This is a genomic window from uncultured Bacteroides sp. (genome assembly GCF_947632445.1).
In the GTDB taxonomy this organism is placed as follows: Bacteria; Bacteroidota; Bacteroidia; order Bacteroidales; family Bacteroidaceae; genus Bacteroides.
The window spans coordinates 1-50,526 of the sequence record NZ_CANRPM010000016.1 but is presented as its reverse complement, the minus strand read 5'-3'; the positions used below and the strand labels follow the sequence as shown (position 1 = coordinate 50,526).

The following is a 50,526-nucleotide window of genomic DNA, read 5'->3' as shown; positions in this document are numbered from 1 at the left end:
CAAGTTCATTAACTTCTTTTACTGTCAAGTTAACTAATTGTTCTGCAAAAGCTTTCAAATCTGCCATTTTTGTATGAATTTAATTGTTTAATTACTAAAATAAATTGATAAATTTTTGTTTGCGGCTGCTGTCACGCAGCCAATAAATCGAGGCCTAAGCCTCGGCCCTTTCACCCAGAGTCTTGAGAACTCCGTGAAGTGTGTTACCACCCGATTGCAGAGCTGAAACAACGTTCTTGGCCGGAGATTGCAGCAATGCCACGATTTCGGCAATCACTTCGTTCTTGCTCTTGATAGCTACGAGAGCATCCAACTGGTCAGCGCCAATATAGAAACTTTCCTCGGCATACGCAGCCTTCAGTCCCGGAATACCCTCTTTCGCTTTATCCTTAATCAGTTTAGCCGGAGCGTTCGCAACGTTGCAGAACATAATGGCCGTAACACCTTTCAGGCAGCCATAAAGCGGAGAATAATCCCCTTCAAGGCTTTCCAAAGCTTTGTGCAACAGCTTATTCTTCACAACCATCAGTTTGATGCCGGCCTTGAAACAGGCAGCTCTCAAAGCAGTGGTTGCAGCTGCATTCATCGCAGTTGTATCTACTAAGTAGAAGTGTCCGTATTCCTTAACTGTAGCAGCAATCTGCTCAATAATCGTACTTTTATCTTCCTTTCTCATTATTACTCCGTTTTATTAGATTTCTTCCACTGATTTAGGGTCGATTTTCACGCCCTTGCTCATTGTACTAGAAAGATAAATACTCTTGATATATGTACCCTTGGCTGCTGTCGGTTTCAATTTATTCAAAGTAGAGATGAATTCTTTCGCATTGTCGCGAATTTGCTCAGCATTAAATGAAACTTTACCGATGGAAGTATGAACGATACCGCTCTTATCGACCTTAAAGTCGATCTTACCTTGTTTTACTTCTTTCACAGCTTTAGCAACATCCATAGTCACAGTACCGCTCTTGGGGTTCGGCATCAGTCCGCGGGGACCGAGTATTCGACCGAGGGCACCAATCTTACCCATGATGGAAGGCATTGTGATAATGACATCCACATCCGTCCATCCACCTTTGATCTTTTCAATATATTCGTCAAGACCAACATAGTCAGCGCCTGCTTCTTTTGCAGCAGCTTCAGCATCTGGTGTACAAAGCGCCAAAACGCGCGTCACTTTACCCGTACCGTGAGGAAGTGATACGACACCTCTCACCATCTGGTTAGCCTTACGCGGATCAACGCCCAAACGTACATCGATATCTACAGAAGCATCGAACTTGGTAAAAGTGATTTCCTTTACCAGTGCAGAAGCTTCTTTGAGAGAGTATGCTTTCCCTGCTTCAATTTTCTCTGCAGCCAACTTTTGCTTTTTTGTCAGTTTACCCATTCTAATTGAAGTTTATAAGTTATGCATTAACCGGGAACTCCCCTTTTACAGTGATACCCATACTTCTCGCTGTACCGGCAACCATCTTCATGGCTGCTTCTACAGTGAAGCAGTTCAAGTCGACCAACTTGTCCTGAGCAATCGTGCGTACTTGTTCCCAAGTGATCTCGGCAACTTTCTTACGATTGGGTTCGGCAGAACCGCTCTTCACCTTTGTCAGCTCCAGTAATTGGACTGCAACGGGAGGAGTCTTGATTACAAAATCGAAAGACTTGTCTGCATAGTAAGTAATGATTACAGGAAGAACCTTTCCTGCTTTGTCTTGGGTTCTGGCGTTGAATTGCTTGCAAAACTCCATGATGTTGATACCCTTGGAACCCAAAGCAGGTCCTACGGGAGGTGATGGATTTGCAGCGCCTCCTTTAATCTGTAATTTGATTAGTCCAGCAACTTCTTTAGCCATTTTAATTGATTGATTTATATATTACAATAATGACGGAACGACACAGCGTAACATCTGTCTCATTCTTTTTCCACTTGCATAAAGCCCAACTCAAGCGGAGTTTTCCGCCCGAATATCTTCACCATGACCTTCAGCTTCTTTTTCTCGGTATTCACTTCTTCAATGATGCCATTGAATCCGCTGAACGGACCGTAATTCACCTTTACCGTCTCACCGACTACATACGGGATGTTCATTTCATCCGTGACATCCTGCAATTCGTCTACCGTACCGAGTATGCGATTGACTTCCGATTGTCTCAAGGGTACGGGTTTATCCGAACCGCCCAAGAAACCAATCACGTTCGGAGTGTTTCTCAAATGATGGGCAACCTCACCAACCAAAGCCGCTTCTACCAAAACGTAACCGGGAAGATAACTTCTTTCCTTCACAATTTTCTTGCCATTGCGAACCTGATATACCTTTTCGGTAGGAATCAACACCTGAGACACGTAGTCACCAAGGTCGCTGTTCTTAATGTCAGCTTCAAGGTATTCCTTAACCTTAGCTTCTTTTCCGCTGATAGCACGCAAAACGTACCATTTCTTTTCAATCTCAGACATCCTTCAAGTTTTTTTAATGAGGATAAACAAACTCCATTACGTGCTGGAAACAGTAATCCATCACAAAAACCACCAATGCGATAAGCAGGGAAGCATATAATACAACTACCGCACTGTTGACAAGTTCAGAATACGTAGGCCACGACACTTTATGTACAAGTTCGTCGTAAGTTTCTTTGAAATAAGCTACAATTTTTTTCATTGTTACAATATTAGCACGGGAGGAGAGGCTCGAACTCCCGACACCCGGTTTTGGAGACCGGTGCTCTACCAACTGAGCTACTCCCGTCGAACATAATCAGTTCCCGATAGCGAATAACGGGAACTGATTAAGATTTCTATTTTAGTCCAGAATTTCAGTAATCTGACCGGAACCTACTGTACGGCCGCCTTCACGGATAGCGAAGCGCAGACCTACGTTCAAGGCTACCGGATAGATCAGTGTAACCGTGATTTCAACGTTATCACCCGGCATTACCATTTCTACGCCGTCCGGCAGAGCGATTTCACCCGTGCAGTCCATTGTACGCAGATAGAACTGAGGGCGATACTTATTGTGGAACGGAGTGTGACGGCCGCCTTCTTCTTTCTTCAAAACGTAGATAGAAGCTTTGAATGTAGAGTGAGGCTTAATCTGACCCGGCTTGCAAAGTACCATACCACGCTTGATTTCGTTCTTGTCGATGCCGCGCAGCAACAGACCTACGTTATCACCGGCTTCACCTTCGTCCAGCAGTTTGCGGAACATTTCAACACCGGTTACAACCGACTTCTTGTCTTCACCCAAACCGAGGATTTCAACTTCGTCGCCTACCTTGACAACACCAGCCTCAATACGACCGGTAGCCACCGTACCACGACCCGTGATAGAGAACACGTCTTCAACCGGCATCAAGAACGGTTTGTCAACATCACGCGGAGGCAGCGGAATCCAAGTATCGCAAGCGTCCATCAATTCCAATACCTTTTCTTCCCACTTTTCAACACCATTCAACGCACCCAGTGCAGAACCCTGGATAAACGGAGTGTTGTCACCATCGAATTCGTAGGCAGACAGCAGTTCGCGCATTTCCATTTCAACGAGCTCCAACATTTCGGGGTCGTCTACCATATCGCACTTGTTCATGAATACAACCAGTCGGGGAACGTTTACCTGACGGGCCAACAGAATGTGCTCGCGAGTCTGAGGCATCGGACCATCGGTTGCAGCAACTACGATGATAGCGCCATCCATCTGAGCAGCACCGGTTACCATGTTCTTTACGTAGTCGGCGTGACCCGGACAGTCTACGTGGGCATAGTGACGGTTAGCAGTTTCATACTCAACGTGAGCAGTATTAATAGTAATACCTCTTTCTTTCTCTTCAGGAGCATTATCAATCTGATCGAAAGACTTAACTTCTGAAAGACCTTTCTTAGCCAATACTGCAGTGATAGCAGCGGTCAACGTGGTTTTACCGTGGTCAACGTGACCAATTGTACCAATGTTCACGTGGGGTTTGGTACGTTCGAATTTCTCTTTAGCCATAGCTTTACTTGTTATTTATTTGATTAATAATCAGCATTTACATTTTCATTTCCAAGAGCTGTTACCGGGACTTGAACCCGGGACCTCTTCCTTACCAAGGAAGTGCTCTACCGCTGAGCTATAACAGCAAATATAAGAGTGGGCAAAGATGGATTCGAACCACCGAAGGCGTAAGCCAGCAGATTTACAGTCTGCCCCATTTGGCCACTCTGGTATTTGCCCATCACTTCTTCGAGCCTCTTGTCGGATTCGAACCAACGACCCCGAGATTACAAATCACGTGCTCTGGCCAACTGAGCTAAAGAGGCATCTTTGCAGCCGTTCGCAATTATACCGGGTGCAAAACGGCTGCAAATTTAGCCATTTATTTCATTCTCGCAAAATTTTTGCAGTTTTTATTTATTACGTATTTTCTCCTTGTACTTAACCAGTTGTTTCCCCAAAGCCTCCAAGCATGAGTCTACCGCTTCTTCAAACGTATCGCAAACCTTGTTTGCATACAACTCGCCATTGGGAACCAAGACTTTCACGCCGGCTTCCTTGTTATCGGCCGTTTCTGGTTTAACTACCTTTAATGACACCTCTACTTTCTGTATATCATCATAAAATCGTTCCAACTTCGCAGCTTTCTTTTGAATAAAAGCCTGCAACTGCTCTGATGCGTCAAAGTGAATGGATTGAATTCTAATTTCCATACATACCTCCTTTTTTCTTTAGGCCCTGGGATGGGCCTGGTTATACACTTTTTTTAGTTCTTCGAAGGTCGTGTGCGTGTAAATCTCGGTAGTAGCCAGACTTTCGTGTCCCAGCAGCTCTTTAATCGCTCCAAGTTCCGCCTCATGATTCAGCATGCTTGTCGCAAAGGTATGCCGCAGCACGTGCGGGCTCCGTTTCTTCACAGTCACCACCTTCGACAGGTTTTGCATCACTATTTTTCGCACGATATTCGGATAAAGCCGCTCGCCTGTCTTACGGATAAAAAACGCATCCGACCGAACCGGAACCGCTTCATCCCGCTGCCGAATATAGGCCTCCATCTCCGCCCGCAACTCTTCACCGAAGGGAATCAGACGCTGCTTGTTGCGCTTGCCGGTAACTTTGATTACCGACCCCGAAAAGTCAACGTCCCCATTGTCCAGACCGATCAGCTCCGAAAGTCTCATGCCGGTAGCATAAAACATAGCAATCACCAGATGGTCGCGACAACCTTCAAATCCTTCTCCAAAGTCCACGTCGTCCAGCAATCGGTTCATCTCACTTTCCTTCACGAAAACGGGCAGGCTTTTCTTGTTTTTAGGCCCGGTAATCTTGCGCAACGGGTCCACCCTCACCTCTCCCTTTCTCAGAAGATACTTATAATAAGACCGAAGCGAGCTGAGCTTACGGTTCACCGAAGTCGTTGCATAGCCGTCGTCCATCAAATGGATCATCCATTCGCGAGCAACGTCCGCCACCACTTCGGGAGGAGACTGAAGACCGACATCTTCTCCCCCAAACTCCTGAAACTGAAGAATATCCTCGCCGTAAGCCTTTACGGTATCATCAGAATAGTTCCGCTCATAACGGAGATAATCGAGAAAAGAGTCTGTCAGCAACATATCGCTACATAACTAAATGTGCAACGAATGTATGAAAAGAAATCAATAATTCAAAGGATTTTACGAATTATTAATCTTCTACTTGCTGAAGTTTCTGAATATAAACGGCGCGCTCTTTTCTAAGTCTCTTGATAACAGACGGTTTGTCAAACTGCTGTCTGCTTCTCAATTCCTTTACGATGCCGGTTTTTTCAAATTTACGTTTGAATTTCTTCAGCGCTTTCTCAATGTTTTCGCCTTCTTTTACAGGTACTACAATCATTGTTTTTAATCAGTTAAAAGTTAATGTTTAAAAAATCTCACGATTAATTCGAACCGCAAAAGTACACATATTTTCTTGATTCGCAAAAACTTTCTTCAAAATCATAGCAGACAGGCCGATATTTTTCCCTTCGGCAACGACAAAAAAATCCCAAAAACGACGCAAAAGCTTGCACCGTCCGCGTTCTTTATGTACTTTTGATAGTCGTTTTGCCTGCAACCGGCGGGCATTGCGCTCCACACGATGATACATCTATATTATATAGCGAATTATGAACACCACCATTAAAGAACGCATCCGGGCTCTCCGCACATGGATGAAGCAGATGGGGATCGACGCATTCATCATCCCCAGTACCGACCCGCATCTAAGCGAATACGTGGCTCCCCACTGGCAAAGCCGGGAATGGATTTCCGGTTTTACCGGTTCGGCAGGCACCGTAGTGGTCACCGGAAACGAAGCCGGCCTGTGGACCGACTCGCGCTACTTCCTGCAAGCCGCCCGGCAAATAGAAGGCACCGGCATCGACCTCTACAAAGAGATGCTGCCCGAAACGCCCTCCATCCCCGCTTTTCTGTCCGAACGACTGAAAAAGGGACAGACCGCAGGCATCGACGGCCGGGTGTTTGCCACCGACGCAGCCCGCTCGCTCCGGGAAGAGTTGGCAGTCAAAGGGATAGGGCTTAAATGCACTCCCGACCCGATGGAACAGATCTGGAACGGACGACCGGAAATGCCCCAAGCCCCCGCCTTCATCTACGACACGAAGTATGCCGGACGCACCTGTACCGAAAAGTTGGAGGCCATACGCACCGAAATGAAGAAGGCCGAAGCCGACAGCCTGCTGCTCTCTGCTCTCGACGAAATCGCATGGACTCTGAACTTGCGGGGAAGTGATGTGCACTGCAATCCGGTAGTTGTCAGCTACCTGCTGATTGGGAGGGACGAAGCGCATTACTTTATCAACTCCCGAAAGGTGACACCCGAAGTCGCCGCGCACCTGCATGAGGCAGGCGTATCATTGCACACTTATCAGGAAATCGAGTCTTACCTCACCCAACTGCCGGCAGGCAGCCTGATGCTGGAGCCGGGCAAGACCAACTATGCCGTCCGTTCGGCCATACCGCAATCCTGCCGCGTCATCGAAGCCCCCTCGCCCGTCGCCCTGCTGAAGGCGGTACGCAACGAGCAGGAAACAGCCGGCCTGCGGCAGGCCATGCGGCGCGACGGCGTGGCATTGGTGAAGTTCCTGAAGTGGCTGGAAGAGGCCGTACCCCAAGGCACAGAGACGGAAATCAGTGTGGACAGGAAACTGCACGAACTGCGTGCCGCCCAGCCGCTCTACATGGGCGAGAGCTTCGACACCATCGCCGGATACGGCGCCCACGCGGCCATTGTCCACTACGAGGCTACGCCCGAAACGGACATCCCGCTGGAGCCTCGCGGCTTCCTGTTGCTCGATTCGGGCGCACAATACTTGGACGGCACTACGGACATTACCCGCACCATCGCCTTGGGCCCGCTGACCGACGAAGAGAAGACCGACTACACCTTAATATTAAAGGGACACATCGACCTGGCTATGGCCGTCTTCCCCGAAGGCACACGCGGTGCCCAGCTCGACGTACTGGCCCGCATGCCCATCTGGCAGCACCGCATGAACTTCCTGCACGGCACGGGACACGGCGTAGGCCACTTCCTCAACGTCCACGAAGGGCCGCAGAGCATCCGCATGAACGAGAACCCCGTCGCCTTGCGTGCGGGCATGGTCACCAGCAACGAACCGGGCGTCTATAAGGCCGGCAGTCACGGCATCCGCACGGAGAACCTCGTACTCACCGTGCCGGCGGGCGAAGGGCTGTTTGGCCGCTATCTGAAGTTCGAGACCGTCACCCTCTGCCCCATCTGCACCCGAGGCATCGTCCGCAGTCTGCTGACCCCGGCAGAAACGGACTGGCTGAACCAATACCACCGCAAGGTATACGAACAGCTTTCCCCCGGCCTCAACGAAGACGAACGGCTGTGGCTGGAGAAGGCTTGCAAAGCAATTTAAACTTAACCGCAACTCCCCGAACATGGCACTTATCAAATCTGTAAGAGGCTTTACGCCCGAAATAGGAGAAAATTGTTACTTGGCAGACAACGCCACCATCGTAGGCGACGTAAAAATAGGCCGCGATTGCAGTATATGGTTCAACACCGTGCTGCGCGGCGACGTCAACTCCATCCGCATCGGCAACGGTGTGAACATACAGGACGGCAGCGTGCTGCACACGCTCTACGAGAAATCGACCATCGAAATAGGCGACCACGTGTCCGTCGGACACAACGTCACCATTCACGGCGCCACCGTGAAAGACTATGCCCTCATCGGCATGGGCGCCACCCTGCTGGATTATGCCGTCGTGGGCGAAGGCGCCATCGTGGCCGCCGGTTCATTGATACTGAGCAACACGGTTATCGAGCCGGGCAGCATCTGGGCAGGCGTACCTGCCAAATTCATCAAGAAGGTAGACCCCGACCAGGCCAAAGAACTGAACCAGAAGATTGCGCACAACTATCTGATGTATGCCGGTTGGTACAAAGAGTGAGACGCTGCAATAGATGGCCCTCTCACGCAGTGCTTCCTCATCCTCTGACGAAGCACTGCGTCACCCTCTCATAAAGCACTTCCTAACGACCTCATGCAGCACGGCATGACGGGGTAAGGAAGTGCCGGCATATATCAGATGCGTACCCCACACATAGCTTATTCATCTTTTTCTTTCAGCATTTTCTACAATGCCTCATAATCTGAATAGTTGATGATTATATCAGCTTTCAGTCGGCAGCCATCATTATTCTTTGGGGAAAATAATCTCCCACCGACCGCCGAAATCAGCTCCGACACGTTTGATAATTCCTTGCTTTTGCAGTTTCTGAATATGATATTTCACCCCATTTTCAGTGATGCCGCGTATATTTGCGGCAATTTCTTTGCGACTTGCGTTAGGGTGACTACGTATATATTCAAGAATTGCTATTTGCACGTCGGACAGGGTCTGGGTAGTTGTCTGGGTAGTTGTCTGGGTAGTTGTCTGGGTAGTTGTCTGGGCAGTTTTCTGGGTAGTAATTTGCGAAACTCTATCTTCATTTGAGAAAACATTGACACAGAAGACTGTCAGTTTTGACACATCGAACTCCGCCTCTTCGTTGCCGTTTTCGCGCAACATGTCCTGTACGCGCATCACACCCTGATTGAACATATTGACATACTTCATTTCCTTCATCGCCTCTGCCACAATCGGGTTGCGGTAGTCATTCACCATAGGGAAGTTTTCCGGGCGGGCTTCGCCGTACAGACCTCCGGCATTCATAATCTCAACATGGTCATCGAACTGATACAGGCGAATCGGCATATTGGATTGATAGTCGCGGTGCATACAGGCGTTCATCATCAACTCTCTTAATGCGTTCTTGGGATAATTGATAACTGTCTTTTCTCTGAAAAGGCTGGCGCTTACCGGACGTTGTGTGATGATGGCATCGCCGACAAACGACTCCAACGCCGGCAGCATACTGTACAACGGGCCTTGAAAACGCTTCTCATTGAGCACTTCGCCGCCTTTCTCTTTGCCTGCGAAACGCACATACTGCACAAAATCTCCGGGCATATAATAGCGGGGATTCTTGCCGAACAGAATGATGGCTGCATAGGTGGGGCAATCGTGTGTGCGGTCGTACAGACGGACAGATGCCAGTTGCTCTTTTATATCCCGTTTGTCCCGACTCAATATATCCGCATCTACGACCGACGGCAGATAAGTGTCTTTGATATAGTCCAGATTCAAATCATCGAGCGTAGCACCCAGACACGGTGTCGCATCGAAGGTCGCCATATAAGCGGTACGACGCTCGGTCAAAAGACGTTCCTCTGCTTCGCCGGCAATATCCCGTCTCGGCCCGATGCGGACGAATACTCTGCCACGATAACGAACCGGCGGGAGCAGCGACGGCGAAACCTCCGCTACCAGCAAGTCGCCTTCGGGAAACACTGCTTTATCGACCGTCATCACAGGTAACGGCAGAATGTTGCCGTCCGACCGAATGGCGGTAATCTTTTTAAGCAAAGCATCATCTACTTTCAATCCCGACAAACTGCCGTCGTCGTTCGCTCCTATAAACAAATACCCCTTCTTGCGCGAATCGGGCAGGTCATTGGCAAAAGCGCAAATCGCCTCGCAGAACTTGTCCATATTGCCGGTCGATATGGTTCGCTCTATCCGATAGGTCTCCGTGCTATGTAGCAGGGATTGTATTTCGTCTTTTGTTATCATTCCTTAAAGTTATAATTCATATCATGGCAAAACGAACAGATACTCGCGTTACTTCGTTGTTGTCTTGGTAGATGATTATTTTATTGTCTTCTTTCATTATATTCTACAATGCTTACAATAAATATATTGGGACGTTTTGAATATCTGTTTTTTTAATTTGTATTTGTTTTTAACACTACCGGTATATTGTTGTATCCCTTGTTTTTAAGCATTTTCTCCGTTTCCTTTTTTACATCATTGCCTAAAACATATATTCTATCCAGAACGGATATAGGCATAAACAGTTCCCTGTAAAATTTGCCGTTATCCGGTCTGACTTTCTCATTTTGTATATCTTTTAATATAGCTTCAATCTCATGACCTATATCTGTCTTCTGACAATACTCTTTCAGGTCGTTTACTCCTTTGATGTCGGCATATTTTTTCACGGGGACACTCAAAATAATGCGAGTTTCCTCTTCCTTTTCAAATTGCTTCCTTTTCATTCGAGGGGCAAAGAACGCCAGCAACAATACTGCTATTAATTTTGTGAATAATTGTGGATAATTTTTTAATATGAAAAAGGCATTTTGTTGACCTTCTTGCAGCATTGATAATCCCGCATCCGTATATGTTTTATCTATCTCTTGCAGCAGATATTCCTCTGAGACATTTTGCTCATATAGACATTTTTCTATGCGGTATAGCGTGGCAGCATTACACTTTCCGAACTTAGATTTTATATCCAGAGCCAATACAACCCCTTGCATATGGTCGGCATAGTTCTCCCACATGTGATCGTTGTCGTTTCGTGCAGATACAGATATGACATACGGGTGAGGAAGATTTATATTCCCCTCAATCTGATCTTTTTCAAAAAAGCCTGCTATTCGTCTATCTTCCTGAAAATTGAGCCTTCCTTCCAAAACCGACAACAGTCTTTTTAAGGTATCTATACCTAACAGATATTCATCTTTATCTTTGAAACAATCATAACGAGTTGCCCAAAAGCATAGCTCTTGGTTTTTTAAGGGTTTATCTTGAAGAATCCCGTTAAGTGCTTCTAATGAGGTATAATGGTAAAGTATCATTCTATCGTCAAAATTTTCGAAGCTTCTTCGCCGAACTGCGAGATGACGCGGACGGCAATCAGGCGTCCAGGTTTATATTTGATTGGTTCAGATACGAAGCCATACAAGGTTTCCCATATTTCATCCGAGAATTCAATATGTAACGTATTCTGCGCTTTTCTCTTGGTATTGGCACTTGAATTTAACAAGGCGCCTAATCCTTTGCGCCATGCGTCGAATTCCTTCTTGTCGCCGCCGCAGAAATGAATGGAACGCACGATGAACTGTGTGCCGTCGTAGTTGTCGTCCATTTCCCAATAGGCGATGTCTTCCACCGAGCGAGGTTTGACTATATCCTTGATCGGGTCATAAATATCGAGACCGCGAATCTCGACGTGGCACGACTTGTCGGAATCTTTGACAATGGCAATATCCGGCTCGCCGATCGTGATGAACGCACCGGCTCCCTTGTCCTTTTTCAGCAGACCGTCCTGCATCAGGTCATCGTGCATACGAACCTTGCTGACCGTAAAGTTGCCGAAGTTATAATCCTTGTCGTTGATGTTGTCCTCGAACGAGAAGCCGAGCAGTACAAGCCACGACGCCCCTTCGCTCAACCGTTTGCGCATCTCCTTGACGGATTCATTGACCGCCTGCTTCGATACCGTACCGAATTTCGGCCCGATATGGAAATACGCCAGCCGCTCCTCGCCGTCGCTGTCGGTGTAATAGCCGCGAGCGTGGAGGTAGGGTGAGGCAACGGATTCCATTCCGTGAAATACCGCCTTTTGGCTTCTGTCGCCATTGCGTATGCCGCTTGTTTCCAAATGACTGAATACACGCTCTTGGAACAGCCGATTCTCTTCTGCCTCATCGGTGCGGTGATCGAGTTCTTCGGGCGGGATTACGTTGAAACTCTGCAATGTCTCGACCGTAAAGGGGCCGCTTACGCGCAGTTTGCGTTTGTCCACTTCCGGCTGGTCGTACAGCACCTCCATTTCCGGTTCTTCATCGTTGGCAAGGGACTTGAGCGTAATGTGGGGTACGGTTTTGTAATGGAATCCCAACCGGACATCCTTGCCTTCGGGGTCGGCAAGCGTATAAAACGGATAGGTGGCCATCATCAATCGCCTCTTGGCTATGTTGATGGCGATACGCGATGTGTCTATGGTAATCCATCGGCGCCCCCACTGCTCTGCTACAAAGGCAGTGGTACCACTGCCGCAGGTCGGGTCAAGCACCAAATCTCCAGGGTCAGTGGTCATTAAGATGCAACGCTGAATTGGTAACGTTGCAGTCTGGACAACATAGTGTTTTTCTGAGAAAGTTCCAATTATAGTATCAGGCCAAACATGATCAATCTTTTGTAATGAAAAGTCGTCAGAATATAATTTATACGAGAGTACACTTTTCAAAGCAACAATTCTATTTGCTTCAACAAGTCTTTGCATACCCACAGGGTAACTTGCAGCCCAATGTCGTCCAGGTGATGGCTTATACATTTTACCTTCAAACTCAAAAGGAGTAGGTTTATCACTTGCTCCTTGTCTTGAGATATCTGCTGCTCTAAATACTTTTCCCGTAGGTATATTCCCATTTATTAGTTCTTCTTTAGTTAATCTTCTCCAAGAGCCATCGGGAAATTCAATGCAATTATATGTTCCACCATCTGTACGCTCTGTTCGAGGAACATATAACTGACGATATTTTGCATTCATTTTATCCTTTGCATACCATAAAATGAAATCATGAGTAGTTCCTAAAAAATTTGATTTAATTGATGCTGTTTTTGCAAAAACAATCAAACTTATAAAATTTTCACTACCAAAGATTTCATCCATTATTCCTCGCACAAGGTGAACATTATCATCCGATATCTGTACAAACACAGATCCCGACTGTGTAAGAAGTTCACGAGCAAGCACGAGCCGGTCGCGCAGGTAAGACAAATAGCTATGAATACCCAATTCCCATGTATCGCGGAAGGCCTTAATCATCTCCGGCTCACCACTTAAACTTTCATCGTTGTCTTTGACATTGAGGTTATTGAGTTGCATCTGCCAGTTCGAGCCGTATTTGATACCATAAGGCGGGTCGATGTAGATGCACTGCACCTTGCCCGCAAGCCCCTCGCGGTTAAGCAGCGAATTCATTACGAGCAATGAATCACCTTGAATCAGGCGGTTTTTCCAGTCGGAGTGGTGGCGGTAATACTCCGCAACCCTTTGCAGTTCGTCGTCGATTACATTGTCCACTTCATTGCCGAACAAAGAGTTCCCCTCGCTGCGGATGCGATACAGGCGGTCGATAAGTTGCTCGGGCTGGATATCTTCGTGGACATACAGGCTGCGAATATCAACGCGCAAGTCGCTGTCGCAGGTCTCCTCGTCATCGTTGCGGTATTTGCCGAGCCAGTAAAGTTCCGGGTCGCGGCCGCGCGTAAACTCGTGCCGGAAAGTTTTGTATTCTGCCGTTTTCGGATCGCTTGCAATGGCTGCCGCCTCTTCTCCGGCAAGTTCGGTTGTCGGAATCGCTACACGTTTGTCTGCCAGGTGCTTTATTGCATCGGTGGGTTTGGATATCTTGTTCATAACGAATTGATTTTTGCAATTAACTGGGGTTTGATATTGTCGATATCGGTAATCTCGATGAAATCCCAACGGCCATACTTCTTCAGATTGTTGGCTGCGGGCAGCCAGTAATCGTTCGTATAATGTCGTTTTTCCTCCTTGAAGTTTGTGTTATCGTTGGAGAAACCCGATATTTCAATAATGAGATTGACCGTATCGCCCGACGGAGCATCCACTACGGCAATAAAGTCGGGAACAAAGTTCTTTTCCTCGTTCAACGCCATATACGGTATTTTGAAATCGAGGAAATGATTCTTTACATATTTCTTTACCGCCGGAATCTCTTCGAGCGTTTTGGCTGCTATCTGTTCCCACGAATCGGTATCGGCAACCACATAGTTGATGTGGCTTTTTACGGTCGGCCAAACTTTTTTAGTGGTTGCTCCCGACACATGGCTTGTACTTCCTTCCGGGTTATAATGGTTCAGGATGGCTATGATGCGCTCTGTATCGCGGTTATGTTCGCTGATGCCCTCGTAGATGCTGGCGTTCGTCTGGTCTGGATTCCAAAACAAAACAAGCCTGCGGGCATCCGCATCACCTTCTCCGCCGACAATTTCCACTTGGGTGCCATACCACTTCTGAACGACCGCTTTAAGCTGTGCAAACTTCTGGAACATCGGTACAGCTGCCTCGTCACGATATTTCGCCGACAGCAACCGTCGGGTCAGTTCGTAGACAACCTGCGAATCACGCAGTTTCTCCTTATAATTGGTTTTCAAAACCTTTGTTTCGTCGCCAATGGGAGTGCGAAGAATCGTTTCCTGCGGAATCTGAGTGAAGTCGAGTTTGAATTTCGGCAGATGCGAAAAGTCCGCCTCTATAATCGAATTCTCCCGTTCGCTCCGATAGCCGACAATGTTCGGAAAAACAATCTCCAACTCGTTACGTTCTTGAAGCGGACGGATTGCCATTGTCGGTTTGGGCGGTTGAGGAGGTGCTGCCGTACCGCCTTTGAAGGTCTTGAACGGCACTCCGATAATATGGGCATATTCGGGTTGAAACTTATAAACAATATTCTTGTCGCTGTATTGGTAGAGGTTCTTGCTTGGTATCTCCTGTCCGGTACGTTTATCATAAGGTGCAAGGTTATAACTCCTGCGGCGTAAAGCACGCCCCGCAACCTGTTCGCAAAGCAGCTGCGACCCGAAAGCCCGAACGCCGCAAACGTGTGTTACGGTATTGGCATCCCACCCCTCGGTGAGCATCGACACAGAAACTACGCACCGTATATGACCGCCGAGCATACCCGGTTTGCCAACCGTATTTACCACTTCGCGGAGAATGTCGCCGTCGGTCAACTGGTCCGCACTACCCGCACCGTGCATCAAGGCGTAATTGCGTTTGAACTCGCTGATTTCTTGGTGGAATACCCTCTTAAACTCATCATCAATGGTATCGCTCGCCTCGTCGAGCGCCGAGCTGTCGATAAGCAATGACGGTGCAGTATTCTTCGGACGGCCATTCATATAATTTGAGAAGACGGGGAATACGCCTTCCCGATAAATCTTGTTCCCTTCAGCATCTACCGTTTCATAACCCGCAATATATTTAAATACTTCTTTTGAGACGGTCGTATTGTTGCAGACCACGATAAACACCGGTGGCGCGGTAAGCAAATCCTTACCCGCTTCGCCCGCCTGACGCATACCACTGTCGTATTTCTCGTAATCCTTGACAAATTGTTCCAATGCCATTGTCAGAAGAGTAGGCAGTTTCGGAGGCATCTCACCGACGGGCATATCCGTTCCGTTGGCAGCCGCCTCCTCTTTGACCTTTTTCTTAATCGCTTTCTGACCTTTCTTGGGTAGTTCGCCGCGAATGTGCTCGTAAATATTACGTAATTTAGGTTCTTCCAAATCGTGTGAATCATCCATCGACGGCAGGAACGGTATTTTAACCAGTCCGCTCTCAATGGCTTCAACCAAACCGAAGTCGGTAACGACCCACGGGAATAGTGAATATTCTGTATATCCAGATCCTTTGAGATAATATGGTGTCGCTGAAAGATCGTAGACGTGCTGCAACTTATAGCCGAGAATCTTCATCTGGCGAAGTCCCTCATACCATACCATTGCCCTCTTGTTTTCCTCTTCACCCTCGGCGGTTTCTTCGTCTTTACGACCCTTGCCCTCTTTTTCTTTAGGTAAATAACAGTGATGTGCCTCATCGTTGATAACGATGAAACGTTTGCCCTTCATTCCCGGACCAAGTATGCGCGACAGAACGCTCTGGAAATCCTCTTTGTCGGATTGTTTGACCATTCCTTCACCACTGCAATATACCATTTTGCCATCAAGCGGACTTGCTTTCTTACCGGTGTAAACCTTCGGTTCAAATTGGTGGTAGTTGGTAATCGTAATCGCATTATTCAAACCGCCGAGTACCTTTTCATATTGGCGGGGAATAAGACCTCGCTGATGATAATAGTCCTTTTTATCATATCGAGAACCGGCACTCTCATCTAACATTAATACCCCAAGTCGGTCTCGTATAGTAATACCGGGAGCGACCAGCAGGAAATGATCAGCGAAACGGGTATCATTGTGGTATTCTGATTTATTCAGATAATGATACAAGATAAGCATCGCCATCACAACTGTTTTGCCAGTACCTGTGGCCATCTTGAATGCCGTGCGCGGCAGAACATCTTCCCATGTATTCGATACAGATTCCCGCCTCTCATCCAGTAGGCGAAGGAGATTCCGCCCGATATTTGGGTCGCGTTCAGCCACCTCATTCAAATACACAGCTGTTTCTATTGCTTCTCTCTGACAGAAGAAAAGTTTCTGGAAATTCTGACGCTCTGAATTATTGAACCAAAAGTTAAGCAATTCACGAGTAATGCGTGTAACCATTGGATAACCCTTTTCCCGCCAAGACTTAACCTCTTTACGAAGATCGTTGATGAACTTGGCATCAGGATTATTGTTCATCAAATCCTCCGTATTGAATAAGTAAGCTTGCGACTTACCGTTCGGGGTAATCTGTATATTGCCGATATACGGACGACGACCTTCCAGCCTTTGACTGTAATCGAGATTTCCGTTAATATCTACATTATAATGATACTTTGGCTCCTCATAAGGATTATTGAGTATCGGGTTATCGTTGTTCATATATTCTCTAACGTTATTTTATAATACAATCCATCTGCCTTCTTTCTTGCGTCCTTCACGCGCCAAGATACCTTGTCCTTTCAGCCGTTTTTATGTCCTTATCTATCGAAGAACACCCAACATACTATATTTTGCACGTTGAACTTCACAAATATAGTACGTATTCTTCAGACATTCGCCACAATCACATCAAAAGTTTGCTATAAGTTTGTCAAAAGCTTACGCAAGCCGCCGATAGATCTATCATATTGATTATAAGGAGAGATACCGGTTATTTCAGAACCTCCACAGCCCGCCGGATGCGACGGATGGTTTCCTCCTTGCCCAGCAACTCGGTGATGTCGAACATGTGCGGGCCTTTGCATTCGCCTACGACAGCTAAGCGGAAGGCATTCATCACGTTGCCCATGTGGTAACCCTTCTCCGTAATCCAGCCGATGACAATGTCTTCGGACGGCTTCGAGCTGAAGTCGGCAATACTGCGCAATATTTCCACCAACTCGCCCATGATGCGGAGCGTGTCTTCAGACCAGCGTTTCTTCACGTCCTTCTCGGCATAGGTTTCGGGAGCCACAAAGAAGAAGCGGGCCTGTTCCCACAGTTCCTTCACAAAGTTGACGCGCCCTTTGACGAGCGACACTACGTGGGTCAGGAACTCGTCGCTGTACTGTGCCGGGTTCACTCCATTGGCCGCCAGCACAGGCTTGAACAGTCCGGCAATTTCGGCATCGGGCTTTCGGAGGATGTATTCGTGGTTGAACCAGATACCTTTCTTATAGTCGAACTTGGCACCTGCCTTGCTGCAATGGCTCAGGTCGAAGAGCTTCACCAGCTCGTCCATCGACATCAGTTCCTGATCGTTGCCGGGGTTCCATCCCAGCAGAGCAAGGAAGTTGATGACGGCCTCGGGCAGGTAACCGGCCTCCCGGTAGCCCGAAGACACTTCGCCGGTCTTGGGGTCGTGCCATTCCAGAGGGAAAACGGGGAAGCCCAGACGGTCGCCGTCGCGCTTGCTCAGCTTGCCGTTGCCTTCAGGCTTCAGCAGCAGGGGCAGGTGGGCGAACTGCGGCATCGTATCTTCCCAGCCGAAGGCGCGGTAGAGCAGCACATGCAGCGGAGCCGATGGCAGCCACTCTTCGCCGCGAATGACGTGGGACACTTCCATCAGATGATCGTCCACGATATTGGCCAGGTGGTAGGTAGGCAGCCCGTCAGCCGACTTATAAAGCACTTTATCATCGAGAACAGACGAATGGATGACCACTTCGCCACGAATGAGATCGTGTACATGCACGTCTTCATTCGGCTCAATCTTGAAACGCACGACATACTGCTTACCCTCGGCGAGCAGTGCATCCACTTCTTCTTTCGGAAGGGTCAGCGAGTTGCGCATTTGCAGACGGGTCGAAGCGTCATACTGGAAGTTAGCCATTTCCTTGCGCTTGGCCTCCAATTCTTCGGGCGTATCGAAAGCAATGTAGGCTTTCCCCGCATCGAGAAGCACTTTGACATATTTCCTGTAAATGTCGCGGCGTTCGGACTGACGGTAAGGGCCGTAGTCACCCCCAAAGCTGACACCCTCGTCGAAAGGAATGCCGAGCCATCTGAACGACTCTAAGATATATTCTTCAGCACCCGGAACGAAACGGTTGCTGTCGGTGTCTTCGATACGGAAAATGAGATCCCCTCCATGCTGGCGTGCAAAAAGGTAATTATACAACGCGGTGCGCACACCGCCGATGTGCAAAGCACCCGTCGGACTTGGGGCAAAACGGACTCTGACTCTTCTTTCTGCCATAATCTTCCTTACTTTATGAATATTTTAGAGGACAAATTTAAGCCTTTTTTCCCACATGATTGTTTTTTTTTGTACTTTTCGCAAAAATTTCAACCGATATGAATAAAACCAGTGAGAAAAAGCACTCCGCTTATAGAAATCTGCTATACCAAGCCCTCCTTTTCGTCGGCACGGTAGCGGTCATCGTCTACTTCTTGCCCCGCGACGGGAAGTTCAACTATCAGTTTGACATCAACAAACCCTGGAAATACGGCCAGCTGATAGCCACCTTCGACTTCCCGATCTACAAGACGGACGACGTGGTGAGACGCGAGCAAGACAGCATCCTGGCCCACTTCCAACCCTACTACCGGCAGGACAAGGACATCGAAACGGAGGCCCTGAAAAGGTTGAGAAAGGACTACCGGAGCCGGCTGCACGCTCCCTACCTGACAGCCGGCTATCTGCAATATATCGAAAAGAAACTGACAGAAGTATATCAGGCGGGCATCCTGTCGTCTGAAGCAATGGATACTTTGCAAAAAGACAGCACGCGAAGCATTATGACCGTGAGCGACAAGATAGCCCAACAGCAAGGCACCGACAAGCTCTATACCGTCAAATCGGCTTATCACTACATCTTAACGGCCGACTCCCTGCACTACCGCCCCCACGTGCTGCGCCAATGTTCCCTGAATGACTATCTGGATGTCAACCTGACCTTCGACGGAGAACGTACAGACGCCGCCCGCAAGGATATGCTGGAGAACTATTCGTGGGCCAACGGCATCGTGCTGAGCGGACAGAAAATCATCGATCGCGGCGAAATTGTCAGCCCGGAGACTTACAACATTCTGGAAAGCCTGCGCAAAGAATCCATCAAACGCAATACCTCCGCCGGGCAAAACCGTCTGACACTGCTGGGACAAATACTCTACGTCAGCATCTTCATGCTGTGCTTCCTGCTCTACCTGGATCTTTTCCGCAAGGGCTACTACAACCGGAAAGGAAGTCTGTTGCTGCTCTTTGCCCTGATGATGTTCTACTGCGTGGTAACTTCGAGCATGATGGCCTACAACCTGTTCAATGTCTACATCCTACCCTATGCCATGCTGCCGGTCATCATCCGCGTATTCCTCGACTCACGAACCGCTTTCCTGACGCACTGCATCACCATTCTGGTATGTTCCATCTGCCTCCGCTATCCGCATGAATTTATCCTGTTGCAGATCACGGCCGGCTTGGTGGCCATCTACAGCCTGAAGGAACTGTCGCAACGCTCGCAGTTGTTCAAGACGGCCGTACTGGTCATCCTGACCTATGCCACCCTCTACTTCGCTTTCGAGATGATTACGGAAAACGATTTGTCGAAGGTGAACGGACGGATGTATATCTACTTCATAATCAACGGTATCTTCCTGCTCTTCACCTATCCGCTGCTGTTCGTGCTGGAGAAGATATTCGGCTCTACCTCGAACGTAACGCTGGTCGAGTTGTCCAATATCAACAACCCATTGCTGCGCCGTATGGCTGAAACCGTGCCCGGCACCTTCCAGCACTCCATGCAGGTGGCCAACCTTGCTGCCGAAGCCGCCAACTGCATCGGCGCCAAGAGCCAGCTGGTGCGTACCGGCGCCCTCTATCACGACATCGGCAAGATGGAAAATCCCGTTTTCTTCACCGAGAACCAGAGAGGAGACATCAATCCGCACAAGAACCTGAACTACGAACAAAGCGCGCAAGTGGTTATCAGCCACGTCACCGGCGGCGTGAAACTGGCCGAGAAAAACAATCTGCCTAAGGTCGTCAAGGATTTCATAACGACCCATCACGGCAAAGGAAAAACAAAATATTTCTACATCTCGTGGAAGAACGAACATCCGGGAGAAGAACCGGACGAATCCCTATTCACCTACCCCGGCCCTAATCCCTTCACTAAGGAACAGGCTATTCTGATGATGGCCGACTCGGTGGAGGCCGCTTCGCGCAGCCTGCCCCAGTATGACGAAGAAAGCATCAGCAACTTAGTGGAAAAAATCATCGACTCACAGGTGGCCGAAGGCTATTTCAAGGAATGTCCCATCACCTTCAAAGACATTGCCACCGTGAAGGAAGTGTTCAAGGAAAAGCTGAAGACCATCTATCACACGCGCATCAGCTATCCCGAACTGAAAAAGCAAGAAGAGAAAAAGTAAAAACCAACCCGATAGTACCATGAAACCGACCGATAAAGAAGAACAACGCGCCCTGCGCTTCCTGCAACGGAACCGGCTATCACCGGAACAGATAGCCGGCTTCAGCTTCATGCAGCGACATACGCCCGAACCCGACCGACACAGCCCGGCCAACGTTTATGGTCCCGGCATCCTGACCCTGCGGCTGAAGTCGGGTGAAGAGAAAATACGGATTGTCCATCTGCGCAACCACCCGACGGCTCTGATACGCACATTGGTAAGCCGGGGTATCGCTTTCGACAACCATCCGGCCGGCACGGAAGGCGGCACAAGGCCGGCTGGGACAACCGTCTACCGCCGCATGTCGCTCTATATGTTCTGGTATTTCGTGCTGTTCGTTCTCTGCCTCAGTATGGCTTTCTATACCTTGAACATCGGGCGATGGACAGGTATCGCTCTGCCGGTTCTCTTCTTCAGTATGAGCCTCTACAGCATCTACTTGCTCCAAGTGCGTTTCTGCTACCTCCGCTTGGAGACCGACCGCCTGACCGTAATCAGTGCCGGACGCGAAATCCATTATGCCTACAGCGACCTGCTGAAGGTGAACTTCGACTTCGCCCGCGAATTGAATGCCACACACGTCATGGAAGTGCTGGACAAGACGTACCGCTACCACCTCTTCTACATCGGCCGCGTACCCCGCACACAGCTCAACGAGATTGCCGACCGCCTCCGGCAGGCAGGCATCGACGCTACATGCAGCCTCAACGACGAAAAGCGGCACTACCACGACATCTATCATGGGTAATATTCCCCATCCGTACAAAAAACAGTATTAAATGAGTGCTTTCTTTGGCTGAACATAGTAAATATCCTATCTTTGAAAAGAGATAAAGCCTATTAAACAAAAAAACGATGGAGCAAGGTGCCTGGCAAGAGATAGAACAGTTATACCAAAAGTTTCAGCAACTTGGTATCAGTGAAGCGGTAGACTATGATAAGTACTACCTGTATTCTCTTATCGCCCACTCCACAGCCATTGAAGGCTCAACGCTTACGGAACTTGATACGCAACTTCTCTTTGACGAAGGGGTAACAGCGAAAGGGAAACCGCTTGTGCATCACCTGATGAATGAGGACTTGAAGCAAGCGTATGAACTTGCCCAGGCCGAATCCGTCAACCTTATACCGGTGACTCCTGCTTTTCTGCAAAGGTTGAATGCGACATTGATGCGTACTACAGGTAGCGTACACCATGTAATGGGCGGTTCTTTTGATTCTTCGAAAGGAGATTTCCGTTTATGTGGCGTTACGGCCGGTGTGGGCGGATATTCTTATATGAACTATCTGAAAGTTCCTGACAAGGTCGATGAACTTTGTGTCCTGCTGCAAGCGAAGCAAAAGACAACGGGAACATTTCGGGCACAATATGAATTAAGCTTCAATGCCCACCTTCATTTAGTAACCATTCATCCATGGATAGATGGCAATGGCAGAACGGCCCGCTTACTGATGAACTACATCCAATTCTGCTATCACCTTTTTCCGACCAAGGTATTCAAAGAGGATAGAGAAACCTATATCCTTTCCCTGCGCCAATGTCAGGAAGCAGAAGCCAATCAGCCTTTCTTGGACTTTATGGCGGGTCAGTTGAAGAAATCGCTTTCTTTGGAGATTGAAAGGTTCAATGCTTCTCAAAAGGAAGGGTTCTGTTTCATGTTTTAATAGATTCTTTTTATCCATCTTTTATTTGATTCAAATCCCCATTGAACATGCCATTTTCTTCCTGTTACTTTGTCCAAAAGAAGGAATTGATATATATTCTTTGTAGGATATAATTCAAATGTTCCACATCCAGTGCCATAAGATAAATCTTCGTCATTGAGAGTTACAGATCCTTCCTTGTCATCATCTAAAGACCATTGCACAACTTCTATTTTCCCGGTTTTAGTATCCAACTGTAGGAAATTGTACATATTTTCTGTCGGATATAACTTGTACCTATCAAATTCATGCATGCGAAAATCCACATCTTCCAAAAGCGCATGAATTTTAATCAAAGTAGAATCATTAACCGTTTTGGTTTGTGGGATAGTACTTTCGTTTTGTGCAGAAACGTATAATGAAATCAAGAATAGATAAAAAAGAATCGAACTTTTCTTCATATGTAAATTATTTGAATAATTAAAATAGGGATGATAATATGGTTAATATTATATTCATTTTCTATTTACATCCCAATCAAAGGTATAAATATAATTGTCTATAGGAATGTTTACAGTCAAAACCTTGCCTTTTTTCCTTTTGATATTCATAAAACCAATGATAGCTTCATCGGGATAAATTGTTGTTGTTTTTAAATATCCTTGTTCACGCATAGTTCGGTCATTATCCATCATTTGCCCTAATATAAGCATTTGATTGGTAGATGCTACATTTGCTTGGTATGCTGCATTAGCATCATAATGATTGGTTATAGTAGTGTAAGTATAACCCTTAGGAGAATAAGTAGTAGAATAAGACGTTGAATATCCCACTGTTCCTGTGTTAATGCCAGCGGAAATTCCATACAATGCCATTGCCCACGTTTGTGAGCGTTTTATCTTTTTTTGATACTCTTCATTTGTATATACTTCAAGTTTCAATGTATCATCTTTTTTAGTTAGTAGATTAGAATACACACTATCAGGCCGAAATATGATAGGCCTTTCACTCAAATTCTTAATGAAAATATCCAAGTGATAGTATTTCCCATAATTGTCTTTTTCTTCAAAACATGAAAGCCCTACAACAATATCATTTTTGTTTAAATATACCCAAAATTTCCCATCATTATATTCTGTCATAATAGAATCATTTTGAGGATATATGAATGTTTGTGCTTTACAGATAATTGCAAGTGATAAAAATATTGCAAGACATACTTTTTGTTTCATATCAATGGACTATTAAAGTTAGGTTGCTATAAATCTTCACCATTAGCTCTATTATACTCATTGTCATAAAACATGGTGATATAGTACTTTCCTGCAAATTTAGAAATCATAAACCACACAGATTTCTTGGGAATTATTTCTTTAAGATAATCTATAGATATCTTTGCAATATCTTTTTTGATTTCTTCTGTTGGATCATCCAATTCCTGTTGGGTGTATTTTGATAAAACTGATTCTTTCACAATATTAGCTATCTCTGTAGTATCTATCGCTAATGGTTTTTGGTAAAATATAGCTTCATACCTTTTATCATGTACTGTTAATTCATAAGCAATATCTTCATCATCGGCTATTTCATAATCACCAAAACTTACATAATTAGAGTTGTTTTTGAATTGTTGGCACAAATTGTTGAATCGAATTCTAATGTCTGTCTCTTCCATTTGATGAGCATCACATAACATAATACGATATACTTTATTATTGTTTGTTACAACATGTACGTTAACCTGTGCACCATTAAACTCTCCTTCTAAAATATTTTTATCACTTGCAGAACTTACAAATCCTTTTTCTTTCAGTTTCTGAATCATTTCAGATTTAAATCCATCAACAGGAATTCCCATAAATTTAGTAACATCTTTTTGGGCAAACAGAGAATTTGAAATTACCAATAAAGCACTAATAAACAAAATCCTTCTCATAGTTTCTTTAATTTAATGTTTCCTCCAGCTACCACAAGGATTTATTATATCACGAAGCGTGGAACTGCAATATATGTTATGATATTTGGGGCGGGAAGTCGGGAATGAAAACAAAAGCCAATCAAATGCAAAAATAATCGTTGATATAGTGCGTTTTATGTGGTATCACATTCGGGAATGTTCCTCTAATTCGTCTTAATCCGTTTCAACTTTTTTCGGGATATATGGGAACATATACGGGAATTTGTTTATCTTTGCAATGTAATCGAAAAATCGCCGCCGATGAAAATTACCGTCTATCTGAAAAAGTGTTCCGCCGAGACCTCGAACATCTGCTTCCGAGTCAGGGAGAGGAACGTGGACATAAAGGTCGTTTCGCCTCTTACAGTCCATGACAGATATTGGGATATGGATATCCTCAGCTACCGGCGCACGACGGCGGTGCCTGCCGCCGAGCAGAAACGCCTGCCGGAGCAGATCGCCTCCATCATCGAGCGGGCGGAGAAGACCTTTTCGGACAAGGCGGACAGCCGGTGGCTGAAACAGACCATCGAGGATGTGCTGTACCCTGCCCGTGCCTTCGAGCGCAACCACCCGAACCTGCTCTGCCGTGTTCATGAGTATCTGGAGAAGTTTGACGGTGCAGACAGGACCAAGGAGCATATTATACACTTCGAACGCAAGATGCTGCGCTACCACGATTACCGGCGGGAGATACTGGGCGAGGCGAACTTCACCCTCTTTGTGGAGACCGTCACGTTGGAACAGATGAACGCTTTTCGTGATTATGTCGCCGGGGAATATCTCTTGCGGCAGGAATATCCCGACTTCTACGCCTGCCGTATGCTCATCAACCATGCGCCCAAGCCGCTGTCCGATACGACGGTCATCAACACGATGAATCTGTTCTGCACCTTCCTGCACTGGTGCAAGAAGATGAAGTACTCGGACAATGAGGTCTATGCACTCTACGGGTGCAGGGAACCGACTTATGGCGACCCGTTCTATCTGACGATTGAAGAACGGAACACGCTCTATGATGCCGACCTGTCGGCCTGCCCGAAGCTGGCGGTGATACGGGATATTTTCGTGTTCCACTGTTATATCGGCTGCCGTGTGGGCGACCTCTACCGGCTGACACGGGATAATATCAAGGACGGTTTTCTGGAGTATATGCCGCAGAAGACAAAGAAATGTCAGGCAAAAACAGTCAGAGTACCCTTGCATGAGAAGGCGCAGGCGATTCTGACGCGATACCCTCAAAATACGACAGAGGATGCCCGAAACTTGGGAAATGTTCCCAAACGAAAAGGGCGGCAACCGAGGAAGCCGAGAGACTTGTCGAACCGCCTGCTGCCGTTCCTGCCGATTGCCCGGTACAATGCCGGAATCAAGGAGTTGTTGAAACGCTGCGGCATCGACCGCATGGTTACGCTGCTCGACACGCACGGTTTAGTAACCGTTCAGAAACCGTTGTATGAAGTTGCTACGAGCCATACCGCCCGCAAGACCTTTATCGGCAATCTTTACAGGCAGGTTCCCGACCCCAACCTGATAGCGTCCATGTCGGGACACGTGGAGGGCAGTCGGGCATTCAACCGCTACCGAACGATTGACGATGAGATGAAACGCAAACTTGTGGATATGATAAACTAAGGAGGACGTATAATGAAAGTTTCCGCATTTATAAGAAAGACCGCCGCCAAGAACAATGTGACGGATCAGGCCCGCGTCTATTTCCGTGTCCGGGATGTCGGGGGCGTGGACATCAAGGCGGCAAGCGAACTTTCGATCAATCCCAACCATTGGAGTACGGAGCGGCAGGGCTACAAGCCCCGCGTGGCCTTGGTGTCGGAAGAGAAACGAATGAACTTCGACCGGGACATCCAGCAAATCACCCACCTTATCACCAAGGAATACCGGCGCGGCGTGGACGGCAGCTGGCTGAAAGGGCTGATAGAGGAATACCACCATCCGAACATCAACGCAAGAGGCGGCAGCAAGGCCGATGAATACCTGTTGTCATACCAGATACAAAAATATGTTGACGAGACGCCGCTCGCACACGACAGCCGGAAGCATCATATAGACAATCTGAACAAGGTGTTGCGCTACGAGCGTTTCCGCCATGAAGTCATGCACCAGCGGGGCTTTCACCTCTGCATCGATACCATAACGGCTGACGACATCAGGGACTTCAAGTTGTGGATGCAGGAGGAGTACCGGTATGTGGATATGTACCCTGTGTTCTATCAAGACGAACCGCGCCGCAATGTCGAACAGCAACGCTCCGAGAACAGCATGTCGGGGACGCTGTACCGCATACGCACCGTCATCAAGTGGTGCATCAAACGCAGTCTTACACGCAACAACCCTTTCGACCAGTACCAGATTGCGCAGCCCATGTACGGTGACCCGTTCTACCTGACGCTTGAAGAACGGGACAAGGTGTACTACGCCGACTTAAGCGGTCTGGACTCCACCTACACGGTCTATCGGGATTTGTTTATGTTCCAGTGCCTGATAGGCTGCCGTGTGAGCGACCTGAACCGGCTGACCAAAACGAATATCGTGGACGGTTGCGTGGAGTATATTCCGCAGAAGACCAAGCTGGAACATGCCAGTACGGTGCGCGTGCCGCTCAATCAAAAGGCGCAGGACATACTGGAACGCTACAAGGATTTGGACGAGGCGCTGCTGCCGAGATTTTCGCACTTCGGCTACAACAAGAAGATAAAGGAGATACTCAAATATGTGGGCATCGACCGCATGGTGAGAGTGCTCGACCCGAAGACACGCGAGGATGTGGCGCGACCCCTATATGAGGTGGCCACCACGCACACGGCACGCAAGACGTTTATCGGGAACCTCTACAAGCAGGTCAAGGACCCGAATCTGATTGCCTCGATGTCGGGACACTCGGAGGGCAGCCGCGCCTTTGCCAGATACAGAAAAATCGATGATGAGATGAAAAAGGAGCTGGTCAATTTGCTGGACTGACACGAACCGCGAGCCTATGGAGATGAAAGCCGAATACGAACGTTTTGAGGATTTCAAGGCAGATGTCCGGAAATGGAAGAACGAACACAGGGAAGAGTATAACCGCTTCGCGCAAATGATGGCCGGCTGCGACGAGCAGGGCTTCTTCCTCTTTTACCGGACGGTGGCAAAGCAGATGCCGCAATTGGTCAGACAATGGGAAATGGTCTATAATGATGATACCAGCCCCGACAAGTTTACCGGGATATATGTGCTGTTCAAGGAGCAGGCTGTCCCGCAGCAGATTGTCGGACTCTACGGGCGGGAGCGAAACACCGTTTATACGGATTCCGCCACACCCTCGCTGTGGCAGCGAACCAAGCGGCTGTTCGGCTGGCGGTCGGAGCCGCGTGTCCGTATCTCGGCACCGTTGGTGTTGAGCTGGCTCCTCTTCGGGCAGAGTTTCGAGACGATGGTGCAGATGCTCGAAAGGCAGGCAAAACGTCCCGAAGCTGCGCTGCCGGATATTCAGACCTGCGGCTATGTCTCGAAATTGGTTATTCAGACCAGTATACAAGGCCGTTATCGCACTCGGAAGGATTGGGAGCGGTTCTTCGCCGGGCAGAATGCCGCCCGAAGCGGCAAGCTCGGCGAGTGGGCATGGAAAGAAGTGGGCTCGGAGACGGCACCGCAGCCCGCAGCGTCCGAAACCCGGACATCCGCATCTGCTACTGCCACCGCCGAACTTGCACCGACCGCCGGCAGGCCCAAGGCGAAGGAGTTGCCGTTATCCGCCTATTTCAACTGCGAAAACAAAGATGCTGTTATCGAGGTGCTGCGCAAATTCCTTATCAGCCAACACACCGCCAACGGGCAGGCGCTGTCCTACTATGCACTGATGCAACTCGAACTGCTCGCGGTGAAGACCGACAAAGAGTTCAGTGTCGGCATGGTCAGGGAGTTCGGCGATGTTCCGACACTCAAAAGCGAGAGTGCCATACGGCAGGCGATAAGCCGGCTGCGGCGTGAGCAGTATATCACCGTCAATCAGAAGATGCGCAGCGGACGCCTGCTCGACAGCGACGAGTTCGCGCCGGTCCTGCAACGGCTGAAAGCGGAGATAAAGGTTGCGCAATCTTCCGCAGTTTTTTCTGATTAGAGGATTTTTCGCTGACCCCAACCGGCGGGTCACCCATTTATAGCCAGAAACAGAACAAATCAGCATTGTCATATTTGTCATTTTCGTCTTGACAAATATGACAATCCGTTTTATTTCAATTTCTTACAACGAGTCGGTAGTTTTGCACCGTCAATCCTTTCCCGAAGGTTGGCGGTGCTTCTCTTTTTAATACCATCGGAAGCGAAGCATCAGGGAACAGACAGATGGTCATATTAACTTTTATAAAGACTGTAATATGATACTTACCCTTGATTCTTTGGTCGAGATGGGAGCCAATGTAAAACTGGAAGTAACGCCCGCCGACCTGAAAATGTTTGCCGAGAGCGTCGCCCAGCGAATGCTTATAGCGTATGATGAAAGCGGGCGGGAACAGACAGCCCGCCGCAAAAATGACGAGACCTACTACAACACGAAGCAGGTGCGCGAGATGTTCAACGTATGCGATACAACGCTCAACCTGTGGGCGAAACGCGGCTATTTGGTGCCGGTGAAGTTCGGCAACAGGAACATGTACACCAAAACGGATATCGACCGTATCCGCACGGGCAGGCGCGCAGAGACTGTTTCAGCCTATTGTCGCAAAAAACAAGTGCAGCCATGAACCTGTACGAACTGTCGAACCGCTTCTGGCAGGAGAACGAATACGAGCCGTTCTCGGTATCGGAAGTGGCGCTGTACTTCTATCTGCTTCACAGGGCGAACAGCCGCAGGTGGCAAATGCCGATGCAATGCCCGACGGCTATGATATGCTGTCATCTGAAAACATCCCGCCAGAATATCGTCAAGTCAAGAGAGTCGCTGCGCCGGCGCGGCTTCCTCTCCTTCACTCCGGGCAAAGGAAAAGATGCCCCGTCCCTCTACACGATTGTCGTGAATCCCGACCCCTTGTCGGCACCGTTGTCGGATGAATTGTCGGGTCAGTTGTCAGATAAAATGACGAATGAACTGACCGGTGAGTTACCGCATGAGTTGTCGGATAAGGTGACTGTATATAATAATAAAGATAAAGAGATAGATAAAGATATTCATAATAATAACAATAAAGCAGGGGATAAAATCAATGAAAAGGTCGGATTGGGCGAACTGGAACAGCGCTTCATCAGCGACACCGACTGGCAGCAATCTTTGCTTCCCCTTTTATCGGACAAGGAACGACCGAAGATTGAGTATTATATCCATGAGTTCTTTCAAAGCCTCAAGATGAGAGGATTTGAAAACAGGGAAGAAAAAGATTGCAGAAATCACTTTTATAACTGGCTGAAAAAACAAAAAACGAACAGCAATGGAACAGACAAACAATCGAACAAAGATAGACGTCGGGGAGCTGGCGTCCCGACTGCTTCACCGGAAGATTACGAGGGTGCGTTTTAGGCTGCCGATGAGTGTCGCACAGGCGGGCAACGCCCTGCTGGCTGCCGTTCAGGCTGAGGTCGCATACCGGCGGCGCACCTTTTCCATGACCGATGCGCTGTCCGAACAAATCAGCCGCATGGCAGTATGGCTCACGGACGATTCCGCCCGATTCGCGGCGGTCCTGTGCGGCGGCTGCGGAAATGGCAAAACCACCCTCGTGAAAGCCTTCCGGAACCTGCTCGGCTATCTGAACATTCCCGTGCCCGACACGCACGGCAAAGTCTGGGGACTGCGCCTCTGCGATGCCAAAGAGACGGCGTATCTCGCGCGGACAAACTACGAGTCGTTCCTATCGCTGATGCGGGTGCCGATGCTCGCCATCGACGATGTAGGCATCGAACCGTTAGAAGTCGTCGAGTATGGCAATGTGGTAAGTCCGATGGTGGAGCTGCTGACGAAGCGTTACGATGAACAATTGTTTACGCTACTGACCACCAACCTCACGCCCGAAGGCATACGCAAGCGATACGGCGACCGCATTGCCGACCGGCTCAACGAAATGGCGGTAGTCATTCCCTTCAAGAATCCCTCTTACAGAACCGACAATGTTATGCAGGTGGTAGAATGATTGGACAGCTCGCTGTCAGAGGGAATTTGGGTTGATAAATTTCCGTAGCTTATTAGGGCATTTTCACCGCTTTCACTCTCCGAGTGGCAGTAAAAAAGCCCATAGGCGAAAGGGCTCGCCCTCCCGACTCCCCGTTGCCTTACGGCAGGGCAATGACGGAAATTTACAACGTTTTCGATAAGTCGAGGGCAGAGTCGAACTTGTTCGGGCTATGCCGAGACGAGAAAACGAACGCTGAAAGCGAACCCACCCTCCAACAGAACACCGATTATACACTAAACGAAGAAACAAAGATGAGTAATATCCAATACGCCGTGTGCCACCTGCAACGGGGCAGCGGCAACGATTCAGGAATGTCGTGCCATATCGAGCGCAAGACCGCCGACGGCAAAGTGTACACACCCGACAATGCCGACAAGACAAGAACACATCTCAATCGGGAGCTTATAACTTTCCCGAATGGAGTGCGCAACCGCACCGAGGCTGTCCAATACCGCATCGACCATGCCGGTCTTCACCGCAAGGTCGGCAAGAACCAGACAAAGGCTGTCCGCATTATCCTGACCGGCTCACACGAGCAAATGATGAAGATTGTACAATGCGGCAAGTTAAATAAGTGGACAGATGCCAATCTTCGCTGGCTCAAAGATACTTTTGGCGGAGATAATGTTGTGTCGTGTGTGTTGCACATGGACGAGAAGACGCCGCACCTTCATGCTACGGTCGTGCCGATTGTTACGGGCGAGCGCAAACGAAAGTCCCGTGAGGGCGAGAAAAAGTATCGGACACAGACGGGACCAAGACTGTCGGCCGATGACGTCATGGGACGGGCGCGGCTGTCCACTTATCAGAACACCTACGCCGAGGCGATGCGCGAGTTCGGCTTGCAGCGCGGCGTTGTCGGCTCGACCGCCAGACACCAGTCCAATAGCGAGTACTACCGGCAGCAGATGCTGCAATACGAAAACGACATTGCCCGGCTGAATGCCGAAGTGGAGAAAGCCAATGAGGGACGCAGTGCCCTTCTGTCGCTATTCGGCAAAGGCGACCTTTCCAAGGCAAAGAAGGAACTGGCTGACAAGGACAGGCTGATTGCAGAACTCAAAGAACAGATAAAAGCCTTGCAAACCGAAAAAGCCAATTTGCAGGAACACCACAAAAAGGAACTGGCAAAACTCCGGAACGGCTGTCAGGCAGAGATAGACAAGGCCATCAAAGAGGCGGAATCACTGCGCAAGACCATACTGTCAAAAGATGCCCAGATAGAGCGGCAATCCCAACGTATTGCCGAACTCGACCGCAAGGCCAATCCGCAGCGTTATCGGCTGACCTCGGGGGCAGAGCTTGTCAAAGTCAATATCCCGAACTACAACAACCCGTCACTGCATATCTGGACGCGGGTCGGCGAAGAGCGGTTCGATGATGTCAAGTTCCAGATCGACTACAACCTCGCACAACAACACTTCAACTATGAAATAACGGACGAGGAGTTGGTCAATGCCGTTTTCGAGCCGCAGGAACAGGTAAGTCAGGCGCAAGCCGACCTATTAGATGCAGCCCTAATCCTCGCCACCGGTGGCCCTGCTCAAACCCACATCGGCACAGGTGCTGGCGGCTCTCACTCCGACCTCCCTTGGAACGGCAAAAAGAATCCGGCGCGGAGACGGTAACGAATAAGCCCTGCGAACTACTTGCGGGGCTTATTCTATGTCTTGATATCTGAAAAATTATGGCATAATATAGCCCTTATCCTCTGCCTTCTCAATAATCTTGACAAGGCGTTTGCATTGCGCGGCTGACGGCAGCGAATTTCGCTTTATATACTCCGCGATGCTACCGATAAATGCGACATCGCCATAAGGCAATATATTCTCTTTTGATAAGTCGTGATATACCTTATTCCAGTATTCAGCACCTAACTTAAAAATCTCAACTGAAACATCTATATTCTGGCTGAATTTTCTTTCTTTTTTAGCAGCAGACTCCTCCTGCTTCATCTCATTTTTTGAAATTAAAGTCGACATAAACTCGTCTGACAATGACAGTGGCAGACTTTTACATTTATTCCAAGTATCTGCACGACGAGCCATGCTTCGAACCAATCCGCCTTGCGCTTCTTTTTCAAAGAAATCATGAATAATATGTGCCAATTTCATCAGCTCTTTCTCAAGAGCAGGGTACATCTCCTGCTTCTGCCAGATAAGTTTCCAATCCAAATCCATATCTTTGGGAATCATCGTCATCATCTTAGCAATAGTATATGGGATAATCTGCGCCTTATTACCGCCGGTTGGATACCATTCCGCTTTGTTAATGCGGCGATCCAAAGAATCAAAAATTATCACAGAGCATACACATTTCGAGAAATACACCTCATTAATACTCTCTTTCGAGGTTTCATACAAGTTGTCGATTGTTTTGGCAAAATGCGAAAAATTGATAGCTGAACTTTGGCAGACTTCATGCGGATTCATAGCAAACGCATTAAGACATTTCGCCAGTTTCTCCTTTTTAATAACTTGACTTTTAGGATGCTTCTCGCAGAATTTTGCTCGAGCGGCAGGGCTGAGTTGCATTTGTTCCTGTTCCCATTTGCCTCTTGATCGTTCGTAAAACCAAATTGTCTGATACGGATTCCCATTTACCGGAGGCGCCATCTTCTTTCTTGACAATTGTTCCATTAAGACATGAAATGGGTGATTGGAGAAGAAGTCTGCTTCTGATACTGCATTTTGACTGTTTGCGCATTGAGATATTGTTTTAGTAATGCTATTGTACCGTTCTATATCCTCCTCTGACATATCATCATCAACATTGAGCACCGTTAGTTTCATTGGAACAAACAGGTTGTCCATTCCGTTCTCTTTTACCTCCTTCTTGATTTTTGCATTAGCCAGCGAAGCTGTAGTCTGACCGCCGTTTATTATCTGAGGATCTTTAAGGTATACAATCTTTGTCCCATCATCGGAAAACTCGATCGAACGGGCAACCACAGCAATGCCATTGTTGTATGTAAAGAAATTTTCAGGGCTCTTTATGATGGTTTCTCGTATTCCCTTATTGACTTTTCCTCTCACACTTAAAAAAGCACGAATATTTCCTTGAAGAAGTTTGCTTCCGTATTTGCAGTAAATCTTTGCCAGAAAGTCTCCAGGTACAATGCCAAGATAGGCATCATAGTTTGCCCCCTCTCCAATATCCGCTTTGAGGTACTGAATCCCTTCACAATCGAAATCTTTTGTAGCAATCTCTATAATTTCACTGGAATTGGATGCATATGTCTGATGAAAACGTTCGATTGTCCATACATTCAACTCAACTGGGCGATCAAGAAATTCTTCTCGGCTGACATTTTTAACCTGCTTGCTGAGAAGTGCATTGGAAAGGATGATAAATTTGAAACGGGATATTTCGGTAGTCAGCATACTCTTGCCCACCTTAGCCTTGATTTCCTTTGCAATATTGATAGCTTGGTCTGAATCGTCGCAATATGCAGAGATATCACCTTCGACACTCTCTTCGATAAAATTTCTCATACGCATGAACAACTCGTCAATGCGGGTGTTGGTCAAAGTGGGGACATTGTCAATCTCATTGACGAAATCACTGACAATCATAACCAACGCCTCATCTGCTTCGTCATAGGCATAGGCGTCAAAAGACATTATTCTCCCCCGGCGGCCTTTCATCTCAATGGATATAGGCATAGGGTCGGAAACATCGCCAATTTCTTCCAGAAGTTCCAACGCTTTGCTAATAAACTGCGCATCTGGCGCCGAACCTTCATGCTCTGCATCGAAGCGAAGCTGCTCCATAAACTGTGTCCTAAATTCACCTATCTCCATTGTTGCACTTATTATTATGATTGTTTGAACTGTTCTATATTCGAAAGGATAAGCTCATACTGAACTTTTATAATTGGCAGAGCAATGTTATTGCGCATAATGCGCGGGAAGCCGTCCGACACGAGATATTTGGCAAACGAGCTTTGGGAATATACAAAATTATCGTAGTCGCTTGACCAGTTAAAACCGGATGACATTAGTTTTCCGGCAAACATTTCTTTATAGAAATCATTGCTTATCAATGTCATAATTTCATTCGCAAGAGAGCTGAGCTTAATGCCTTCATATCCAGGGCTCATTTTCTCCAGTTTGTATACAGCCAAATATCCGTCAACATCGCTGTCCAACTGTTCTATCGAAGATATATGCACAGAATCTTTCCCTGCGCTAACGGTTTTTACCTCATACCAAACACTGTCTATGGAAAAATCCTTGTTTGTTTTTTCCGGCCCCATCCAGCCATCTATTGCCTTATCCGTTCCATATTTTGGAATCATCTCGTTCTTTAAGAACAGCATTTCGCCGATCAATCCCATAATTTCCGGCTCGGTCATATCCCCGTGATTAGGCTTGAACAGCCGCTTCCACGACGCATATCTGTTGCATATTGCCCGATAGCCTTCAGTTTGGTCAGTTATCCCGTCAACCGAAGACAGCAGATCCTGACAGAATATGCAAAAGCGTTCAAGAAGTTCTTCCTTCTCAAGCAAAAATATTAGTGAATATGAGCTATTCTCCTCATATTGTTCGACAGATATTACTTCGGAGCCGAAGATTCGTGTTGGGATATACTGACCTTTGAACTTGAAGGCATACCGACCTTTGTCATCTTTGCCGACATACGTGTCGATTTCCCGGGCGGTTCCAACTCTTCTGAAAAAGCCCTGCTCAAAACCTGCAGAGAAGATTCCGTATATATCCTGACTATTGTACTGCTTCATCATATTCAATATCTTCTGACTCATCCTGCATAAACTGCTGATAATATATTTTGTTTGCCTTGTAGTGCTTTACATTTTGAACATTTTTCACTCCGGGGAAGCCTATGGCAAAGGCTGCCATTTTATCTTCACCCAACGCCTCACGGTATTCGGACAATTTTCTCTTTTCGTCTTTGCCTTCCACCTTCACCGGCTCAATAAGCATAATAATCAGCAGCGGTTTGCGGTCGGGCAGGTACTCAAAATATGCCCTGTTCGGAATTTCCCGATTTTCATTTTTACCTTCCCTGCGCCACTGTTCTTTACACTTTTCCTTCACGACCGCCAACTCTCTCTCGGATAGTCCGTAAGCGCCCTCTTGAGTACTCAACAGTTTACGCCTCGAACTTACAGCAATAGCATTATTCTCGATATGAACAGTGCGCGCAGCGCATTTGACTGATTCAATATGCGGTATACCATAGCATTTTTCTGAATCACCGCTTTGGAACACGATATCCCATTTCTCCAACCTAACAGTATTCGCGTCCGTTATAAAATCTAAAATATATTCTGTATTGAAATTCGGGTTGACTTTTGAGCTTTTGATATTTTTTACAAACTCAACTATGACATCTTTAGAGACATCTTTTACTATTAAAGAGGAATTGCTTTTAAACCTGTCAAACGAGTAATTCCTTTTATACAGCTCCTCTGCCAGCCAGTTCACCTGCTTCAAATTTATAGCATTGTGAGCCGCATTCAGACTGATATACGGTGTTTCGTATATATTGCCATAAAATGATTCCAGAATGTCCAGATTGTACGCCTGCCTCATCTTATTGCTTGCCGTAATTTGCAACTCTTGACAATTGTCGCGCACTTTAATCCCAAAATCCTTTGGCGTCAGCCGTTGTGCAAACATCTCTTTCAGCTCTCTCTTTAAGTCTTCTGACGCCATTGATATTTCGCCATACCAGCTTGCACTCTCTTCGCTTGTCCATATTTGGAAAATGTCTTCATATCCTTTTCTATATCCAAACCACCGTCCCATCTGCATCAGCACATCAAAAGTAGCTGTATTGCGATAGAAATAACTCGTCAGCAACCCCTCCAAGGTCAAACCCCGAGACAGAGCAAGACCGCCTACGGCGATAACGCGCAATGACGGGTTTCCTTTGTAATCGAGTTTCCCGCTCGATTTCAGACCGTTTACAACCAATACTTTTATTTGCTCAATTGCTTTGACCAAATTGTCTTTTTTAACAACTCTATCAAATGAGACATCCGCTACGAAACTATAATGTTTGTCCCATAATTGCTTTAATTCTTTATACAGCGGCAGATTAGTATTCTTAGTTGAATCTCCGCAAAAGTCTTTCTCTATAACGCTCTTAAACTCGCTATAAATACGTTTTACCTCTTCCTTGATTACATTTTGCACCTTCACGAATCGAGACATGTTTACCAACATACTTCTTGGTGCTGATCCATGTCCGCGCAAATCCCGAATAACGTTTGCCATGAAGAAACAATAAACGGCCTCTTTTAACGAATCGGGAAAAATGCCGCACCATTCTTTCTGATGCCTGTAATAGAATGTGCCTGCATTCAACTCGTCTATATGTGTACGAGCCCAGTCACGCCAGCTTTCATCTCCATAATCCGGTTCATCTATATCAATGATAGGTCTTATATTGCGGTAATACATGGATTCGGGATGGAATATTTGTTTTGCGCCTATGTATGTTGACGGAGTTGGCAGCGTATATATAAAATGCTCTGGGAACAAATCAGCATTTTTCATATCATCGACCGAATCCGGATCAATGAATACATTTGCGAATGGTGTGGCCGTAAAGCCCACATATGATGCAGTTTTGAACAAATTGCAAACCTTTCTTATAATAGCATTGGTCTTTGTCGGATTTGTTTCATCTCTGTTTGTATTGACAGAGGCATTATCAGCCTCATCGTCTATAAGCAGCAGCGGCGCATTCACGCATTCTTCCAAATGATCATAATTGCTATTTTTTAACCAGTTATACAACTTTGTAAGAACTGACACATTCTTCTTAACGACAAACAGGACAACAGAACGCTGCGCTTCAAGCGATACGAAAATGCTGTCCTTTTGTCCTACAAAATCAGATGATTGAGTTGTATATGACGATGCGAGCAATTGTTTGTCATATTTGCCAACACCGACGCGTTTGGGCTTCTCTATTTTCGTTATATCATCTCTTTTAATTTCGAGACCGACTATACCCTGATCCACTCGTTCCTGTGTCTGTCGGCGAAGATTCTCTGTTATTCCTGCAAGCAGGATAACCACCTTATATCCAGCATCAACAGCCTTGCAAATTAAGCCTGAATATGTCGCTGTTTTTCCAGATTGGACATCTCCTATAACCAGACCGCGAACAAGGCGTCTGCCTTTATGCTCCTCTTTTGGGTTGCAAAGACAGTTCATAATTGCAGGCAGCGTTGTCTTGTCCAGCAGGTCGATACTCTTCTCATCCAACGATGATTCTTCTCTCAAATATCTGCTGTACCGTCTCCAAAAATGTTCATCTTCTATCTCCGTATGCTCATACCAATTATGGGGATCATCATAGTCATCGAATATACAATTTCCTTTAGTATGTTTTATTGCCTCCTCGGTTTCAATAGCACGAAAAACTTCCGCTCTGTCTTCTGCAGTTAGGACGACAGGGATAAATTCAAGACCCTTGTCTATGTAGGAGTCAATATCTTCGTATTTTAGGGTCTTGCCGTTTCGCTTGTCAACTCCGATACGGCGTTTGATGACCATAATAAGATCATTGAACTCATCGTTGGATATTTTCATCGGCATAATAGTTTATCAGCATTTCTTTCATTTGCGGATGGCAGCACCATGGTTCCGCCGTCATAATCGTATCAATAGCATCGTTAAGTTCTCTGCCATGTTTTACCGCTTTATCAATGAGGGTTATTCCCAGTTGAAAATCATCTTCGAGATACTGCTTTTTATCCTCAACAAGGATAGCATCATTGCATCTGTCAATATATATATCCTGCACCGGAATCCTCTTTTCAATTTCTGATATCAGCGTTTCCATGATGTCCGCAACATCATCAGAAATCCGATCCATTACATATTTGTACAGAGGGCTGTTTCTGTTTATTTGGTAATAATATGAATTGTTTCTGCCCCGCATTCTATCCCAGATATGACTTATATTGTCCTCTGAATTATCCTTGCGGCCGCGATGCGTCTGTTTCCTGACAGAAATATCCATTGCCTCCTCAACCGTTTTTTTCAACTGATTCTGTATCGATTTCGGAATTGAGGCATTTTGCTTTTTTATATCAATGCCCCAAATATCATCCAGTGAGTTGGGAATATCTACGCGTATTCTGGCATTTTTTGTCAATTCGCTACGTTTGAGTCCAAACCAAGTCCCATAAATAATAAGTCTCTGATTTCTGTAAATATAGAATCCTTGTCTTGTCCTCAAATTTTCAGTCCCGCCCAATAGTTTTTTATCTTTCTCCGTTAAGTCCGAGCCAAATGGCAACACAAACGGACGAACCTTGATCAGCCGTTCTATCCCCTGACTGTCCCGCAACGCAATAGTTCTCTCCTTCTTTGTTGTGGTTTTAGGATTTGCTTCAAGAAATGGATCCTGCGCCTTTACCTTTGCGTTGTTAATCCAAATTACAAGTTTCTTTGCAGAAATATAGCGGTGAAAAATAAGAGCGACGTGCTCCTGCACTTTGTCGCTTAATTCACGAAGCGTACTGAAGACTTGTCCATGACTGGACTTCTCCAATACATCAAAGTCTTCCCATATCACGAGCGTTCCGCTTCCATTAACTTTTTCAGTTTTATGCAGATTCTCTATATATGGCAAATGTGATATTTCATCAGCAGTCAACTCATTAACAAACCATTTCTTGTGTTCAAGTATGTAATTATAATCCCACGAATATGCACAGACAGCCCCGTCCTGCATACTCACAACAGTCAATATGCGGCATTGTGATAATGAAGCAGCTTTAAGACCCAAACCAAATCTTCCCAAATCATTTTCCGAACGTGTTGCCTCTGCCGCAGAACTGCCGTAGCACATAGCCTCAAAAAGTTCTTCACGAGACAGTCCGCAACCATCGTCAAGAATACCAACGGCTGTTTTCTGGAATGAATCGGTTGGGAAAAGCAGAGAAACATATGAGCATCCAGCACTAATGCTGTTGTCAATAACATCAGCGATAGCGGACTCAAAGGAATAACCCATTGAGCGCATCGACCCCATCAGCATGTCTGCTTTGGGTATATTTTCTTTATAGGTGCCCATAAATGCTATTTATAACTTAATATTTTCTCCATAACGGCTTTTGCTAACAATGGTGGAACGGCATTGCCAATCTGCTGCTGCACATATGATATCGGTCCTTCAAATATAAAATGGTCAGGGAAACTTTGCAACCGGGCAGCTTCACGGACTGATAGCCCTCTATTTTGATGGGGATGTATGAGCATACTTTTTCTATAATTAGATATAACCACCGATGGCCTGCTTCCGGTTAGTCGTTTATAGATTCCGCTGTGGCATCGTTTTTTATCGGCATAGTTTCCCATTAAATGGTCGGGAATAGACGACCAATTCTCACCTTCGCCAATATATTTGTAACGCTCGATTACATAGTCTCTATTTCGTGATACAATATTCTGGGTCGGGGCTTTTGATTTCTCCCTCATTAACTGAGCATATGGAGTCGCCTGCTCAAATGGAATAGTATATTTCCCCTCCATTAGAACCTCTCCATTGATGAGAATCGGCAAATCGCTGATTGCTTCATCAACAGAAACTGAATAATCGAGTTTGTCTGGAAATTCGAATTTGATTCCATTTCTATTTCCAACAATAAACAACCGGTTTCGGCGTTGCGGCACGCCATAGTCTGAAGCATACAAAATTTTTGAGTTAACTTCATAGCCTATAGTCCTGAATCGCTTTTCTATATGATCTTGAATGTTCTCGTTTCCATTTTTAAACTTTGTCAGCCCATATACATTCTCAAATACAAACCACGTTGGGTCTATGTCTTTTACAAAACGTAAAAACTCCTCAAACATTCTGTTATTCGGATTTGACATATCCCTGGTTTTTGTATTTGAGAGTGAAAATCCTTGACATGGAGGGCCGCCCATTATTATAAAAACGGGTTCGGACTTTAATCTGTCAGTTGAAAGCTTTCTGATATCTTCACAGAAGACTGTGGCGTCTTTAAAATTTTTTCTATATGAAGCCGCCGCATGAGTGTCCACTTCAACAGCGTACCGCATCGATATGCCTGCCATTTCTGCCCCTAAGCTTAAACCGCCTGCCCCGGCAAAGAGGTCTATGCCTATCATTTTTTCACTGGTTTTCTTCATTTTATGGTTTGCGCTCCGCATAATTATGTATAACTGAATAGCATTATACAAAGATACGTATTTCCTGCAAATCAGGACATCAACTAAATAAAAAAACAACCATCATCTTTTTTTTGTTAATTATTTTAATATTGACCTGCCGCGATTACATACTCTTTGACGAATAATTCGTATCTTTACAATGATAATACACAGAAAAAAATGAAAGAGTTCGAATGTCGGATACATTGACTAATGAGCAGCGCCATCATTGTATGTCTCAAATTCGTTCCAAGAATACCAAACCGGAAGTTCTTGTAAGAAAGGAATTGTTTCGCAGAGGATATCGCTATCGTATCAATGTCAGCAAACTTCCAGGCAAACCGGATATCGTTTTGCCGAAATACAAAACTGTAATCTTCGTAAATGGATGTTTCTGGCATGGACACGAAGGATGCAAACACTTTGTACTGCCTAAGTCTAATGTAGAATACTGGCAAGCAAAGATTCGCAGCAATCAGCGAAGAGATAAAAATGCCATAATAATGCTTCAACAGATTGGATGGAATGTTATAACAATATGGGAATGCAACTTAACAGTACCCCTATTCTTGGAAACTATTGACAAAATTGAGACCGCAATTACACTTCAGTCTCATAATAAACGGCAAACATTTGTTGAGGCATAAAATATTAAGTATTGACTGACATTGTTTATGGAAAGAAGATTTTTCATTACAGGCGGAGTGCTTGGAATCGTATCTTTTTCTATTTCTTGAACACCTTATATACATAAGAATACGATTGTTTATACAATTCTCCAGAAACAGTTGCAACATCAATATTTTTTTCAGCTCGCCTTATGGCTTCATTCAGTTTTCCGTCAGCACATAGCCGTTCCACCCAAGTAGCATCTATTAGATACTTTTCGCTCTTCAGTAGCTTTTTCAACGACTTTTCTGGATGATTAAAGTATGGCTTTAAATATGGATTCAACTCTTTTAGTGTTCTATTGCAACTCTTTCGCAATTTAGAGTCATCTATAAAATGAAGCAAGAACCAATACTCAATACTTGGCATACTTGGACACAGCACAACTATTCCATTTGATATTTCCTCATGGAATTGCTGTTCAAAAGCCTCATGCTTCTTTAAATTTGTTTTATTCTCATATACTGTATCCCAATCAAATACACAAAATATTTTCGCATCATTATTGACATTTAATATTTCTTTTATCCTTTTTGCAAAAACCTCTGTATAACTCGATTCATCGCCAAAATACTTGGGTTTGATGTTAAATTTATAATCTGTCTTATTATTGATGTGCATAAAATAATAGCGCTCGGTATTTTTACCTCCACTAATCAGAAAAGGATAAAGCTCCCTCAGATCTCTCGTCCCGTCATATTGCTCTGACTCTGATATTGATGCAGTAGTTTCAAAATAAGGTTGCTTCTCAATGCCTTCTACTATTTCTCTTTTTTTCATAGCATCATCTCATAGTTGCACCAAAGCGTTTATTCCGATAGGCTTCCCTTATGGACGAAAGGCGGTTGATCCCTCTAAAATCGGTTAATTTATACAACTCCGTCTCGCCCGATTTCTGTTTTTCGGTAAACCACACTGAGTCTTTTCTAATTAAGTCATCTAACAAATCTAACAAACCGTCATTATGTGTAGTGACAATAAGTTGCGATCTTGAAGGCATTCTTAAGTATTCATACAGAATTTTCTCCAAAAGCATCGGATGGAGCGAAGTTTCCAGTTCATCAATTGGCAACACAGCACCTCGTTTAAATGCTTCATATACGGCAGTCTCTATTCCAAAAGTTCTCATCGTTCCAGCTGACTCGTATTTCCCTTCCATTTGGTAAGTTTCTATCCCATTTTTATTCTCTACCGTATGTTCAAATGTCGTTTGAAATTGTTTTATCGTGCGCTCCTTTTTGATCCGTTCTATTTCTTTAATTGAATCTTCATCCTCGTCATCATTATCCACAGTCAGGAAATTGATAACCTCATCCGGAAGTTGCTTACTGATGATATTCGTAGAAATATCAGTAATATTAAAATCCGCTTCATGCAGAAATTCCACAATGTAGCGAACCAAGTCCTTGTTTTCCGAAACTTTCTTTTGAGCATATGATGTAAGTCCCGTTGTTGGGGATATAACATCCATCAATTGATATCGCATCCATTCTCTTGCTGCATCGATAATCGGCAGACTCGCATTTACTTGATTTCGCGCGACAAAAAAAGAAGTATTTTTCCAGCAGTTCACGCTAAGTAGTTCTTTCGCCGCCGTGCTGATTTTATCTGCTTTGGGATTAAATTGCACATCTGACTGATCTTCCTTCAATGTCCTTTCAAATAACATAATAGGTTGGGTTGTCTTATAATACGACAACTTTTCCAAATATACTTGTTGTTGGTCCAGTTCCAACTGATACCAATATTTTGTATCTCGCACGAAAAAAATTATTTCAAAGTATGATGGTTTATTAACAGACACTCCATCCAACATAAACGGCATAACTCCTGTCTTCGAATCTATATCCTTTGGCTTAAAAAACCAAAAATTCGACAAGAAATTTAGGATATTCAATAAATTAGATTTACCCGAAGCGTTATATCCATATATAATAGCAAAGCGTAATAGCCGTGTAGTTTCGTTAATTGTAACAATCTGCGACTCCTCTGCAAATTTATCATTAGTAGCCTCAAAATTAAAAACTACTTCATCTTTGAACGATAGGAAGTTCCTAACTTTTATTTCCTGTATCATATCACAGTTCTTTTTGCCGGCAAATATACAAATAAAATTTCATATATAGCGCTTTTATTTTGTGAATTTGCATTTTATTTGCAATTTTCACATTTAGACGCAGCATAAGTTTTCCTATTAAAACAAGTTATTGGGAGGCTTCCTTTGCTGTGCAGAGTTACGACAATAAAAACAACCAAAAAGACCGCAGTACTAGCGTATGCCCAAAGAAAAATCCTCGATTTTATTCATTTCGTTAAGTAAAAAATGGTTTTAATGGGAACATTATGGTATCATTTAACTATATATGTCAAATATACCAATTATATATCAGGCAATTAGTTTGTAGGTATAGGGTCAAGCGTGGAACTGCAATGCCCACGTCTAAAGTTGAGGTCCTGAGAAAACCCTGATACAAGTGTAGGAAAATAGCAGCCCACGCTATATGCGTGAGAACCACTATGCTATCCTCTTGTATCAATTCGAAATTTCTCAGGTTTCAACTTTACAAGATAAGCATAACGCTTCTTCTTTTTTCTATGTCTTGGAAAGAGTTGTCTCAATCCAGTTACAAAAGTAGAGATTTTCTGTGATAATCTCCTTTATTTTAATGTTTTTCTTTTCATTTAAGGCCTAATTTCTATATTAACGTGAGTTCGACATAAAATCCAAAGACAGCAAGTTGTCCGTCATTGATAAAGTTCACTTCAATGGTGGGGGGGGGTCTTTTCAAAGCAACAACAGGCTGCGATAGCTGACAATGGATTGGCAATGAAATGTCTATTTCCTTCTGCTGTCACGCAGCACTTTCTGAAGTCTCGACGCAGTGCTGCGTGAGGGTGTCATGCAGCACTTTCTCACCACCTGACGAAGCACTGTATGGGAGGCTCATGCAGCACTTCGTCACGACGGGTGCAAAATACTTCTGCCGGTTGATGGATTTTTACCGGATTATTTTATCTTTGCAGGCATAAAACAGTCAGGAACATGAAGCGTATCTTCTTATTGTGCAAGCGTCCTTTTGTGCGGCTGGCCCGTTTCCGCCATCGGTGCGGCTACGGGGTGCATTCGCCTTTCGCCTTCCATCTGATAACGGGGGTCATTTACGAGACCGCACCTTATTACAAATATGCTCCTTTGCTGGAAGAGGAGAAGCGGCTGGCGGCGCAGCACTCCAAAAGCTGGAGAGAAGAACCCCTGCGGGTGAAGCGGCTTCTGTTTCGTTTGGTCAATTATGCGCGGCCGGAAACGGTTGTCGATGCGGGGCCTCTGTCCGCTTCGAGGCTTTATCTGAAGGCCGGCAGAGAAGGGGCGGTTTATACGGCTGCAACGGAGTTGGACGAACTGTTTCTGGAGGCAGGTGTCCCTGTCGATTTCCTTTATCTGCACGACTGGCGGCGTCCCGGCTTTGCGGAGGAAGTGTTCCGTCAGTGTGTGGGGCGGACTCGCGGCTGCTCGGTGTTTGTCGTTGAAGGCATCCGCTACACGTCGGCCATGCACAGGCTGTGGGATGCCATGAAGCAGGATGAACGCTGCGGCATCACGTTCGATCTCTACGACTTGGGTATCATCTTCTTCGACCGGACAAAGATAAAGCAACATTATATAGTAAACTTTTGAAGCCTTCGGGCTGTCAACACTTAAAACATATACCGATATGAAGAAAAGTCTGATATACACACGCACGGGCGACAGCGGCAAGACGTCGCTCGTGGGAGGAGTGCGCGTCCCCAAAACACACGCCCGCCTGGAAGCGTATGGCACGGTGGACGAGCTGAATTCTTTTCTGGGGGTGCTGGTTTCCCGTTTGTCCAATAATGAAGACAAGGATTTTGTGCAGTGGGTGCAGAACAGTCTGTTCGTCGTGGGCGGCTATCTGGCTACCGACGGTGAAAAAACAGGACTTCGGCCTTCCGGCATCGTTACCTCCGAACAGGTGGCAAGGGTGGAGGCCGAGATAGACCGTCTGGACAGCCTGCTCCCGCCTTTGAAGGCTTTTGTGCTGCCGGGCGGTGATGAGGCTGCGGCGCTTTGTCATGTCTGCCGGACGGTCTGTCGGCGTGCCGAACGTCGCATTCTGGCATTGGCGGAAGAGGTGCATGTGGCAGAAGAACTGTTGGCATACATGAACCGTCTGTCCGACTATCTGTTCGTCCTATCCCGGAAAATCAACTTGGATAATAAAAAAGACGAAATATTTTGGCAGAATAGTTGCGGGTGAGATAAAATGTTATACTTTTGCCGAAAATATCGAAAAACGAATATTGTACACAAATTAAATGCTTAGAAACTATGTATTGGACATTGGAATTGGCATCGAAGTTGGAAGATGCCCCTTGGCCGGCAACTAAGGATGAACTGATTGATTATGCCATGCGTTCGGGTGCTCCGCTTGAAGTGATTGAAAATTTGCAGAAGATGGAAGATGAAGGCGATATATATGAAAGCATTGAAGATATTTGGCCTGATTATCCCAGCAAGGAGGACTTCTTTTTCAACGAGGATGAATATTAATGGCCGTTAATTAACAAGCATGAAACTAAAATTTGTATAGATCTGGCAAAACAATAAAGCATTGAGTTATGAGGAAAGATAACTAAGTCAAATATAATACTCTTTTAGTCAATGACAGGGCACAGTTAATATGAGTTAAGAGAAAAGGATAATTTGGAGAAAATGCTGAAACTGCTTGAGTCGCCTGTTTTAACTGATGAACTGCGTGATTCAATCAATGAAATTATTCTATGTTTCTACAGAATCAATATAAATCGATTGATATTTCATATTCGGGTATGCTGATAAATCAGTGAGAATGTGATTCATTCTGGGATTATATGTTTGTTGAACTAATTGATTATAAAATGGCGGCAATGACAAGAGTAGAAGCAGAAAAAAGACTGAAGACGATATTCGGTATAGAACATTTCTATGACGAGCAATGGGAAGCTATAGACAGGATACTTCGTGGAGAACGTATCCTTATGATTGAACGAACAGGATTTGGTAAGTCACTGTGTTATCAGTTTCCGGCAACTCAGTTTTCCGGGATAACAGTAATATTTTCTCCATTGATTGCTTTAATGCGTGATCAAGTACGCAGTTTGAATGAAAAGGGAATATCAGCAGCATATATTAATTGTGAGCAGTCGCAGGAAGATAATGCACTTGTTATCGAGAAAGCATTAAAGGGGAGGATTAAAATACTTTACATAGCTCCCGAAAGACAGGAAAACCAAGAGTGGATTGAGGCTACAAAAAACATGAACCTTTCAATGGTAGTCATTGATGAAGCTCATACTATTTCTACATGGGGACATGATTTTCGTCCTGCTTTCAGAAGAATAATTAACTTGGTACAGTTGCTTCCACAAAATCTTCCGGTATTGGCAACTACTGCTACTGCAACAAAGAGGGTTCAGAAAGATATAGAGGAACAAATAGGTGGCCGTCTTACAACCATCAGAGGAAACTTATCAAGGGACAATCTAGATCTTCAAGTAATAAGAGTAAATTCAGAGGATGAGAAAATGATTTGGCTTGCATCCAATCTAAAAAATCTGGATGGAACGGGATTGATATATACTGGTACCAGAGTTGATACAGAAGTATATGCACACTGGTTGCAGTATTGCGACATTGATGCCATTGATTATAATGCAGGCTATGATGCCGACACACGCAAAGAAGTAGAAAAAGGTTTGATGGAGAACAGATGGAAATGTATAGTCTCTACTAATGCCTTAGGTATGGGAATTGACAAGCCTGATATACGTTTTATCATTCATACTCAGATTCCCGCCTCACCAATACATTATTATCAGGAGATAGGAAGGGCTGGAAGGGATGGATTACCTACAAAGATAATCTTATTTTTTAACGAAAATAAAGACAAGGAGGATGGAGTCCCAGCTGATTATTCATTGCCATATTCATTTATAGAAAGTTCACGTCCGGGGATAAAGAAATATGAAAGGGTAATAGATTTGCTAAAGCAGGAGCCTCTTTCGGAAAGAGAGATTATGAAGAAGGCAAATCTTAAACAAAGTCAGATAAGAGTAATTAAAGCAGATCTTATATACCAGGGAATCATTAAAGAAGTTCTGTATGGAACAAAACAGAAGAAGTATGAATATCAATATAAAGCTAATGAACTTGATGTTTCTAAGTTTGAGGAGTTACGAAAGGCTAAAATTAAGGATTTAGATTTTATGGTGAGTTATGTATATACGGATATGCCAAGGATGGAATATTTGTGCAGGTTCCTTGATAGCGATGAAAACAATATAAATACTAACTGTGACAATACGAATTTTGAAAAGTTAGAAGTGGAATATGATAAAGAAATTTCCACAAAATTGGAAGATTTCAGAGATTCCTATTTCCCAAGACTTGAATTAGCCGGTTATACTCTGAAATCTGGAACAGGATTGAAGATTAGAATGCCATATCCCAATGCAGTAGAGGTGTTGAGGAATAATGAGGTGGTCGGTACATATATTAATAAGATTAATTACAGTGAATTCAGTGAGGAAGAAGTGTGTATTTTACGTGATTTGTTAGACAAACATCTGCATAACGTGTCAAAACTGACTGATGGATATGCTGCATCTTATTATGGGGTATCGAATATAGGAGCAGCTCTGCACAGATCAAAATATGAAGGAGGTGGCGATTTCCCCGATTTCCTATTAAAAAAGGCTCTTTCTGTATTTGGTAAGAAATATAGAGAAATAAAGTTTGATCTCATATTATATGTTCCGCCGACACATTCCGGTGATCTTGTAAAGAACTTTGCGATAAAGTTTGCGAAAACTATAAAAGTTCCAATTTTGCATAGCTTAATTAAAACGAGAGAGACAGATGAACAGAAGATATTTCAGAATTCGTATAGTAAACAAGATAATGTGAAAGATGCTTTTACGATAAAATCTGAGTTGGTGAGAGGTAAAACTATTCTTCTTATAGACGATATTTACGATAGTGGTGCCACATTGAAAGAGATAGGAAGAACATTGACAGAAAAAGGCGCCAAATGGATTGTTCCAATAGTAATAGCAAAAACAGTAGGAGGTACGTTATGACAAATCAGGAATTGACATATTGGGTTACTTTGGCACTTGTGCCAAAAATATGGACTAGAAGGAAAAATGAAATATATGTAAAATGTTTTGAACATAATCCTCAAATATCAGTAATTGATTTATTTGAGAACCGATCGTGCTGGGATGAATTATTGTTGACTGACGAAGAAAAAGAACTTTTCAGCGCGGCTTATGAACAATTGCCAAGCAATTCATTTATGGTGGAAGACATGTTGTCGCAAGGATATGATATATTGCCAATTCATTGTGATGAATATCCCAAAATATTGAAGAAAAACCTTGGTAAAGCTGCTCCAACTGTAATATTCATTAAAGGCAACAAGGAACTTCTCAATGAATCATCAATAGCAATAGTAGGTTCCAGAAATGCAGATAAAATATCTTTGCAGTTTGCGGACAATGTGGCAAAACGTATTTCAGCCTCAAACGGAGTTGTTGTGAGTGGATTTGCAAAGGGGGTAGACAGACAGGCACTTGACTCGGCACTCGAAGCGGGTGGTAAAAGTATAATCGTTCTTCCCCAGGGGATTATGACGTTTGCATCGGGATTCAAACTGTATTATAAACATATCGTTCAGGGACATCTTCTTGTTATGAGTTCGTTTGCTCCCAAAGCACCATGGAGTAAAGAGTTTGCTATGGCAAGAAATCCTATTATCTATGGTATGGCTTCGCATATTTATGTGGCCCAGAGTGATGATAAAGGTGGTACTTGGTCGGGAGTAATGGACGGCCTAAGGAAAGATAGAGCTATTTATGTGCGGTGGCCTGAAACAGGAGAAAAGAATGCTAATGTGCAACTTATACAGAAAGGAGCTAAAGCAGTAGATATTAATGGTAATATAGTCAACCTTGATTCAGAGAATTTGAAGACAGAGAAACAGAAAGAAACTGAAATTTTGAATAATAAGATTCTAAAAATACTGTCATCGATGGAATCATGTTCTTCAAAATATATTTGTAACCTACTTGGCATAGATTGGTCTGATGCGAAAATGAAGAAATACCTTGAGTCTATGCCTCAGATTGAAAAGAATAAAATAAAAAGTAGAGTGTACTACAGTCTAAAAAACAGTCTGTCTAATACTCTGGCTCTTAATTTTGAATAATACATTTATGGCAACAAATACATCTTTTTAAAGACATTTGCACAGCAGACAAGAATAAAGCTTCTGCAGTTGATAGGAATACGTCTGGAATTTACCTTAACTCAGGACACAGCGAACTGCGTGGGTATGAAATGCAGATTACTAAACTGAAAGAGAGGATTAAGGATAGAGATAAGGACGGAGTGAGAGAAGAAGTAGCATACATGGTTCAACCGTGTGATGGCTCTGTGCTTTAATGTGAATTAGTCAAGATTTAATCTAACAGAACGGAGTTGTTCTAATTCAACATCTTTGTTTTTAAACATAAGCTTTCTTTGCTTTAGCATGGAAAGTTGCAAAGGAATGTCTATTGGTTGTTTGCTATATTCATATACCTATATAAAAAACGAAGTCCCACCGTGGTACGCATTGTCAAGAGGCGTGGTGGGAACTGTTGATGTAAAGGTAAGCATTTCTTTTGTTCTGACCAACGTTTTGTATTGAAAAAAAGTTCTTTTAGCCTCAACTTTAACAATTTTCTATTATGTGAATAAGGTGTATTGGGAATAAATGTCTATCTTTACAGATGAAAAAGTGATAATAAACAGGCTTTGGGGAAGATTGACCGCTTTTTATCCTGACTTCGTCACTTAAAATCAGCCACATTTATAATTGTCTTATGCATAGTATTTTATAATTTTGTGTCACCCTA

43 protein-coding genes, 4 tRNA genes and 1 pseudogene are annotated in these 50,526 nt (G+C 45.2%); 18 read left to right on the top strand and 30 right to left on the bottom strand.

The window, feature by feature from the left end; all coding sequences use genetic code 11:
- The 15 genes and pseudogenes from Q0Z70_RS05300 to Q0Z70_RS05230 form a co-directional block, all read right to left on the bottom strand.
- Positions 1 to 67: pseudogene (locus Q0Z70_RS05300) on the bottom strand (50S ribosomal protein L7/L12); the annotation flags it as partial.
- A gap of 87 nt (positions 68 to 154) precedes the next feature.
- On the bottom strand, positions 155 to 676 hold the full coding sequence (gene rplJ, locus Q0Z70_RS05295) for a 50S ribosomal protein L10 (RefSeq protein WP_298073075.1): 522 nt from the start codon (positions 674 to 676) through the stop codon (positions 155 to 157).
- A 15-nt stretch (positions 677 to 691) separates the two neighbouring features.
- The gene (gene rplA, locus Q0Z70_RS05290; protein ID WP_298073074.1) at positions 692 to 1,390 is read right to left on the bottom strand and encodes a 50S ribosomal protein L1; all 699 of its coding nucleotides are present in this window, start codon (positions 1,388 to 1,390) and stop codon (positions 692 to 694) included.
- A 19-nt stretch (positions 1,391 to 1,409) separates the two neighbouring features.
- Entirely contained in the window at positions 1,410 to 1,853 is a 444-nt protein-coding gene (rplK, locus tag Q0Z70_RS05285) for a 50S ribosomal protein L11 (RefSeq protein ID WP_298073073.1), read from the bottom strand.
- Positions 1,854 to 1,912: 59 nt separating this feature from the next.
- On the bottom strand, positions 1,913 to 2,455 hold the full coding sequence (gene nusG, locus Q0Z70_RS05280; RefSeq protein ID WP_298073072.1) for a transcription termination/antitermination protein NusG: 543 nt from the start codon (positions 2,453 to 2,455) through the stop codon (positions 1,913 to 1,915).
- A gap of 13 nt (positions 2,456 to 2,468) precedes the next feature.
- Positions 2,469 to 2,657, bottom strand: a complete 189-nt coding sequence (gene secE / locus Q0Z70_RS05275) for a preprotein translocase subunit SecE (RefSeq protein ID WP_298073071.1) — start codon at positions 2,655 to 2,657, stop codon at positions 2,469 to 2,471.
- Positions 2,658 to 2,671: 14 nt separating this feature from the next.
- Positions 2,672 to 2,744 (bottom strand) — tRNA-Trp (locus Q0Z70_RS05270).
- A 54-nt stretch (positions 2,745 to 2,798) separates the two neighbouring features.
- Positions 2,799 to 3,983, bottom strand: a complete 1,185-nt coding sequence (gene tuf, locus Q0Z70_RS05265) for an elongation factor Tu (RefSeq protein WP_298073070.1) — start codon at positions 3,981 to 3,983, stop codon at positions 2,799 to 2,801.
- A gap of 56 nt (positions 3,984 to 4,039) precedes the next feature.
- Positions 4,040 to 4,111, bottom strand: a tRNA-Thr gene (locus Q0Z70_RS05260).
- A gap of 11 nt (positions 4,112 to 4,122) precedes the next feature.
- Positions 4,123 to 4,205, bottom strand: a tRNA-Tyr gene (locus tag Q0Z70_RS05255).
- A gap of 12 nt (positions 4,206 to 4,217) precedes the next feature.
- A tRNA-Thr gene (locus Q0Z70_RS05250) sits at positions 4,218 to 4,291 on the bottom strand.
- 87 nt (positions 4,292 to 4,378) lie between these two features.
- Complete coding sequence (gene raiA / locus Q0Z70_RS05245; protein ID WP_298073069.1) at positions 4,379 to 4,678, bottom strand: ribosome-associated translation inhibitor RaiA; 300 nt, start codon at positions 4,676 to 4,678, stop codon at positions 4,379 to 4,381.
- Positions 4,679 to 4,696: 18 nt separating this feature from the next.
- The gene (locus Q0Z70_RS05240; RefSeq protein ID WP_298073077.1) at positions 4,697 to 5,578 is read right to left on the bottom strand and encodes a tyrosine recombinase XerC; all 882 of its coding nucleotides are present in this window, start codon (positions 5,576 to 5,578) and stop codon (positions 4,697 to 4,699) included.
- 73 nt (positions 5,579 to 5,651) lie between these two features.
- Positions 5,652 to 5,843 (bottom strand): 30S ribosomal protein S21, encoded by a 192-nt coding sequence (gene rpsU / locus Q0Z70_RS05235; RefSeq protein ID WP_298073068.1) that lies wholly within the window; start codon positions 5,841 to 5,843, stop codon positions 5,652 to 5,654.
- 27 nt (positions 5,844 to 5,870) lie between these two features.
- Entirely contained in the window at positions 5,871 to 6,083 is a 213-nt protein-coding gene (locus Q0Z70_RS05230; protein ID WP_298073067.1) for a hypothetical protein, read from the bottom strand.
- Positions 6,084 to 6,114: 31 nt separating this feature from the next.
- Here Q0Z70_RS05230 and Q0Z70_RS05225 point away from each other — a divergent pair, with 31 nt between their 5' ends.
- Positions 6,115 to 7,896, top strand: coding sequence for an aminopeptidase P family protein (locus Q0Z70_RS05225; RefSeq protein ID WP_298073066.1), 1,782 nt, complete (start codon positions 6,115 to 6,117; stop codon positions 7,894 to 7,896).
- Between the two features lie 22 nt (positions 7,897 to 7,918).
- The gene (locus tag Q0Z70_RS05220) at positions 7,919 to 8,434 is read left to right on the top strand and encodes a gamma carbonic anhydrase family protein (RefSeq protein WP_298073065.1); all 516 of its coding nucleotides are present in this window, start codon (positions 7,919 to 7,921) and stop codon (positions 8,432 to 8,434) included.
- 246 nt (positions 8,435 to 8,680) lie between these two features.
- Here Q0Z70_RS05220 and Q0Z70_RS05215 read toward each other — a convergent pair whose 3' ends face one another.
- The 5 genes from Q0Z70_RS05215 to gltX form a co-directional block, all read right to left on the bottom strand.
- A complete protein-coding gene (locus Q0Z70_RS05215; RefSeq protein ID WP_298073064.1) occupies positions 8,681 to 10,159 on the bottom strand; it encodes an RNA-binding domain-containing protein in 1,479 nt (492 codons plus the stop codon).
- Positions 10,160 to 10,311: 152 nt separating this feature from the next.
- Entirely contained in the window at positions 10,312 to 11,229 is a 918-nt protein-coding gene (locus tag Q0Z70_RS05210) for a DUF2971 domain-containing protein (RefSeq protein ID WP_298073063.1), read from the bottom strand.
- Positions 11,226 to 13,799 carry a site-specific DNA-methyltransferase gene (locus Q0Z70_RS05205; protein ID WP_298073062.1) on the bottom strand — a complete coding sequence of 858 codons (2,574 nt, stop codon included), beginning with the start codon at positions 13,797 to 13,799 and terminating at the stop codon, positions 11,226 to 11,228. The genes Q0Z70_RS05210 and Q0Z70_RS05205 overlap by 4 nt, the downstream gene beginning before the upstream one ends.
- Positions 13,796 to 16,957, bottom strand: coding sequence for a BPTD_3080 family restriction endonuclease (locus Q0Z70_RS05200; protein WP_298073061.1), 3,162 nt, complete (start codon positions 16,955 to 16,957; stop codon positions 13,796 to 13,798). The genes Q0Z70_RS05205 and Q0Z70_RS05200 overlap by 4 nt, the downstream gene beginning before the upstream one ends.
- Before the next feature lie 271 nt (positions 16,958 to 17,228).
- Positions 17,229 to 18,755: a glutamate--tRNA ligase gene (gene gltX / locus Q0Z70_RS05195; RefSeq protein ID WP_298073060.1), complete on the bottom strand. Its 1,527-nt coding sequence runs from the start codon at positions 18,753 to 18,755 to the stop codon at positions 17,229 to 17,231.
- 98 nt (positions 18,756 to 18,853) lie between these two features.
- On the opposite strand from gltX, the gene Q0Z70_RS05190 reads away from it, so the two are divergent.
- The 3 genes from Q0Z70_RS05190 (at position 18,854) to Q0Z70_RS05180 (ending at position 22,633) form a co-directional block, all read left to right on the top strand.
- Positions 18,854 to 20,929 (top strand): HDIG domain-containing metalloprotein, encoded by a 2,076-nt coding sequence (locus Q0Z70_RS05190; RefSeq protein WP_298073059.1) that lies wholly within the window; start codon positions 18,854 to 18,856, stop codon positions 20,927 to 20,929.
- A 19-nt stretch (positions 20,930 to 20,948) separates the two neighbouring features.
- Positions 20,949 to 21,716 carry a hypothetical protein gene (locus tag Q0Z70_RS05185; protein WP_298073058.1) on the top strand — a complete coding sequence of 256 codons (768 nt, stop codon included), beginning with the start codon at positions 20,949 to 20,951 and terminating at the stop codon, positions 21,714 to 21,716.
- 107 nt (positions 21,717 to 21,823) lie between these two features.
- Positions 21,824 to 22,633, top strand: a complete 810-nt coding sequence (locus tag Q0Z70_RS05180) for a Fic family protein (RefSeq protein ID WP_298073057.1) — start codon at positions 21,824 to 21,826, stop codon at positions 22,631 to 22,633.
- Here the strand turns inward: Q0Z70_RS05180 and Q0Z70_RS05175 are convergent.
- From Q0Z70_RS05175 to Q0Z70_RS05165, 3 genes are read right to left on the bottom strand one after another with little or no spacing between them, the layout of a single operon-like run.
- Complete coding sequence (locus tag Q0Z70_RS05175; protein WP_298073056.1) at positions 22,630 to 23,073, bottom strand: hypothetical protein; 444 nt, start codon at positions 23,071 to 23,073, stop codon at positions 22,630 to 22,632. The genes Q0Z70_RS05180 and Q0Z70_RS05175 overlap by 4 nt on opposite strands.
- A gap of 54 nt (positions 23,074 to 23,127) precedes the next feature.
- Entirely contained in the window at positions 23,128 to 23,844 is a 717-nt protein-coding gene (locus Q0Z70_RS05170) for a hypothetical protein (RefSeq protein WP_298073055.1), read from the bottom strand.
- A gap of 26 nt (positions 23,845 to 23,870) precedes the next feature.
- Positions 23,871 to 24,548: a hypothetical protein gene (locus tag Q0Z70_RS05165; RefSeq protein WP_298073054.1), complete on the bottom strand. Its 678-nt coding sequence runs from the start codon at positions 24,546 to 24,548 to the stop codon at positions 23,871 to 23,873.
- 282 nt (positions 24,549 to 24,830) lie between these two features.
- On the opposite strand from Q0Z70_RS05165, the gene Q0Z70_RS05160 reads away from it, so the two are divergent.
- The 7 genes from Q0Z70_RS05160 (at position 24,831) to mobV (ending at position 32,358) form a co-directional block, all read left to right on the top strand.
- A complete protein-coding gene (locus Q0Z70_RS05160; protein WP_298073053.1) occupies positions 24,831 to 26,204 on the top strand; it encodes a site-specific integrase in 1,374 nt (457 codons plus the stop codon).
- A 12-nt stretch (positions 26,205 to 26,216) separates the two neighbouring features.
- Entirely contained in the window at positions 26,217 to 27,548 is a 1,332-nt protein-coding gene (locus Q0Z70_RS05155; protein ID WP_298073052.1) for a site-specific integrase, read from the top strand.
- A gap of 16 nt (positions 27,549 to 27,564) precedes the next feature.
- Positions 27,565 to 28,686 carry a DUF6043 family protein gene (locus Q0Z70_RS05150; protein WP_298073051.1) on the top strand — a complete coding sequence of 374 codons (1,122 nt, stop codon included), beginning with the start codon at positions 27,565 to 27,567 and terminating at the stop codon, positions 28,684 to 28,686.
- A 256-nt stretch (positions 28,687 to 28,942) separates the two neighbouring features.
- The gene (locus Q0Z70_RS05145) at positions 28,943 to 29,308 is read left to right on the top strand and encodes a helix-turn-helix domain-containing protein (protein WP_298073050.1); all 366 of its coding nucleotides are present in this window, start codon (positions 28,943 to 28,945) and stop codon (positions 29,306 to 29,308) included.
- Positions 29,305 to 30,078: a hypothetical protein gene (locus Q0Z70_RS05140; protein WP_298073049.1), complete on the top strand. Its 774-nt coding sequence runs from the start codon at positions 29,305 to 29,307 to the stop codon at positions 30,076 to 30,078. Before Q0Z70_RS05145 ends, Q0Z70_RS05140 begins: the two co-directional genes overlap by 4 nt.
- Complete coding sequence (locus tag Q0Z70_RS05135) at positions 29,990 to 30,688, top strand: ATP-binding protein (RefSeq protein WP_298073048.1); 699 nt, start codon at positions 29,990 to 29,992, stop codon at positions 30,686 to 30,688. The genes Q0Z70_RS05140 and Q0Z70_RS05135 overlap by 89 nt, the downstream gene beginning before the upstream one ends.
- 293 nt (positions 30,689 to 30,981) lie before the next feature.
- A complete protein-coding gene (gene mobV / locus Q0Z70_RS05130; RefSeq protein WP_298073076.1) occupies positions 30,982 to 32,358 on the top strand; it encodes a MobV family relaxase in 1,377 nt (458 codons plus the stop codon).
- Positions 32,359 to 32,415: 57 nt separating this feature from the next.
- Here the strand turns inward: mobV and Q0Z70_RS05125 are convergent, their stop codons facing one another.
- Genes Q0Z70_RS05125 through Q0Z70_RS05105 form a run of 5 tightly spaced genes read right to left on the bottom strand, consistent with a single transcriptional unit; the run spans position 32,416 to position 40,878 of the window.
- Complete coding sequence (locus Q0Z70_RS05125) at positions 32,416 to 34,533, bottom strand: AIPR family protein (RefSeq protein ID WP_298073047.1); 2,118 nt, start codon at positions 34,531 to 34,533, stop codon at positions 32,416 to 32,418.
- A 14-nt stretch (positions 34,534 to 34,547) separates the two neighbouring features.
- Positions 34,548 to 35,477: a PD-(D/E)XK motif protein gene (locus Q0Z70_RS05120; protein ID WP_298073046.1), complete on the bottom strand. Its 930-nt coding sequence runs from the start codon at positions 35,475 to 35,477 to the stop codon at positions 34,548 to 34,550.
- Positions 35,458 to 38,304 (bottom strand): Z1 domain-containing protein, encoded by a 2,847-nt coding sequence (locus Q0Z70_RS05115; RefSeq protein WP_298073045.1) that lies wholly within the window; start codon positions 38,302 to 38,304, stop codon positions 35,458 to 35,460. Before Q0Z70_RS05115 ends, Q0Z70_RS05120 begins: the two co-directional genes overlap by 20 nt.
- Complete coding sequence (locus tag Q0Z70_RS05110) at positions 38,285 to 39,796, bottom strand: ATP-binding protein (protein WP_298073044.1); 1,512 nt, start codon at positions 39,794 to 39,796, stop codon at positions 38,285 to 38,287. The genes Q0Z70_RS05115 and Q0Z70_RS05110 overlap by 20 nt, the downstream gene beginning before the upstream one ends.
- A 5-nt stretch (positions 39,797 to 39,801) precedes the next feature.
- Complete coding sequence (locus tag Q0Z70_RS05105; RefSeq protein WP_298073043.1) at positions 39,802 to 40,878, bottom strand: DNA cytosine methyltransferase; 1,077 nt, start codon at positions 40,876 to 40,878, stop codon at positions 39,802 to 39,804.
- A gap of 215 nt (positions 40,879 to 41,093) precedes the next feature.
- Between Q0Z70_RS05105 and Q0Z70_RS05100 the strand changes: the two genes are divergently transcribed.
- Positions 41,094 to 41,546 (top strand): very short patch repair endonuclease, encoded by a 453-nt coding sequence (locus Q0Z70_RS05100; RefSeq protein WP_298073042.1) that lies wholly within the window; start codon positions 41,094 to 41,096, stop codon positions 41,544 to 41,546.
- Positions 41,547 to 41,625: 79 nt separating this feature from the next.
- Here Q0Z70_RS05100 and Q0Z70_RS05095 read toward each other — a convergent pair whose 3' ends face one another.
- Positions 41,626 to 42,348 (bottom strand): RloB family protein, encoded by a 723-nt coding sequence (locus tag Q0Z70_RS05095; RefSeq protein WP_298073041.1) that lies wholly within the window; start codon positions 42,346 to 42,348, stop codon positions 41,626 to 41,628.
- Positions 42,349 to 42,352: 4 nt separating this feature from the next.
- The gene (locus tag Q0Z70_RS05090; protein WP_298073040.1) at positions 42,353 to 43,645 is read right to left on the bottom strand and encodes an ATP-binding protein; all 1,293 of its coding nucleotides are present in this window, start codon (positions 43,643 to 43,645) and stop codon (positions 42,353 to 42,355) included.
- Positions 43,646 to 44,611: 966 nt separating this feature from the next.
- On the opposite strand from Q0Z70_RS05090, the gene Q0Z70_RS05085 reads away from it, so the two are divergent.
- From Q0Z70_RS05085 to Q0Z70_RS05065, 5 genes are all read left to right on the top strand, one after another.
- Positions 44,612 to 45,244: a hypothetical protein gene (locus tag Q0Z70_RS05085; protein WP_298073039.1), complete on the top strand. Its 633-nt coding sequence runs from the start codon at positions 44,612 to 44,614 to the stop codon at positions 45,242 to 45,244.
- 37 nt (positions 45,245 to 45,281) lie between these two features.
- The gene (locus Q0Z70_RS05080; protein WP_298073038.1) at positions 45,282 to 45,845 is read left to right on the top strand and encodes a cob(I)yrinic acid a,c-diamide adenosyltransferase; all 564 of its coding nucleotides are present in this window, start codon (positions 45,282 to 45,284) and stop codon (positions 45,843 to 45,845) included.
- A gap of 71 nt (positions 45,846 to 45,916) precedes the next feature.
- Complete coding sequence (locus Q0Z70_RS05075) at positions 45,917 to 46,138, top strand: DUF2795 domain-containing protein (protein ID WP_298073037.1); 222 nt, start codon at positions 45,917 to 45,919, stop codon at positions 46,136 to 46,138.
- 356 nt (positions 46,139 to 46,494) lie between these two features.
- Entirely contained in the window at positions 46,495 to 48,705 is a 2,211-nt protein-coding gene (locus Q0Z70_RS05070) for a RecQ family ATP-dependent DNA helicase (protein ID WP_298073036.1), read from the top strand.
- Positions 48,702 to 49,835 (top strand): DNA-processing protein DprA, encoded by a 1,134-nt coding sequence (locus Q0Z70_RS05065; protein ID WP_298073035.1) that lies wholly within the window; start codon positions 48,702 to 48,704, stop codon positions 49,833 to 49,835. The genes Q0Z70_RS05070 and Q0Z70_RS05065 overlap by 4 nt, the downstream gene beginning before the upstream one ends.
- Positions 49,836 to 50,526: the final 691 nt, after the last annotated feature.

Coding starts and splice junctions, on each gene's coding strand:
- nusG (WP_298073072.1), bottom strand. CDS start 2,455: ATGTCTGAGATTGAAAAGAAATGGTACGTTTTGCGTGCTATCAGCGGA.
- rplA (WP_298073074.1), bottom strand. CDS start 1,390: ATGGGTAAACTGACAAAAAAGCAAAAGTTGGCTGCAGAGAAAATTGAA.
- Q0Z70_RS05155 (WP_298073052.1), top strand. CDS start 26,217: ATGAAAGTTTCCGCATTTATAAGAAAGACCGCCGCCAAGAACAATGTG.
- Q0Z70_RS05065 (WP_298073035.1), top strand. CDS start 48,702: ATGACAAATCAGGAATTGACATATTGGGTTACTTTGGCACTTGTGCCA.
- Q0Z70_RS05165 (WP_298073054.1), bottom strand. CDS start 24,548: ATGAGAAGGATTTTGTTTATTAGTGCTTTATTGGTAATTTCAAATTCT.
- Q0Z70_RS05220 (WP_298073065.1), top strand. CDS start 7,919: ATGGCACTTATCAAATCTGTAAGAGGCTTTACGCCCGAAATAGGAGAA.
- Q0Z70_RS05125 (WP_298073047.1), bottom strand. CDS start 34,533: ATGGAGATAGGTGAATTTAGGACACAGTTTATGGAGCAGCTTCGCTTC.
- Q0Z70_RS05080 (WP_298073038.1), top strand. CDS start 45,282: ATGAAGAAAAGTCTGATATACACACGCACGGGCGACAGCGGCAAGACG.
- Q0Z70_RS05175 (WP_298073056.1), bottom strand. CDS start 23,073: ATGAAGAAAAGTTCGATTCTTTTTTATCTATTCTTGATTTCATTATAC.
- Q0Z70_RS05225 (WP_298073066.1), top strand. CDS start 6,115: ATGAACACCACCATTAAAGAACGCATCCGGGCTCTCCGCACATGGATG.
- rpsU (WP_298073068.1), bottom strand. CDS start 5,843: ATGATTGTAGTACCTGTAAAAGAAGGCGAAAACATTGAGAAAGCGCTG.
- gltX (WP_298073060.1), bottom strand. CDS start 18,755: ATGGCAGAAAGAAGAGTCAGAGTCCGTTTTGCCCCAAGTCCGACGGGT.
- Q0Z70_RS05085 (WP_298073039.1), top strand. CDS start 44,612: ATGAAGCGTATCTTCTTATTGTGCAAGCGTCCTTTTGTGCGGCTGGCC.
- rplJ (WP_298073075.1), bottom strand. CDS start 676: ATGAGAAAGGAAGATAAAAGTACGATTATTGAGCAGATTGCTGCTACA.
- Q0Z70_RS05135 (WP_298073048.1), top strand. CDS start 29,990: ATGGAACAGACAAACAATCGAACAAAGATAGACGTCGGGGAGCTGGCG.
- Q0Z70_RS05075 (WP_298073037.1), top strand. CDS start 45,917: ATGTATTGGACATTGGAATTGGCATCGAAGTTGGAAGATGCCCCTTGG.
- Q0Z70_RS05145 (WP_298073050.1), top strand. CDS start 28,943: ATGATACTTACCCTTGATTCTTTGGTCGAGATGGGAGCCAATGTAAAA.
- mobV (WP_298073076.1), top strand. CDS start 30,982: ATGAGTAATATCCAATACGCCGTGTGCCACCTGCAACGGGGCAGCGGC.
- Q0Z70_RS05070 (WP_298073036.1), top strand. CDS start 46,495: ATGACAAGAGTAGAAGCAGAAAAAAGACTGAAGACGATATTCGGTATA.
- Q0Z70_RS05210 (WP_298073063.1), bottom strand. CDS start 11,229: ATGATACTTTACCATTATACCTCATTAGAAGCACTTAACGGGATTCTT.
- Q0Z70_RS05160 (WP_298073053.1), top strand. CDS start 24,831: ATGAAAATTACCGTCTATCTGAAAAAGTGTTCCGCCGAGACCTCGAAC.
- Q0Z70_RS05215 (WP_298073064.1), bottom strand. CDS start 10,159: ATGATAACAAAAGACGAAATACAATCCCTGCTACATAGCACGGAGACC.
- tuf (WP_298073070.1), bottom strand. CDS start 3,983: ATGGCTAAAGAGAAATTCGAACGTACCAAACCCCACGTGAACATTGGT.
- Q0Z70_RS05150 (WP_298073051.1), top strand. CDS start 27,565: ATGGAGATGAAAGCCGAATACGAACGTTTTGAGGATTTCAAGGCAGAT.
- Q0Z70_RS05205 (WP_298073062.1), bottom strand. CDS start 13,799: ATGAACAAGATATCCAAACCCACCGATGCAATAAAGCACCTGGCAGAC.
- secE (WP_298073071.1), bottom strand. CDS start 2,657: ATGAAAAAAATTGTAGCTTATTTCAAAGAAACTTACGACGAACTTGTA.
- Q0Z70_RS05110 (WP_298073044.1), bottom strand. CDS start 39,796: ATGGGCACCTATAAAGAAAATATACCCAAAGCAGACATGCTGATGGGG.
- Q0Z70_RS05200 (WP_298073061.1), bottom strand. CDS start 16,957: ATGAACAACGATAACCCGATACTCAATAATCCTTATGAGGAGCCAAAG.
- Q0Z70_RS05180 (WP_298073057.1), top strand. CDS start 21,824: ATGGAGCAAGGTGCCTGGCAAGAGATAGAACAGTTATACCAAAAGTTT.
- Q0Z70_RS05190 (WP_298073059.1), top strand. CDS start 18,854: ATGAATAAAACCAGTGAGAAAAAGCACTCCGCTTATAGAAATCTGCTA.
- Q0Z70_RS05105 (WP_298073043.1), bottom strand. CDS start 40,878: ATGAAGAAAACCAGTGAAAAAATGATAGGCATAGACCTCTTTGCCGGG.
- Q0Z70_RS05095 (WP_298073041.1), bottom strand. CDS start 42,348: ATGAAAAAAAGAGAAATAGTAGAAGGCATTGAGAAGCAACCTTATTTT.
- Q0Z70_RS05140 (WP_298073049.1), top strand. CDS start 29,305: ATGAACCTGTACGAACTGTCGAACCGCTTCTGGCAGGAGAACGAATAC.
- Q0Z70_RS05115 (WP_298073045.1), bottom strand. CDS start 38,304: ATGAAAATATCCAACGATGAGTTCAATGATCTTATTATGGTCATCAAA.
- Q0Z70_RS05185 (WP_298073058.1), top strand. CDS start 20,949: ATGAAACCGACCGATAAAGAAGAACAACGCGCCCTGCGCTTCCTGCAA.
- Q0Z70_RS05100 (WP_298073042.1), top strand. CDS start 41,094: ATGTCGGATACATTGACTAATGAGCAGCGCCATCATTGTATGTCTCAA.
- Q0Z70_RS05090 (WP_298073040.1), bottom strand. CDS start 43,645: ATGATACAGGAAATAAAAGTTAGGAACTTCCTATCGTTCAAAGATGAA.
- Q0Z70_RS05120 (WP_298073046.1), bottom strand. CDS start 35,477: ATGATGAAGCAGTACAATAGTCAGGATATATACGGAATCTTCTCTGCA.
- raiA (WP_298073069.1), bottom strand. CDS start 4,678: ATGGAAATTAGAATTCAATCCATTCACTTTGACGCATCAGAGCAGTTG.
- Q0Z70_RS05170 (WP_298073055.1), bottom strand. CDS start 23,844: ATGAAACAAAAAGTATGTCTTGCAATATTTTTATCACTTGCAATTATC.
- rplK (WP_298073073.1), bottom strand. CDS start 1,853: ATGGCTAAAGAAGTTGCTGGACTAATCAAATTACAGATTAAAGGAGGC.